Genomic DNA, 49523 nt, shown 5'->3' on the forward strand with positions numbered 1-49523 from the left:
AAACAATGGACATTAAAGAAGATGACTCCGGTAGCATACCGAAGCCATCTAATCGCCGCTTAAAATAGGTGGCGAACACCCTTTTAATTAAACTGTCTACTTTATAGGGTTCAGTTCACTGTAGCTTTGGATGCTCTTTTTTGTCCAAAACACGAATCTTACTAACCAGGGAGTTAATTTTAGAGATGAATAACAAAGATATAGCGAAGATTCTAAAACAATTTAAGTTGGATAAGAGTGTGTGCGAATTTTTTCTGAGAGGCATCAAGAATATCATGTATTTTCTAACAAAAAATTCTCATACTGTGGTCAAAGAGGAGAAGTTGATGTTTTAGTAATATCTGTTCAAGATATTATTATAATCGAATGTAAAACTCCACTAAATCCAACAAGTAATTTTGAAATGCGCGCAAGTGATGAACATATCAACAAGGCTGCAAAACAACTTGATCATTGCAGAGCTGCGTTTATGGATAAAGCGTTAAGAAAGAAGTTACTGAAAAATTTGAGTATTCTAGATAAATCTCGAAATATACATACTTGCATAATTTTTGGAAATAGACTCTTTAATGGATATTCAGTTAACGGTCATCCAATACGATATTTACGAGAACTTGATATGAAAAAGTACTATCATTCATGGAAGTGCTTTAAATTACTGAGTACATTAGGTGCCCCTTCTTTTGATTGAATTCATATTATTTTGTCATATACCTTAGAAAAGGGATTTCAAATAAAAAAGCGTAATTCAAAGTAGACGAGAGAGCTAAAAGCTTTTCACATTCCTACATATTCAACAAAACCAGCTAATAGTTTGTCAAGATTTTTCAATAAAAAATATAAAACGTACATGATATACTAAAAAAGTGTATAGCAAATAAGCCTTCCATAATTAATTTTATTAAAAGTCAAGAAAATGTTTAAGTTCATTTAGAATTAAATAACTAAATATAATGTCACACATTTAATAAGCCAAAAGAAAGGATAGATGACAGGAAAGAAAACCTGTATTCATCTATCCTTTTTGTACAACAAATGACCTCATTTACCACAACAACGTTTTGGCTCGTTGTTAAACTAAAGCCCCCGTTAGTTGAAGAAGTCAAATCATATCCAATAATACTACCCCTGCCATAATAGAGATTATTGATATGATTTTTCTCCTATTTTTCGATTCACCAAATAAAATAATTCCTAGTAATGTCGTACAAACAATTGTTAGCCCAGCCCAAATAGAAAATACAATTCCTACTTCAATATATTTAGTAGCTAAAGAAATAAAATATATGCAAGCTATAAATGACACAAAGGCACTAACAGTTGGTATCTTTACTTTGAAACCCTTTGACAATTTAACACACATCTGTCCAGTAACTCCCAGTAAAATTCCTAGCACTAAAAAGACGTATCCCATTATTAAATCCCCTTTATTTTTGTTTTTTCTATTTTATTTTTTAGATTTATTGAAACTGCCCCATATATAATCAATCCAATCCCAATTATTTTCAATGTAGATACCGATTCTTCAAAAAACAATATACCAAAGATTGTTACTAATACCGTTCCTGTACCTGCAAAAACAGCATTTATTATTCCTACTTCACGACCTGCTGTTAATAAAATATAAATAGCAATAGATGAACAGTAAAAAGAAATAGCTAGAAGAGTTGGTATTAAGACAGTGAATCCATTTGATTGTTTTAAAAAGATAACTCCAATAACTTCAAGTAGGATTGATATAATTAGTAAGATATAATAAGCCATAGATGAAACCTCATTTCTAAGGGAAGTGTATTTTTTGAGATTTAGTTCTATTGAATATTTTATTGCTGTGGCAGAACACGGTTCACTCAGTCGTGCTGCTAACCATCTTTACATAACCCAGCCAGCTCTAAGTAAACAGATTAAACTTTTTGAGAAAGAACTTGGATACAAACACTTTATTCGTTCCCACCAAGGTATGACACTTACAGAGAGTGGAAAACTGTTATACAAAGACATTCAACCAATATTACTTGCTTTAAAAAACAAGATTAAAGAACATAGTAAGATTGAAAAAATTCGTTTTGGGGTATCACCTTTTTTAGCAACCTATTATCTCCCAGAATTAGAAGGGGAAAATCGCATTCCAATTGAACTTACCATAACTAGGGAGGAGTGTTTTGAATTCATTTCTATGATTGAATTAGGCGAAATTGATTCAGCCATTGTACAAGACTATCCAAATCACTCTGGTCTTTTTTCAAAATTCCTATATGAAGAAGAGTTTAAAATCGTAGTTCCTAACGGACATCCTTTAACGACAAAAAACTCGGTTACTATTAGTGAATGCTTAAAGTACCCCCACGTTTTGCCACCAATAGAAAGTCGTCTATATGAAAATGTCCAATCATTTATTGAAGAAAAGGGAATACATCCTGAAAAGTTAATTTCAGTTCCCTATCCTTTAATTATTGATTACGTTTCGAAGGGCTACGGTATAACATATTTACCTTCCTTGATGATTCAAGACCACCATTATCATAATCTAAAGTTCATACGATTTAAGGATAAAGAGTTGATTAGAAAATTGTATCTGTTTGCTAGCAGTCAACGAATACTTGATATTGTTTGGAATCAATTAAACAACAATTCGCATATATAAATTCTAATCGCAAAACGCAATATTAAAAATTGAAAAAATGGAATAAGGGTATAACTTATAGTTATACCCTTTGTTATATATTTCCTTATTGAACTAACCTGCTCCGTTAGTTGAATAAGAATAGGCGATACTTCCAATGTATCACCTATTTAAACATCTCAAAATGATTCGCTACCCACTTTGTATTATTTTCTGCGATATATTGCTCCGCAAGGATTAGCCTTTGCACCAGTTCTTTTTTCGATAACTTCATGTATTTCCTTTGTGCATTTTCAACATTTCGGTTTGGTTTCACTTTACGAAAATCTATATCTATATCATTATTGAGGGGAGTTTTGGAATTTTTGCTATTCTCTTTTTGCTTATACGTCAGACTATGTTGTTTATAATACTCATACAACTGTTCATTTGTCCGTATGGTATTCGGATGGATTCCTTTCCCCTCGGGATCAATTTCTCTTGAAATATCACCTACATTTGTATAGGTTACAGATTCCCCTTTCTTAAGTAATAAATCAATTGATTGTTTCCCGATTTCAACTGAACGGTTACTACGTTTTTGATGACTTTCTTTTAGCCACGGTCTATTATTTGTCGAATTGAATGTGTGGCTCATATTTTTCTTCCTCTCTATATTTCTCTATAAGTTCAATTTCTTTTAACTCATTACGGGCTTTTTTACGAGCAGATCGTAATTTTTTTACTTCTACTTTTTTCCCCATTGAATTATAAAATTCTTCCGACTTCTTATTCCAATCAATAAAATCATTTAGTTCTTGCTTTTTTTCAGGTTGCGGTATTTTTGCGTGGCAGCCGACACACTCCATCTTAATAGGACACACATGATCAGTGACACAAGCCCCACCTAATACATCATTGAATACACCAACTTTTTCTTTGTATTCTTCAATTTCTTTTTCAAGTTCTTCGGGATTTCGTAAAACAGCTTCATCTAAGTCAACGTAGTCCGAAATAACATCATGTAAATCACTAACAGATTGAGCCACTTGGCTTGGTGTCGGTTCTGAATAATATCCAGTTACGCCTAAATCTCGTTGATGTAAGATTTTCGCAACAATATCAATCGGTAACTTTTGTCGTTGAACAGCTTCAGTAGCGAAAGCATGACGCAATAAGTGCGTTTTAACTGTAATCACCTTACCATCTTGTGTTTCAAAGTTTAATCCATGAAGTAAGAATCGAAGGCATGAATAGACTGCATGATTGTCAAATGCTTTGTTGTGATATTGGAAAATAAAAGGTTTAGGATTGGTGAATAAATGTTTCCGACTGTAATAATATTTAACATTTGGAATTTTTTCATTATCATAATGAGATTTAAGAAGTTTTATAACCTTGGCAATTAACTTCATCGTTTGATCACTAATATAAAAGGACTCAACTTCATCTCTACCTTTAGGTATAGCGTAAAATGAATAATGAAGCTTATTATCAATCTTTACCGATTTTAAGCATTCCTTTGTATAGCTAATTTGTAATAGTTCATTAAGCCTTGCCCCTGTTGTTGTTAGTATATCTAAAGTTAATAAACCGAAGGTTACTGCTACGTATATAGGTTCTACATCAAATAAAATCCCTTCTGCTATATCTTTATTGCGAGAAACAAAGGTACTTGAAGTGATTATTCCTTTATGTCGAGAAGCGAAGGGGAGAGGGTTTTGAGTATAACCATCATCACCATATCCCCACGAATATAACAATTCTCGTTTTTGTTGTATTTCATCATCACTTATATTTTTAAACCAATCTCCAATAAGACCAAATTCAAAAAGCTCCATAAACCAAAGACCTTCTACTTCTTCGTTATCACCTATTCGTTCTGCTTTCACGAACTCTACAAAGTAATTATTGTTTTCATCTGAATATGCGCGTGTACGTTTAATTGCTGATTTTAACGACGATGCAGGGAATTGGTCTTGATGATTCAAAACAAACGATGGCTTGTCCCATAAACGAAAATAAAAGCGTTTTCCTACACGTTCGGGTTCGTTATAGTGAAACTCTAAGGGAAGTTCACAATTTGTTGTTTTAGCTTGTTCACAAGCCTTTAAATATGCTTGTCTTAATCTGTTAAGTTGATTCCAACGAAAATGTCCTTCTGCTCGAATTTGAGGTAGTAACGGTACAATGACATCCGTTTCACTCTTACGAGTGTTTTGAGCCTGCTCCTTAGCTGATTTAGTAAATGAAAAATCTCTTGAATCATAAGTTGGCATTTGAAATAAAAATTGTTCAAAATAGGATTGTTGTTCATTATTTAATGTTGATGTTATCCATTTCTTTGTGTTATAAGAAACTGACCTATACCATTGTAAAAGATTCGCTCTCATATTATCCGAGTGTTCCTGATAAATTAAGCCTTTTAAATACTGATACATATGTGTTTCCACATTAAACTTTGTTATGTTGTTCAATTGAAATACTTCAAATAAATTATTAAATCTTGGATTGAGATTTTCTATAAGAATTGATATTGATCTGACATCTGCCTTTTTATCAGTATAAACTAATACAGAAAGTAATAAATGATTATTCCAAGGCTTATCTACTACATTACGAATATAGTAATTCATATTCCTTTCATTAATTTTATCTAAAAGGTATATACCTCTTGCATCTTGCAAATGAAGAAGTTGCTCATCCACTTTACCTAATAATTGCTCATAAAATGGGGATTTTGGCTTATCTGTTAATACGGTCAGTATAATCACTCCAATCCATCTAATAATTCTTGTATGTCATCATCTATATCATCAAAGCTATTTTCTATGACTGTTAAGTTTGTTTTCTTTTTATGTTTGTTTTTTTTATGTTCCATGTATTCTTTTTCTTTTTCAGCCATACTCTCAAACATTCCATCATGGGCTTTCCGATGACTTTCTTCGTCAAAGTAATGTTCATATACCTCGATGGTTTTTTCATCTTTCCATTTGATATATTTAATAAGTTCATTCTTCTTTTGTTTGATCTCTGCTTCTGTGTTAGAAGTATTATAGATTTCACGCAAACTTGAAGTAACGAACCAATGTCTTGTTTTATGTGGATTTAGTTTAATCTCACATTCTTTCATCGCCTTATTCCAATGGTAATACCATGACTCATAACTAAATGGAGTGCCGAGTTCCGTAAGGAATATCGGTGCTTCATCAGGCAAAGTATCAAAGGTCTGTTGTAAATCAGCAAATCGCTTTCGTTCTGAATTGATATATCGCATGAGTAACTTGACCGTATCTTTGCTAAATCGAAGGAACTTTACCCTTTTCCCATGACTACCTTTGTTGAATGTACTTGCTTCCTGAAAGGATTTACGGGAACGATAATCTCCAATCGTTAGTTCAATCACTTCAGATGCTCTTGCTCCTGTTTCAAAAAGCATACGAGCAATCACAACTTCTCTTAATGACCAATTTACTTTTTTTCCTGCTTGGTAAACCTGATAGGGAAGGTGAGTATCGCCAATGATTTCAGGTTGCCATTCTTCATTGATTAGTTTGAAATAAGAATCTGTTAATCTTCTATGTGGTGTAGCATCCTCTGTACCTGCTTCTGATGGCATACGGGGTTTATCCTTCCTCACACCTTCGGTATTACTTTTATAGTCATTTAAAATCGCATATGAATCTATGAGGGGATTTGAGTAATTATATTGCTTTAAGTGAATTAGGGATTTATAGAATGACTTTAATGCCGATAGAAATCGATTAACGGTGTTAGGACTTTTTTTTGTTAGATTAACAAATCGAAAAGTTTCTTTTTCTTTTACTTTACAAGCCATTTCAGTCATAAGGTAATCTTCTATCGCTATTCGTATAATGTCTGGTGAATCATCCCAATTCACTCGGTTTCCTTGAAAGTTGCTAAATTGATCTAACCATGTGAAAAAGGGAAGAAGGCATTGAACATACGAAAGAGCTGAACTTTTGCTTATTCTTCCAACACAATCATGATAATGCTCCGTTAATGGAAGAAAAGGATGATTTTGTCGATTAAAAACTAATAATTCAAAACGACTTTCCACACCATCAGGGCAATAATCATACCAATATTTAGACATGAGAATAACACCTACTTTAATTAAGTTAATCTTCAAGCCAATTATAGAAAGGGATTTTGGGTTGTTGGTTTTCTACTGCATTAAACTGTTCTTGATATTCATTTTGTGATAACTCATAAACCCTTTTGCTTTGCTTCCTTGGCATCTTTATAGGAGTAGAAGTAGGACTCCAATTCTCACGAATTGCCTTACGAATGAATCCATCAGGATTCTTTACCTTTGATGCTGATTGTTGCATAATCAAAAGAATCTCCAAGGTTCTTTTAATTCCTACAACAGATAAAATAGATAAAATTTCATCAGTAGGAGAAGTAAGAGTGACAGCCTCATATGCTAATTTAACTAACTCCAATTCATCAGAACTCGAACTTATTTCATCTTCCTGTTGTTCTGTACTGTTAATCGAGATAACATTGTTTAACTGTAGTAAATCCGATTCAAGTATTCTCCAGCCTTCTTTGTCGCTATTTCTATATGAGTTAGGTAATTTCCCTGCTCGTATCCAACGCTTAACGGTTTCTTCATGTTTACCAATCAGATCAGCTACTTCTTTGACAGTGTATTCTCTCAACTTTAACACCACCTTTTTAGAATGTATGTTCCGAGAATATATGTTCTTATTTATTGTACCACAAATTGTTGTTGTAGCTATACTGTTTTTTTCTCCATGTTGTGGTAGTAAATGAGGTCATTTAAGAGGTCTAATAAACAAAAAAGTACACCACTAAATATAAGTGATGTACTAATTATCATATAATGTGTGACATTAAAGGTAAGTTGCTGTTCTTATAATAAAAACATACATTCACTTATCTTTAATTTTACAAAGTACTTGGAGGGGTTTTTAATTTGAAAAAGTAAACTCTTCTTTTAATGGCTCAAAATACGCTCGAACCTCTTTTCCCTTATCATGATATGCTTGAAAAAGTTCTTCAACTTCTTGAACACTATACGTGTAATGTTTTCTATTGGATAGATTTGCAATTAAATTCATGTCAGAAAACACTTTGTTGATTCGATTTTCTGCTACCCTTTTAAACTTCTCTTCTTTAGTTTCCTTCGATGTATCTCTTTCCATGTTCTCTGCAAATTTAAAACATGGCTCTTTAAGGGGTTGTGAAGTTGATTGTGATTCAAAGTATGCTCGAATCTCTTTCCCTTTATCATGATATGCTTGAAAAAGTTCATCAACCTCTTGTTGACAATACATATAATTTTTCTTGTTAGATAGATTTGCAATTAAGTTCATATTGCTAAAAATTCGAGACATGCGTTTTGTTGCTATCCTTCTAAATTTTTCTTGTCTAGTTTCACCTTTCAAATTAAATCCTCCTTGCAATATTAACTTTCTGTCAATAAGGATAATACCACAATTATATGTATTTGTAGAGTTTTTTTAATTATAATTGAGGTTACCCTTGTTGCGGATTTATTTCAAACGTGATATATTGAGTTAAACCTCAATTAGGTTATTTTATAGAACTTCGAGGTGAATAATGGAGGTTTGGTTTTGGGGTGAAAATTATGAAAGAGGTGAGATTAAATGTTTAAAGATGTATTGGACAAGCTTCTAAAGAGTGAATACTCAGCAAGAACGATTCGCAAGATCCATAGTCAAGAAAAGAAAATTAGGGGAGTGAAAAACGTTCCTCATTATAACCTTGAAGAGGCAGCTAGAAGAAAGTTAGAGGAAATTTTCGATGCTGGTAATGTGCATAATAAGTATGCAAGAGAGACATTAATTGCTTTGCAGTACTGTTCAAACCATCATCATTATTTAACAGATGCTTTATTGCTAGACGATATTGTCAATCATAAGAGAATTGTTTTTAACAATTACCTTATCGAACATAGTTAAGCTAAATAGAGAGTACCCTAGTTAGTTACTCTCTTTTACAAAATATAATCTGGAGTGGAAAATGAAAAACAAAATCAAAGTGGTAACCCAATTCTTTTTTGAGACGGTTATAACTCTTCTACCATTTACCATTATTTATTTGTTACTAGGTAATTGGTTATCTGGGGTAACGATTTCGGTAGATATTATGAAGAACGATGGAACCCCATAACACGGAAAAAGGCGATGGATGGAAAGATGTGGTATTTTCTCAAAAAAAAATACCTTTTTAATTAAATGCCTTGGTTTGCTAGTGTTTTTTATTTCTTTGTCAATTTTCTGGGGTAAGGTGGAAAATGTCATTCCTCGAATAGAATTTTTGGGAGGTTTAATTAATTTACTCCTCATAGGTCTTTTAATCGTATTTTGGTTAGGTACAACTTATTTAAGTATAAAGGTATATTTAGCCTTGTTTAAAAGAAATAAGTCATGGATTGCTAATAATCTAGCTTACATGATAGGTTCTCTAAAACTATATAATAAGACAACACTAAACGCATAAAGGCAAAATTAAAAATGAGTCCGGTGCAATACCGAACTCATGATACCCAAGCTGACTAAATGATATAACCGTGTCTAACTTTTAGGTCACATCACTCTTACCCATCAAGGTTTTATTCGTAGCTACTATGATTCAAAAGCTGTTTTTTCTGGAAATATACCACCTTCTCTAACAAGGCAAACTGCCAATCTTTGAGCAGCTCGATCAAAATAAAACTTAGAGGGAATATTTTGATCTGGTAAACTTTCTAACTCTGAAAACCTCCTGGTTATTTTATTTTTATTTAACTCAATTTTCCCCATAATCTCTTCATTTGGTCCAAATTTGTAAACTACAGTTTCATCATCTTCATATTCCTTTAATAATAAAACATACGAAGCCAATTTTACTCCTCCTCTGGTGGATACCAAGGACGCCCAGATTCAACTGTTTTATCATGTGCGGTCCTGTAATCCGTTTTGAATATTCCTTCAAATTCCGATTCAAAAAGTTCATGGTTAAATAAATCAATATCATTCTTGTTATAAGTACCTTCTTGAGGCCTATCCCAAGCTTGTGCAATTTGATAATCTGATTCAAAGCGTCCAATTCCATGTTCTTTTATGTGCTCTTTGATAAATAGATGCTACTTGATTCTTTGTACCCTCTGTTCGGTCAATCCAGTATTCTGAGCTATTGACTGGACATCCGTTTTGGATTTTCTAAAGGATTCATACATCTCTTCTGCTTTATCAAGTTGCTTTAGATATTCATCAATTGAAAGTTCCCTGCCCCCAGTTTGAACTTTATCCGTCCCTTTTCTATGTACACAGTACTCCATGATAGTACACCCATCATGAATTACTTACTTTCAAACACTTATTTCTTTTTCTAAAACACTAGCCTTTATTCTGCTTTTTAATCATTTCCATCCCGTTCATAAATCTCTTAATAGAATCCCCATCCTTCAATAATTCACTTAAATATAGTAATACATCAAACTCTTCAGGGTCTGCATCATAATAAATCATTCCTGGATCAATAAAAGGCTCATAAACTATATTACAGATATTTTGTCCTCCTATTGTTACACTAAAACATCTTTTCAACTTTGAAACATAACTATTTATACAAATTAGATCCTCTATAGATGTTTCAAATGATTTTCCATTGTAGAAAAAAAATAGTGTGTTATCTATAACATAAATACCAACTACCTGTCCATCTTCACTAAATCCTCCGACGCCTTGTCTAATCAACTGTACTTTATTTTTTTCAACAATTGAATATCCGCTATGCTCTAATATAATATACGTCCCTGTTTTAGAGTAATTATTCATTACTATCATAAGTTGATCCCTCCTAATACTTTAATCCTAATAGTGTATTGATTACATCATCTTTTTGCATTGATTTTTGTATTATATTTTCCCATACTTGTTCATCGGATTGATAAATTCCTTTATCAATGTATGAATCTCTTATCTTATTAAACATACTCTCCAAACGTGCGTTAGCAAGAATGACAGACCTTTTCCTTAATACGAAAATATCTGAATTAAGAGTGATGTATTCGGCACTCCATATCGTAAAAAAACCATGGGGTAGCCCATGGTTTATAGTTTATGAATATTCAAATCACATTTATCTTCTTCTGCCACATCCATCGCTGTTCGTATCACTTCAAAAAATGTTTTCCCATCAGTTGTTACAAAATAGTTCGCAAGATTAGTTACTTTGGAACTTATTTTATCGCCCCAGGGAGGTTTTTGTATCCAACGATGAAAAAATAAACTTGATATTATCTTACAACATCACTTGAAAGTATCTCTCCGTTAGTAGGGTCTAATAAGAACCTTCTTCCGTAAAAATCAGACACAAAAACATCATTACCATTCACCATTAGGTTTTCAAATGGCAACTGGTTTTTTTAAGGGAAAACATCACTAACACTCTGAATGGCAACTTTATTTCTCCATCTTTATTAATTCCAAATACATTATTTAGATAGCTAATATTATTAGGTATCTCAAGTAATACAATTAATATGTTATTTATATCTATTACATAGCGTATATTGTGGTCAAAAACTATTTTATTTTTTTCTACGACAAGCTCGTTTTCATTTCGAATAAACTTTATAGACAATTTATTCACTTCTTCATGGTAATGGTCTTGGATTTTTGAAATTACCAACACGCTGGCCCATTAAATCAAATTGTTGTCCTATTCGCGATCAATTGTATTGGGCAGCAACATCCTTTGACATAAGAAAAGTAAATATTTACGATATCAATTTTTTAATAAATTCCATAATTTATCGTTTAGTTCGCTAATAGGTTTGTTAATCATAATTCTTTCTTTGGTATCTTCTTTCCAGATATAGAAATCAGTTAATCCACCTCTGATAGGATAAAGGTCTTCAACTAAAGAATTTATCCTGTTTTCTTTTAACTCATTATCAGAATTGGATTTAATAATATTCAATATATCTTCAAGTAGAGCTATTTGATAGGAAATCTGTCCGTTATTATACCTTTTTAATATAGATAGTAAATCAATTACAGTGCTCTCAATATTATTTATTTTATTATCCATAATATCAACTCCAAATTATTTTAATGGCCAAGAACCTATCACTTTAACACCTTCTTCAATGTTCCAAGGTTCTTTAATGTATATTTGAATAATATCCAATCCCCCCTGGTAAATACCACCTTGGCTTCCGACTGGACCTTTGTAAATTGTGGTTCCAGCAGGAATTTCAATTTTAAATACTGTATTTAACCGAGATGTTCCGGTTAATACACCATTTTTATCAATCCACTGTTCTTTAACTGCTGTATCTATCCTTACTTCTGCAATTGAACTAGGGGGTTTTTCAGTAAACCACTGACCTAAAGGACTATTAATATCACCTGCTCTATAAAATATTTTAGGTTTAGTTAAAACCTCTATATTATATCTACCACCATAAAAATTCTTATTCGGTTGCCCTCTAAATTTTGCCAAAGGGCCAGGATTATTTAAAGAATTATAATCATAACTGTAAAAATCATCATATTTTGAAACTGGATTAGGTTCACTAGCTATTTTATTAGCACCTATACCCTTAATGTTTCCCTCATCAATTTTATCAACAGGCTTTGTAGTATTTTCTGTTTTAACGGCAGTTTTAGAAAGGCCTTGAAAATTATCTAGCCCCTTCATCATTGTAACTCCTGCACCAGTTGCAACACCAGTTGCGGGCATCATGTTGAGTCCATTCCCTGCAACATTTGTTAGCTCTTGAATATTATTTTTTATTTGATTTAGATATTTATCAATGGAAAGATCCTCGATTCCTGCTTGGACACTCCCTGAAGTCTTGTTTGTTAAAACTTTTATATCATTACCATTTTTAAGGCTTCCCGTTTTCGGAGTAGCACCTTTTAAACCAGCAACTGTTGTAACCACTCCTAAACTATTTAACCAATGTTCTTTTGAAAATGGATCTTCTGGTAAAATAGCTTCTTTTGCTGTATCAGTGAAACCAAGGGTCAAATAATTGAAGAAATCATATGTAGAGTCGAACTTCTTTTCATTTCGACTTTTTAACCCTGAATTCAGACCGTCTAACGCTCCTATTGAGAGATAATTAAAGAAATCATAAGGGGAATCCAACGCCTTTTCACCACGTTCTTCAAGTCCGTCGAAAAAATCCTTCCCAATCTCTTTAAAGCTATTCCACGTTTCAATAAATGGATTAGAATCATCTGATTCACTTGTATCCGATTGGGCGTCGTTTATTTTCATACTATCATTTTCATCAATACTTTTGTTATTTTTCCCAATCACATTAAGTAACATAGGAACTTGCCTAGCAATTTTCTGTTCAGCCTCTGCATACTTATCCATCGAATTTTGAAGGAAAGATACTAACTTTTGCATATTCTTTTCAATCGTTTGTAATTCATTGGATATTTTGTACAATTGATCCCCGATTCCGTGTCGTGCTTTAATACGGTAATCGATTTGAGATCGGATGGATGCAACTTTATCTGTTGTATTCGATACTTTCGTCGTAACTTGTGAAAAGCTAGGGGTCAAATCATTAACTCTATCGATATCGACTTTTAACTTTGACATGAATGTCCTCCACAAAATTGATTATGGATAATTATATCAAATTTGGAAAATATAAAACAGATAACTAATCCCCCCATAAGATATTCCCGCAGTCTCCATGCATGAATTTTAATGAAAGTTAAAAACCTTAATTATTAGGGGTTTGGCATTTTTTTATTGTAATGTTTCACCTGTTTGCAGTTAATTGTAGTTAACAAAGGAAAGGATTCATATACTGGATAAATTTGTTATAAATTAATGTGAGGGGCTTTCGCGGAAATGAAGGTGATCCAGTGATGAATTTCAAAGAAATTGAAAAAGCATTAGTTCAATTAATAAAAATTCTACTTTATTTTGCCATTGTATTAATAATGGTTTATTTAATTTGTACTATATATAATTGGATTATCAGTTGGTTCTTCAATGAACTTAAAATAAAGGATAAGTTTATGTACTTATTTGGAGATATGGATATTAAACATCAGATTGCTCTACCATTTTTTGTGGGCATTATCGGTAGTTTTTCGACCTCACTCATTATGTTATTAAAAGGGCAAACAGACGTAAAAATAACGTTGTTTCATGGTTCCTTAGAAATTTTTAATTGGATTGTAGCGGTTGTCACTGCTTGTTTATTAGGCGGTATTGCGGGTGTTGGAGCAGTCAATATTTTGAATAGCGATGGTTCAGTGACGGAGGTTTTAGTTATTGCGCTTGTCGCAGGGTTGAGTGGAATTACTTATTTAAAAGGCATTGCTTTAATGAGTGGTACGGAAGAAAATGAGATTTTTAAGGCAAGAGTGGATGAAGTCATTGATAATGGTCAAGTGCTATTAACGTTTGGGGAAATACCTAATAATGAAATTTTAGATAGTTGGGAAGACTTTATTCAAACATGGGTCGAATATCATGTTGATCAATTTAAAAACGATAATCCCACACACACGAATGAGGAATTTCACGCATATCTTATAGAGCTAGAAGAATTAATTGATAGGATATGGAAGGGAGATGAGGTGGATGGATAATTTAAAGCCCTCTGATGTAAAGAGTATCAAAAATATTATTCGGAAAGCTCGTAAAGCAAAATCCTTGAGTGAAATCAATCACTACAATGAACAGTTAAAAAGAATTGACGCGAAAAATCGAAGAAAATCAGTAACAAATAGTATTCTAGCAAGATATAAAAATAGTGAATCATTATAATTTTGTATGAAATAGAACCCTACATATCTGGAAATGTAGGGGATTTTTATTTTTCTGTTATATAATGACCATTCGAGTAATTGGACATAAATTGATTTTGGTTAATTTGAGTAGAGTAGGATAACCAAAACGAAAAATAAAGGAATCATCCCCAAGATGCCCAATATAAGTATCGAACGTTTCGCAGCAGAACGTAGTATTAAAGAACAATCAAGTGCATTTAAACAATTAAGAAATAAGTTAGCAGACACTAGGTAAAAATCTACCTAGTGTTTTTTTAATTACACAATATTATGAATTTAAATGCTAAACTATTATTTATAATAACCACCATTAACATAATAGAGTAGGTGTCCGATTCTTTATCAAGATTCCTGTCTTGGTGTTTTGATTGTGGATAACTTTAACCAGGATGGGATTTTTTCCGATGCCGATTTAGAAGTCATTCAAATTATTGCGGATCAAAGTGCCATCGCCCTTGAACATTCTCGGGTTTATCAAAATTTATTGCAAAAAAATGAGATGTTATCGAATACGATTTCCATTCATAAACAGTTTTATCAATTCATTATTGATGGGTAAGGCATTGGACAGATCCTTTTGTTATTAGAAACTTTAATTGGCTCGAAAGTCGTTCATCGTGAGACGAATCTTTATCATGAGGACAGCAATTATTATCCGATTGTACGAAGTCATGAAATACTCGGCGTATTAGAACTAGAAAGGCCCTTCGAAACATTTTCTGAATTTGAGCAATTAATTATTGAACATGCCTGTTCTGCCATCGCCCTGGAATTAACGAAGAATAGTGCATTACTGGAACAAGAATTTCATTTTAGACAGGAAATTTTTAATCAACTATTACATGATCTCACCAACTCTGATTTAAAACGAATCTTAACCTATTTACAGTGGAATGAAGTAAGTGATATCCAATGTATCATTATTGAAGGTTCAGCAAATCCGTTATGGGATCGCAATAAATTAACCGATAAACAATGGTTAGTCCTTTCTTTCGAAAATATGTTAAAAAGCATTTGTACGAATAGCTTTATCGTGGCGAATGCATTTCAATTGATTGTCGTTTTACCTGATTTGAAAGGCGATCAACTAAGTCAAATTATTAACGAGATCGAGATGATTGTGGGCAAAGAAAAACAAGTGCTCATTGGAATTGGGCGGAAAACGAGTATTCAACAAATAGCCATTTCTTATCATGAAGCGATCCAGTCTATTAATTACGCAAAGACGACGAAACAATCCCATATTGTGGAATATGCCAAACTCGGTATGGAGCGGTTGTTCCATGATTTAGAACCCCAAAGGATTGAAATTTTCATTCAAGATAAGATTGGCAAGTTATTAAAAACCGACTTCCTTCTAGTCGACACGTTACTTTGTTTTATCAATCAAAATAAAAACCATAAAGAGACAGCTAAAGCGTTACATATTCATGGGAATACGTTATATTACCGGTTAAGAAAAATAGAAGACATCCTACAAATCGATTTGAATGATGAAAAAGAGTGGGTTGATCTCGTTATCGCTGTTCAACTATATGTGGCGAGTCACAAAAAGTAATGTTTATTTTTGTGACTTGCCACATTCATTTTTATAATTTTGAATATTAAAATTATTCAAAATACAGAGATGAGAGGTGCACTAGAATGACCGAAACGTATTTTAATTATATTAATGGTGAATGGGTTCAAGCAATATCAGGTGAAGTCTATCCAAGTATTAATCCTGCCAATGCAGATCATATACTTGGCTATTTTCAAAAATCCGATCAAAGAGATGTCGACATCGCAATCGACGTTGCAGAGAAAGCTTTTAAAATATGGTCAAAAATTGCAGTGCCTGAACGGGGAGAAGTATTATTTAAGCTCATTAACTTATTGGAAGAACAAAAGGAAGAACTCGCTACAATCATTACAAAAGAAGTAGGGAAAACATACAAAAACTCCCTTGGTGAAGTACAAAAAACTATCGAAGCAATGAAACAATTTAGCGGGGAAGCAACCCGTTTAACAGGAGAAACAATTCCCTCCAATGACCCAGATATTTTCGGATACACTGTGAGAGAACCTTTAGGGGTTGTCGGGGTAATTGCGCCTTATAATTTCCCCCTCGGTATCGGGATTTGGAAAATTGCACCGGCAATTGTTGCAGGAAATACCGTTGTGTTTAAGCCAGCAAGTAATACTTCTTTAATTAGTATAAAAATTATCGAGTTATTTGAAAAAGCGGGTGTCCCTAGAGGGGTTATCAATATGGTCACAGGGCCTGGTGGCGTCATTGGACGAGCTATTGGAAATCACGCAAAAATTAAAGCGGTGTCCTTTACTGGTTCAACAGAAGTAGGCTTGGCTCTAGGACGAGCTGTAACGAACCGGGGAGGAAAAATGCAAGCGGAGATGGGTGGAAAGAATGCGTCGATCATACTAGAAGATGCCAATTTAGATGAAACGATTCAAAATGTCGTCATTAGTGGTTTTTTTGATAATGGACAACGTTGTACCGGTACAAGCAGATTAATCGTTCCAAGAAGTATTTCAAAAGAGGTTATTGCTCGATTAGTTGAGGCAGCAAACGCTCTAACCATTGGTGATGGCTTTGATGAAAATGCTGATAATGGTCCAATCATCGATGAAAATCAATTGAACTTGTATTTAGAACATGTGAACGACGCTATTCAAGATGGAGCAGTTCTTGAATGTGGTGGGAAAAGACTAACGGATAATGAGTTGGATAGAGGGTACTTTATAGCACCAACCGTGTTCAGTAATGTCAATCGAGAAATGCGAATTTTTAAGGAAGAGATTTTTGCGCCGGTTATTGCTGTTATTGAAGTAGATTCCTATGCAGAAGCATTGGAAGTAGCCAATGATAGTGAGTTTGGATTGTCTTCAACTATTTATACGAAAGATTTAGCAAAGGCAATGCACTTTGTTAAACATATCGAGACAGGTGTGACCCATGTGAATATTCCTTCCAACTATTTTGAAAATCAATATCCTTTCGGTGGGAAGAAAGCGTCGAGTTTAGGACCGCGGGAACAAGGCTCAACAGCGTTAGAATTTTGGACTGAATATAAAACGGTTTACATGAAGGCATAGGAGGGCTTTGGATGACAACGGTTGGAGTAATTGGCTGTGGTTTAATGGGGAGTGGCATGGCGAAAAATTTAATCAAACATCATTACAATGTCATGGTCTACGATATTAATGAAGAGGCAGTGAAAAAGCTAGTAAACGAAGGGGCAACCCCAGCTTCCGCACTTGAAGAATTAGCGGGTCAAGTTGATTATGTCATTTTATCGTTAACATCGCCGAATCTAGTGAAAGAAATTGTTTTAAATGAGGAGACTGGAATTCTATCCAGAATGAAGCAAGGTGCTTTCATTTTGGACATGAGTACCAATGATGTCAATATCACGAGACAAATTCATCAAAAGTCTCAAGAAAAAGGCGTTGAATTTTACGATTGCCCGTTAAGTGGTGGACCAGATGGTGCGAATAATGGAACGCTCACTGTCATGGTTGGTGGGAATGAAGAGCGACTGGATGAAATTCTCCCGGTTCTACAAGCGATAGGGAAACATATTGAATATTTAGGTGAAAGTGGTGCAGGGCAAATCGTCAAGCTATGCCACAACATGGTTGTCGCCGGTGTCATTTCATTATTAAGTGAAGCCTTTTTAACGAGTGAAAGGCAGGTGTTCCGAAAGAAAAGCTTGCCTCCATTTTGCAAAAAGGTAGTGGACAAACCCGAGCGATGGATGTTTTCGGTGTAAATATTCTGGATCACACTTTTGACAATGTGAAATTTTCCTTGGCCAACATGACAAAAGATATTCATTTATATCGAAATCTAGCAGAAGACAACCAAATGGCTACTTTTGTCAGTGAAAGTACCCACCGACTATTTCATTTAGGAAAGAATAAAGGAAAAGGAAACTTAGATTCATCGGCTATTTATGAAGTGCTAACTGAAATTGTGTAAAAATTAAGAATCTATTTTATAAACTTAACATATGAAATAAATAAAAGGAGGTTAATAGAATGCAAACATTATTTGATCGTTTAGAAGAAGTTTATGAGGAGACTGTGGAAATACGGAGGTACTTACATGCCAATCCGGAACTTTCATTTAAAGAAGTAAATACGGCTAAATATATTGCCGAATTTCATGAAATGTTAGGACATGAAACGAAAAGGGGCGTTGGTGGAAACGGAGTGGTTGCGTATTTAAAAGGTGATCAACCAGGACCGACAGTTGCTTTACGTGCCGATTTTGATGCACTGCCAATCTTTGAACAAACGGATTTACCTTTTAAATCCAAAAATGAAGGAGTCATGCATGCGTGTGGTCATGATGGTCATACAGCCACTTTACTCGGTTTAGCAAAAGTATTAAATAAAATGAAGGCAGAACTACAAGGAACGGTAGTCTTTATTCATCAACATGCGGAAGAATTACCTCCTGGCGGTGCTATTTCTATGATAGAAGATGGTTGTTTAGATGGGGTTGATGTCATTTTTGGTACCCATTTACAAGCTCAAATGCCATTAGGGGAAATTGGTTATCGCACGGGTGCCCTTCAAGCAGCACCGGATATGTTTAATATTCGCATTCAAGGGCGCGGGGGACACGGTGCATACCCACACCAAACGATTGATAGTATTGCGGTAGGAAGTCAACTTATTAATAGTTTAAACCAAATTGTTAGTCGGAAAATTAATCCGTTAGATTCTGCAGTGATATCCGTTACATCCTTTGTAGCAGAAAATCCATACAACGTGATTGCTGATCAAGCAGAGATGTTGGGAACAGTTCGAACTTTTAAAGAGGAAACTCGTGCATTAATCGAACAAGAGATGGAAAGAGTCGTAAAAGGCGTATGTGAAAGTGCGAATGCAAGTTATGATTTCACCTATACCCGTGGCTATCCAACACTCATTAACCATAAGGAAGAAACAGAATTCGTAGCAGAATTAGCAAAGAAAGTACCTAGTGTGACGGCTGTAAAAGAAACCGAACCCGTGATGGGCGGTGAAGATTACGCGTACTATTTACAACATGTAAAAGGAACGTTCTTCTTTACAGGTGCACGCAATCCTGAATGGGAAGTGTCCTATCCTCACCATCACCCGAAATTTGATATTGATGAGCGGGCATTATTAATCGCAGCGAAAACGCTTGGATTAGCGACGCTCGAATATATGAAAGTACACGCTAAAGAAGTTCAAGTGAAGTAACTACGAATAGACAGGAAAAGGAGGCAAGTGTATGGAGGGAAATGCAGCAGGTTTATGGAAAGATTGGAAATTACATGTTTTAGTATTAGCAATCGTTTGTGTGACAGAGTTAATTGGTCAGCATAGTATTTCGGTTGGGGTGGGCATTATCTTATTACTGCCGATGTTATATGCCGTAATTATTGGGATTGCGGTTTATTTCACACCCCTTGTAACGAAAAAGCAGTCGGAAAAAGCTGAAACATTAGTATATATTACATTAACGTTATTAATTGCAAAGTTTGGTGTACAAGCAGGTCCAGCTTTACCTCAACTGATTGAAGCCGGTCCCGCTCTTATTCTCCAAGAGATTGGAAATTTAGGAACGATTTTAATCGCCCTTCCTGTTGCCATTTTATTAGGGTTGAAGCGGGAAAGTATTGGTATGACCCACTCCATCGGACGGGAACCGAATTTAGCTTTAATTACTGATAAATTTGGACTGTCTTCTCCAGAAGGTCGTGGCGTCATGTCGATGTATATTTTCGGTACGGTATTTGGCTCCATCTTTTTAGGGTTAATATCTGGATTCCTAGCGACAGCGACACCTCTTCACCCTTATTCCTTCGCGATGGCTACAGGGGTCGGGAGTGGCAGTATGGCTGCTGCTTCATTAGGTCCTTTAGTGGCTGCGTTTCCTGATATGGCTGATACGATTACCGCCTTTTCGGGAGCTAGTAACTTATTAACTTCTGTTACGGGCTTGTATGCAAGTATTTTCATAGGATTACCATTAACAGAAAAGTTATATAAAGTATTAACAAAACGAAAAAATTACAGCGAACCAGAAATAGAAATGGAATCAACTATCGTAATAACAGAGGAAGTAAAAGAAGAATCCAAAACAAAGGTGGTGAAATAATCGATGCTAAAAAATATTCAAGAATGGGTTCTATTATTTGTGATCGTATCTTTTATGGTCATCATCGGAAATTGGATTGGTTATGATGTCATGCCCCTTGAGGCACTTCCTGGAATACTCGCATTAGCTTCAATAAGTTTTCTTGGTTTAATCATTCATCGAGTAATTCCATACAAAGGGATACCGAGTATTGCTTATATTGGGATATTAGCATTTATACTATCAATGCCAGCAGTACCTGGATCTGAAAAAATCGTTGAGTGGACAGGCAAAGTAAATCTACTTGCTATTGCGACACCGATTTTAGCCTATGCAGGGATATCAATCGGTCGTTCCTGGACGGATTTTGCGAAACTCGGATGGAAAACAGTCATTGTCGGGATGTTTGTCCTATTAGGTACATTCTTAGGGTCGGCAATCGTAGCAGAGATTATTTTACGTATGCAAGGTATTATATAAAATTTTATAATGAATCCAAAAAACACCCCGTAAAAGTAGAGTGATTTCTTACTTTTACGGGGTATTTATTTCATATATACTTTTTAAATCATCAACTTCTATGGATCGATAAAACTATAGCCAAGATTTTTTTGAACTTACGAAGCATCTACTTGGATAAAGCTTACTTCAGATAAAAGTATTACTACATTTCTTTCTTCTCTTTCATAGTCGTCAGTTGATTCACGTAACCTTAGGATGGCGTTATCGACTGATACGAGTATGCCAGTAAACAATTCTTCGCCAGTTGCAACTCTTATTTCCTCATTGATTAGTTTGCGAAGCTGACTAAATAAATAGAAATCAAACAACTTTAACACCTCCTATTTTAATAAGCTACACTTTTAATACTTGCTAACGGGATATAGACTAAATCAGCAGTTGTTCTGAGCACAATATAGTCCGCTTTTACTTCAATTAATATTCCAGAAACTGTAGAGTATTCTGTCGTAATATCAACCGTCATACCTTCTAAAGGACTAAGAATTGAACGTAGTTGCCACATGTTAATCTCCTTTCTTTAATAACATATGTTGAATTATATGTTTGCTCGTTCCAATTTGATTGGGAATGTGTGCATAGAATTCTATCTTTTATTAAATATTTTTTTAAATTGGTCTTCTGCACAAGGCATGTGAAATAGATTACATAGTTTAATCTAGAGGTGATAACTATGAAGATAAGAGAAGAAGGGTTAGTTAGTGTTGTTATTCCATGCTATAATGCAGCCCCTTATATCGAAGATTGCTTAAACGGACTACTATCTCAAACATACAACAAGATCGAAGTAATTCTTATCAATGATGCTTCGACGGATCATACAGTAAAAATAGTAGAACAATGGATAGAAAATTCTAATCCATCTTTTCCAATCATTATATGCAACCTTCCAGTAAATACAGGGTTCGCCGGTGCACTGAATATCGGCTATTTTATGAGTTCAGGTGAGTATATTGCAGTAAACGATGCCGATGATATTTCACACCCTTTACGTTTTGAGAAACAAGTGAACTTTTTAAAGGAAAATCTAGACTATGATTTAATCGGAACGAATTATCGGGCATTTACTGATGGCAATAAAGAAAATGGAAAAGAAGCCAATTGGCTATATTATGGAGAGGATATTCGGAAAATTTATGCGATTGGTAAGCACTGTATCTGCCATGGAACGATTTTATTCCGTGGAAAGGTTTTTGATTTACTAGGTGGTCCAACGAGAAGAATCACTGGAGCCGAGGATTACGAATTTATCGTCAAGTTTCTAAATGCGAAATTAAAAATTGATAATTTAAGAGACGTGTTATATTACTATCGTGTTCATGAAAAGCAGCGCTCAAAACAATTTTATGGAAGTGCTAAAGGTGAGTAAAGAAAGGGTTTTACTTGTCACGGATGCTTTATATGTTGGGGGTACGGAAACCCATGTATTGGGGTTGGCAAAAGAATTACTAAAAAATGATGTAATTGTTTCTTTTGCCGCAAGGAAAGAAGGGAGTTTAGTTAGCTCCTTTGAAGCTTTAAATTGTCCTATTTATCCTATCGATTTTCCAAAGACGCTCAATCTTGAGGAAAAACATGAAAAAGAGTTAATCGAGAAACTCGAAGGAATTATGGAAGCGGAGCAAATATCCGTCGTTCATTTTCATCAATCCCCATCAGGATACTTAGCCGGAAAGGCCGCAAGAAATAAGGGAATCGCTACCGTTTTTACTGTACATGGCACCTATTATCCGAACCATGAGATTCGTAAACTTCTCCAATTGTCCGATGCTGTTATTTGTGTAAGTCCTCCATTATGCGATTATATGAAGTCGTTTGGAGTGGAACATCCTTACTTAGTCCCAAATGGCATTAATTTAGAGGAATATCCACGGGATGCCTCATATGAAGACTTAAAAAAAGAATTGAACATACCGAAAGATTCGCCTGTCGCCCTTTATGCGAGCAGAATTACATGGGCAAAGGCGAGTGTTTGCTCCATGTTTTTACGCGCTTGCAAGGACTTAAAGTTAAATCCTATTCCGAATCTCCATGTCATTATCGTTGGGGATGGCGACAAATTACGGGATATAAAAAACTTAACACAAATCATTGAGAAAGCGTGTAAAGATTCTTTTATCCATATCGTAGGGGAACAAAAGAATATGCATGCTTATTATTCTATGGCCGATTGTGTCGTTGGTACGGGACGCGTTGCACTAGAGGCGATGGCTTCGGAAAAACCAGTCATAGCTGTTGGAAACCATGGTTATTTTGGAATGGTGAATAAAGACAATATCGATGAAGCATGGAACCACTATTTTGGAGATCATGGTTCCAAATCCTCTTGTAGTAGACATATTTTGAGAAACGATTTAAAAAAATATTTATTAAATCAAGAACAACTTAAGTTAAATGGCATCGCATCAAGAGAAATCGTAGAAGAAAAGTTTAATATACAAAATGTCGCAACGGACATTATAAAAATTTATTCTGAAACATCGAAAGGAGGAAGCGAAAGTTGAAGAAGCTCCTATATATTGGGTGGATCGGCTTTAATAACTTAGGTGATGAATTATTATGGCACATCTTTCGAGACAAATGTAAAGAACACCTAGGAGAAGATCAAATAGAAATCATTCCATCAGTACCAGGGACCGACATGAAAAACTTTGAAAAATATGATGCGGTTATTTTAGGGGGAGGCTCTCTTTTATTACCGGGCTATTTGCAAATCCTTCAAAATGCCCTTCATCAAGGCAAACCAGTTATGATATGGGGATCAGGACTTGATTGGATTGAAAAGAAAAATCTCGATTTATTAATAAATGATCAATTACTTTCGATGGAACAAAATTTCAAACAAAAGGATATTGAAGTATTAGATGAAGTAATTGAAAAAGCATTGTTTGTTGGGATAAGAGGACCTTTAACGAAAAAGGCGATTGAAATTATGATTGGAAGTGAAAAGACGGAGAAAGTAGAAATGATAGGAGATCCGGGCTTATTATTGAAAGAGCCTGATCCGAAAAAGCTTTCTAGCAAAGAAAAGCTAATTGGTATCAACTGGGGAACTACATTTAATCGTTTATATGGGGGAAATGAAAGTTTAGTTGAGAAACAGTTAGTTGAGGCAGCGAAGAAATTAATTGAATCCGGTTATAAATTGATTATTTATTCGGTATGGGGCGATGATAGACCCCATTGTGAAAGACTATATGAAAAAATAAATCATCCTGAGAGCGTCATACTGGATAAAAATCTATATACGGAACAGCAATTAATAGAAAAATTATCAAAATGTACTGCAACGATTAACTTTAAACTACATGCAAACTATCTCTCATTTGCGGCAAATGTACCAGCCATCGCATTAGGCTATCGCTTTAAAATATTTGATAATGCCGCTTCCCTTGGGTTAGAACAGTTAGTTGTTTCGACCGACTCTCAACAACTAACGAAGGAAATATTAGATCGAATAGAAATCATCGAAAAAAGTGGCGAAGCGATACTAGAACAATATCAATCTAGTAAAAAGAAATACCAACCACTTTTAGAATCACTATTTACTAAAAACTTTTTAGCATAGTTTTTGGAGAGGTGGGTTTGACTCCTGCTATCCACTGAACGTCAAAATCCTTGAATTATAAGGGTTTTGGCGTTTTTTAATTGCCTAAAAACATCCGTTTTTTCCTTTTAATTCATTACAGAGTGGCCCCGGATACTCGAACATACGATAAGTGGAAAGATAAAATGCTAACAAAAATTTTTTTATTTCATTTTGTAAAAGTTCTTGCAAAATGGAAGAAACATGTATATGATGTAAAACGTAATGATTACGATTTATAGATGGGGATAATGTTGGAAAGGGGAGAGGTGGAATGGAAAAGAAAATACCAGTAACTGTTTTAAGCGGTTATTTAGGATCAGGAAAGACAACTCTGTTGAATCATATTTTGCACAACAGACAAGGACTGAAGGTAGCCGTCATTGTAAACGATATGAGCGAAGTTAATATCGATGCCTCTTTAGTGAAAAAAGGGGGATTTACACGGACAGAGGAAAAATTAGTAGAAATGCAAAATGGCTGCATTTGTTGCACCCTTAGGGAAGATTTAATCGTGGAAGTAGCTAGATTAGCTGAACTTGGAGATATTGATTACATCTTAATTGAATCATCCGGGATTAGCGAACCGATACCTGTTGCTCAAACTTTTACTTATACGGATGAAAATTTAGGCATTCATTTAGAGGAGCTTTGCAGATTGGATACGATGGTGACCGTTGTCGATGGCTATAGATTCTGGCATGACTTTACTTCAGGTGATACCCTTCTCGAGCGTAAAGAAGCAGTAACAGAGGAGGATCAGCGGGAAATCGCCGACTTACTAATCGATCAAATTGAATTTGCAAATGTCTTACTATTGAACAAGACCGACTTGTTAACGGAAGAAAAAGTGAATGAGCTAAGTGGGGTACTGAGAAGTTTGAATCCCGATGCAAAAATTATTCATACAGTAAAGGCGAATGTCGATTTACATGAAGTGTTGAACACAGGAATGTTCGATTTTGAAGCAGCGAGCCAAGGGGCAGGGTGGATGAAAGAATTGAATCAGGAACATATTCCTGAGACGGAGGAATATGGTATTGGATCTTTTGTTTATCGAAGTAAAAGACCATTTCATCCTGAACGTTTCATGAACTGGATAAATGAATGGCCAGTTGAAGTTGTACGGGCGAAAGGTTTTCTTTGGCTTGCAACCCGTAATGATTTAGCTATTCTACTTTCCCAAGCAGGTCCATCTTTAAGTATGGAAAGAGTCGGTACATGGATTGAAGAGGAAGGAAGTAAAATGAATGAGCTTGTATTAATTGGAATTCAAATGGATCAACAAGCAATCATTGATTCTTTGGATCGCTGTGTGCTAACGAATGAAGAGATGAAACAAGACTGGACGAATTTCCCGGATCCATTGCCGAAAGTTTAATTTGATATTTATAAAATATTAGGAGGTACAATTGATGAGAGTGAAGATTACACTAGCGTGCACAGAGACAGGAGACCGAAATTATATAACGACAAAAAATAAGCGCAATAATCCTGAGCGCATCGAATTGAAGAAATATAGTCCCCGTCTTAAACGAGTGACATTACACAGAGAAACGAAATGATCATAACACTTCATAAGGAGGAAATAGCATGGCTAAAAAGTCAAAAGTCGTACGAGATAAAAAACAAAGGGAAATGGTAGCCCGTTACGCTGAGTTGCGAAAAGAGTTAAAAGAAAAAGGAGACTATCATGCATTGGCTAAATTACCAAGGGACTCTTCTCCTTCCCGCTTGAATAATCGCTGTGAATTAACGGGAAGACCAAGAGGATATATGCGGAAATTTGGACTTTCTCGTATCGCCTTTCGAGAGTTGGTCAAATTCCAGGCGTGAAAAAATCTAGCTGGTAAGATGCGCTTATTTTTGTACAACTAAGGATGAGACAATTAATGAATGACCGGTTAATGGAATTATTATTAAAAAATGAAGTAAGAAAACTTCCCGAAAATAAGAAAAGGCTCTATCAATTTATTATCGACATGGAAGATCGTCTAGTTGAAAAATCAAATACAGTGGAAGAGTACCTTCAACTTTTTACAGCGTATTCCCCATATGAAATAGCAAGCCGGCATTTTAATATGCCTTTCTCAATGATTGCAAAATTAATGAATGAAATAGAAGAAGAACTGAGTGAAAGAATGGAAGAACGCTGTAGAAAAGTGAGATGGTATGATTATACGAATCAGTTGATTGGAGCATCTTCTGAAAAAAGTAAAGCACAACTATTTTTATTCATGAATTAATGACCACTTGAAAAGAGTACATAGCTAATCATTACGTTTAATCATTTTCAATGCAGGAGAAGGCTAAAAATTTTTACGCATTTTTAAAACGTAATGATTACGCTTTGTGTTTTAAAAAGTAAACCATTTAAAAGAGAGGGAGAATAAAATGAAAAAATTACTTATGGGTTTATCGAGTATCTTACTGTTAAGCATCTTCTTAACAGCATGCCAAGGAACGGGAGATGAAGCATCTAAGGAAGAAGTACATACAGACGAGGAACATAACCATTCCGAAGGGGAAGAAACGAATCAGGAGGCACCAGAAAAAATAACCATTGAAGGCATCGCTGATCATTACCATACTGGGGATACTATTAAATTAACAGCAGTTCTGGAGGAAGAAACAGAGTCCGATCATTGGCACTGGTATAGCAGAGAAAGTAGTGATGGGGAATGGGTATCGATTTCTGGACAGGAAACGGATACTTTTACGGGCGAAGCAACAAAGGACGGTTTAGAGATAAAAGTCGTTTTATATGGTAGTAACGACAAACCGGAGTTTCAATCTGCACCTGTGAAAGTGGTGATTGATGACCATCACGGACACGACGAAGAAAGTAAGCAAATCTATAATGGGTATTTCGAAGACAGTCAAGTAAAAGATCGTGAATTGTCCGATTGGGAAGGAGATTGGCAATCGGTCTATCCTTATCTTTTATCTGGAGATTTGGATGAAGTGTTTGCACATAAAGCAGAAAGCGGAGATATGACGAAAGAAGAATACAAGGAATATTACAAGATAGGATATGAAACGAATGTTAATCGCATCACGATCGAGAAGAATGTCGTAACATTTTTCGAAGATGGAAAGGAATATTCGGGAGAGTACGCATCAGATGGATATGAAATTCTTACCTATGAAAAAGGGAATCGAGGCGTACGATATATTTTTAAATTAGTAGACGGATCAGTGGAAGCTCCTCAATACATTCAATTTAGTGATCATAATATTTTCCCAGTCGATTCAAGCCATTACCACTTATATTGGGGAGATGACCGCGAAGCATTATTAGAGGAAGTGACTAATTGGCCAACGTATTATCCTTCTAATTTAGATGCAGAAGATTTCGTGCGTGATATGCTGGCTCATTAAAAGCTAGTTAAAGAATTCAGAGTGATTAAAGTTACACTTTTAGTCATGTAGTTTAGGAGGAAAGAAAGATGAAAAAAACGTGGTTAGTAGCAGTCTTCCTTAGTATGGTTACGTGTGCCGCTCTTTCCGGATGTACTTCTGCAGAAAAGGAAAGCGAGTCTGATAAACAAATTTCCGTTGTTACATCATTTTACCCGATGTATGAATTTACTCGGCAAGTGGCAGGAGAGCGGGCGGAGGTATCGTTAATGGTGTCTGCAGGAGAAGATGCACATCATTATGAACCGAGTGCAAAAGATGTGACAGCTGTGAATGAAGCAGATGTGTTTGTGTATAGCAGTGAAGAGATGGAACATTGGGTAGATAGTTTATTCAATACGATAGAAAACGATAATCTTGTAATCGCACGTACCGCAGATGGTGTTGACTCAACTGAGGATAGTGACCATGATCATCATGAAGATGGTGAAGAACCGGAGACTACGGGAGGTCTAACAATTCAAGGTGTTGCGGCCCATTACCATACAGGGGATACAATTGAATTGACTGCGGAATTAGAGGAAGAAGTGGAATTTGATCATTGGCACTGGTATACAAGAAAAAGTGCCGACGAGGAATGGGTGACTGTACCAGAAGTTGGGGGACCTGAATTTAAATACGAAGCAACAGAAGAAAGTTTCGAAGTTCAGGCAGTACTTTTCGATAATGATCACAATATTTATGCTCAATCGGAACCGGTAAAAATTGTGATTGATAATCATGGGAATGACCACGCCCATGGAGACAGTCATGAGGACGAACATCACCATGAACATGGAAGTAGTGACAATTCTGAACCGATTGAAATCGTTGGTTTGGCAGATCATTATCATACGGGAGATGTCGTTACGCTCGTTGCGGAACTAAAAGAAGAAGCGGACTATACGAATTGGCGTTGGTACGTTCGCGGAAGTGAGGATGAGGAATGGGAAGCTGTTTCCGGTCAAGAAACAGATCATTTTGAGTATAAAACAACGGGAGAAAGTTTCGAAGTACGGGTAGCCCTTTTAGATAATGAAGAAAAGGTATATGCCCAATCGGAACCTGTCTCCGTTATGATTGATGATCACGAAAATCATGATCCGCATATTTGGTTGGATCCAGTATTGGCACAAGCGCAAGTGAATGTCATTCGGGATGCGTTAATTGAAGCAGATCCGGAAGGGCAGGCTATTTATGAAGAGAATGCAAAAGCCTTTAATGAAGAGCTTCAAGCTTTAAATGAAGAGTATGAAACTGCACTCGAAGGGGCGGAGAATCGTGTTTTTGTCGTACAACACCAAGCATTTGGGTACCTTGCCAAACGTTATCATTTGGAGCAAGTGGCCATTGGGGGCTTATCGACAGAAGTAGAACCAAGTCCTTCTCGTATAGCTGAAATTGGTAATCTAGTAAAAGAATATGATGTACCGGTAATCTATTATCAGCAAGGAGCTAGTTCAGCGATTGCAGAAACGGTTGCTGCTGAAACAGGGACAGAGACGGCTGTGTTATATGATTTGGAAGTGCTGTCGGAAGAGTTGCAAGAAAAAGATTTAGGATACTTGGATGCAATGCGGGAAAATTTGGAAGCCTTGCAGTTAAGTATTCAATAATAAGAAAGGTCGCTTGATTATGCGTTATATTGAAGTGAAAAACCTCGCCTTTCAGTATGAGGAGGAACCGGTGTTAGAGAATATTTCTTTTGAAGTGCACGCAGGAGAGTTTGTCATGCTGACGGGGGAAAATGGAGCGGCCAAAACAACACTACTGCGGAATGTTCTAGGTCTGCTTAAGCCATCGAAAGGCAGCGTCTGGCTCTCACCAACAAATCACATTGGTGAGAAGCTGGTTGTCGGGTATGTTTCGCAGCAGGTCGCTTCCTTTAATGCTGGATTCCCAAGCACTGTACTGGAACTGGTACAGTCCGGACGCTATCAACGAGGAAAATGGTTTAAAAGATTAGATGGGGAAGACAAAAAGCATGTACGACGCTCGCTGGAATCTGTAGGAATGTGGGAGATGCGCCATAAAAAGATAGGAGAACTGTCAGGCGGGCAAAAGCAGCGAATTTCCATTGCCCGTGTGTTCGCGACAGATCCTGATTTGCTCGTATTAGATGAACCGACGACAGGAATGGACGTACACTCTCAAGAGGAATTTTATAAATTATTACAGCACAATTGTATAGAACATAATAAAGGCATTTTAATGGTTACCCACGATCATGAACAAATTCGCCATTATGCTAATAAACATATTGAGCTAGTACGGAAGGAGGGTTCCCCTTGGAGATGTTTTTCCATGGATTCATGCAAAGAGCTTTCCAAGCATCCTTCCTAATTTCACTCATTGCACCGATGTTAGGGTTGTTTTTGATTTTGCGTCGACAGTCTTTAATGGCAGATACACTTTCGCATATTTCATTAGCAGGTGTAGCGTTAGGATTGCTCATTGGCGTCAATCCGACGTGGACGAATATTTTAGTCGTCATGGTAATAGCATTTGTGCTTGAATATTTACGTATCGTCTATCGTACATATTCAGAAGTGTCGATTGCCATTATAATGTCTGCAGGACTGGCACTAGCGCTAGTTTTAATGAGTTTGAATGATGGCGGGGCAACATTGAGTATCAATCAATTTTTGTTCGGTTCTATTGTGACAATTAGTAAGCAACAAGTATGGATACTGTTAGGACTGACGGTAATTATCGGTTTGTTATATTTTATTTTCCGAAAGCCGATGTATGTCCTCACCTTTGATGAGGAAACAGCCTTTACTGCAGGTTTGCCTATTAAAATGATGTCGATTTTATTTAATGTCCTAACTGGCGTCACGATTGCAGTTATTATGCCGATAATCGGAGCTTTACTTGTTTCTGCCGTTATCGTCTTGCCTGCTGCCATTTCACTTCGATTGAGCAAAAGTTTTAATGGTGTTATTTTGTTTGGTATAATCATTGCATTAATTGGCACTTCGAGTGGACTAATCACTTCCTATGAATTAGGAACACCTCCAGGAGCTTCTATTACGCTAATTTTAATTATCATTTTTGCATTCACTATACTGATGAAGTACTTTATGCGACATATAAAATTAGAGAAGCTATTCAGTAGAAGTGATGGATCGTGAGTTTTAAATAGAATATCAGAATAGTAGAATGAATGAATCGCGACGTTAAAGACAATGTCGCGATTTTTTCGATACTTTTAATTGAAAAAGGATAGTGCGATATTTTTTTAGTTAGTACACGGTTCAGAGAAGCTCCTCAATACATGCAATTTTCTTTATTCCAACCATTATCACTTCTATTGGGGAGATGACCGCGAAGCTATAAGAAGAGGTGACAAATTGGCGGACGTATTATCCTTCTAATTTGGATGCGAAAGTAATATAATTTGATATTTATGGTAAAATACATAGAAATTATGTGACGTTTTAGGGAGTAATTCACTAAAGAGGGGATTGAAAGTGGATTTATTATTCTGGATAACTTTTTGTTTCTTCATAATTGGATTTATTGTTCTTTATTTTATAAAGAGAAATATGGATAGGAAGCAACGTTCAACTACTCAATTCAGCCTTTGGTGGATAGTAGGAACCGCAGCATGGGGGGTAGCAAGTATCATATTTATTGCTTGGTCGTTTAGTTAAAATTGATAAATGTACCTTTGAAAGCGAAATCAGGAACTGCCAGAAAAAACACGTTATTTTATACAGAAATAACGATGTGAATAAATTTCAATCTATCGATATATATGTAAGCAACGAGACACGTAAATAGGGTGAAAAAATGATATAATATAATAGGAAGAAACTCAGATTGATAGAAGGATGGATTTTGATATGAACGAGCAATTAGCGGATTGGATTACGCGTTTTCAAAGGGACAAAGATATCGACGCTCTTGCAAGTTTAAAAGACTATTGCAAAGATATGATTGAACCTTTAATTATAGAATTTACCGAGAAATATGGTGAAGAGGCAGGGGAATTGTTACGTTTAAAGTGGGATAAACGATTTTATTTCATTTTTACGAAATATCAATTGAATGTAGGTTTACCATTAGACACTTTTGTGAAAAACACGTATCGCTTTTATTTCATGCAAGTTTTAAGAAGAGCCGGTTATATGAATTAGTAGAATCGTGTTCGTTTAAATAATGAAAAAAACATCTTCGATTGAATTCAAGTTACAAAACTAGAATTCAATTAGAAGATGTTTTTTTTATAGGGAAATAATAAAACAACCAGTCGTAGGGAAATCCTACAACTGGTTGAATGCTTGTCTTATTTATGGGGCGGTCTAATTACCGAACCCTATTTTATCTTATCGATAAACAATATCTTCTGCAAGATGTGTAAATACTTCACCTACAACTGAGTCTTCATCATAAACCGAAGAACCTGTATTTTCCTCAGGTTTCGCAAATGGTACTCGAGCAATGATGTGGGTATGAAGTTCATCTGCTAATTTTTCTGCTCCACCTTGACCGAATAGATAGTTCTTTTCACCATCTGCATTTTCAAAGTACGCCATATTTTCAACAACACCTAAAATTTTATGTTTCGTATGTTGTGCCATTAGACCTGAACGTGTTGCTACATGAGAAGCTGCGTTGTGGGGTGTCGTGACAATAATTTCTTCTGCTTGTGGAATCATTGCCGCCACGTCGATGGCAACATCTCCTGTACCAGGTGGTAAGTCTAGTAGGAGATAATCTAATTCACCCCAATGGGTGTTGGCAAGGAAGTTGCGAATCCATTTGTTCAGCATGGGTCCGCGCCACATAACAGGTTGATTATCCTTTGAGAAAAAGCCCATCGACATGACTTTCACGCCATTGCTCTCAACCGGAATTGCTGTTTGGTCAATCATTGTTGGTTTTTGATCGATTTTCATCATAGCCGGAATACTAAAGCCATAAATATCTGCATCGACAATCCCAACTTTTTTTCCAAGACGGGCAAGGGCAGTCGCTAAATTAATCGTAACCGTTGATTTACCGACACCACCTTTACCACTCGTAACAGCAATAAATTTAACGCCAGAATCAGGTTTCAACATTTTAGGCATCCCTTGGTCAGTTACGTTTTGAGCTTTTAGGGTAGCTGTTAGTGTGCGACGTTCTTCATCCGTCATGGAACCGAATTGAAGGGAAACGCTTGTAGCTCCAATATTTTTTAATGCTTGTTCAATATCTTGTTGAATCTTCGCTTTTAACGGACAACCTTTGATTGTTAAGATTACGTCAAGCGAAACATGAGTGCCGTCAATTTTTAGATTACGCACCATATTTAACTCAACAACGCTTTTATGAAGTTCCGGGTCTTCTACATGCTTAAGTGCATTTAAAATGTTTTCTTTTGTTAACATTTCAAAAACCTCCTTTCTATTTTAAGCCTTTACCTAGCCCTTTTAAGAAGTGAATGCCAAAGTTCATGGCACGATTCACATCTGGATCATTTAACATTTTAGCAAGCTTGAAGACACTGACTTTTTCGTCAGTGTCTACCGCTTTGTTTGCTTCATCTAAGCCAGTAGTTAAACTCTCGATTAATTTTGTTGTTTTTTCTGGGTCCATGGCCGATAAAGCACCGGCAGCCCCCATTAAGTTGTTAATAATATTCGTAACAGGTTCACGCGTTACTTGACCTAATACGATATGAGCAACTTCTTCTTTTGCCTCAAGTAGTTTTGTTACAGCTTCAAGGGCGCCAATCGCATTTAATTCTCCCATGATGGAGAAAATTTCATTTACTGCTTCTTCATTTTCGGAAAGAAGCTTCTTTAAATTCTCTAACTTTTGTTCTTTTATTTGTTCTTCTGTTAACTCTTGCTTTTTAATCGTACTAATTGGTGCAGCCATTCTTTCACTCCTCCATTAATTTGTTGTTAAGTGAACGTAGCCAGGACGATTCCATTTCCGTTGTACTTCAACACCATTTTGTGGGTGGCGTTTTTTATTTCTAGGATTTGTTCTAGGAAGTGGTGATTTTCCTTTTGCTTTCAATACTTCCACTCGTACTTTTGTTTGTTTGTATGCCGGTGTTGATGTATTCACATCTGCACCTCCACCAGTTAAGAAGTTGATTGCCGAATCTTTGCTCGTAGAGTTCATTGGTAAGAATAGTTCGTTACCTTGTACCCGATCTGTTACAAGGGCATTTAATTTTAATGCACCATATGGAGACACTAAACGTAATAACGTTCCATCTTCAATACCACGCTCTTTCGCCAATTCAGGGGATACTTCTACGAAAATTTCAGGTACTTTCGATTGAATACCTTTCGATTTATTTGTCATGTTTCCTTCGTGGAAGTGTTCTAACATACGTCCGTTGTTAATATGACAATCGTATTCTGGTTCATATTCAATTGGTTTCATCCAATCGTCTAAAGCAAAACGAGCTTTTTTGTCAGGGAAGTTAAAGCCATCTTCATATAGTAACGGTGTATCTTTACCATCGTGGCTACCCCAGTTGAAGCTACCCCATCCTTCTAATACATCGTAGTTTGCTTGAGAGAAAATTGGAGAAAGGCTAGCCATTTCGTCAAAGATTTCACTTGGGTGGCTGTAGTTCCAATCTGCTCCTAAACGATTTGCAACTAATTGTAGAATCTCCCAATCTGCTTTTGATTCACCAAGAGTTGGTAAAACTTGATATAAGCGTTGAACACGACGTTCTGTATTCGTAAATGTCCCTTCTTTTTCAAGAGATGGTGCTGCTGGTAAAACAACATCTGCATATTGTGCAGTGCGTGATAAGAACACATCTTGAACAACGAAGAAATCTAATGATGAAAGAACTTTATCTACATGGTTCGCATCAGCGTCCACTAGTGCCATATCTTCACCAACTAAATACATCGCTTTCATTTTACCTTCCATAATCGCATCTAACATTTGTGGATTATTGCGACCTGGTTTCGGTTGAATTTTCACGCCATATGCTTTTTCGAATTTAGCACGTGCTTCATCATCTGTTACTTTTTGATAACCTGGTAATAGGTTTGGTAATGTACCCATGTCACAAGCACCTTGAACGTTATTATGACCACGAAGAGGGTAAGCTCCTGCTCCAGGGCGACGATAGTTACCAGTAGCTAATAGAAGGTTCGAAATCGCAGCTGATGTATAAGAACCACCTGTATTTTGTGTAACACCCATACCCCAAAGAACACATGTACCGTCAGCATCACGAATCATTTCGGCAACATTTATTAACGTTTCTTTTGAAATACCTGTCACTTCTTCTGCATAGTCAAGTGTGTATTTTTCAAGTACAAATTTGAAAGCACCGAAATCATGGACATTTTCTTTAATGAAGGCTTCATCATGCCAACCTTGATCGATCATGTATTTTGTTACGGCCATCAACCAAACTTGGTCCGTACCTTGTTTTGGACGCATGAAGATGTCAGAGCGTTCAGCCATTTCGTGCTTACGAACATCGGCAACAATTAATTTTTGACCATGTAATTTATGAGCGCGTTTTACGCGAGTCGCCAGTACTGGGTGACCTTCTGTAGGGTTTGCCCCAACAATAATAACAAGTCCAGCTTTTGCAATATCTTTAATTGTTCCTGCATCCCCACCAAAACCAACTGTACGTAATAAACCGTCTGTCGCTGGTGATTGGCAATAACGTGAACAGTTATCTACGTCGTTTGTTCCAAACAATTGACGTGCCATTTTTTGAATTAAGTAGTTTTCTTCGTTGGTAATTTTCGAAGAAGAGATGAAACCGACAGAACCAGGACCATATTCTTTTTGAATGCCGCCTAGTTTTGAAGCAATTAAATCTAAAGCTTCTTCCCATGTTGATTCAACAAATTCTTCGTTTTTACGAATTAATGGTTTTGTAATTCGTTCTTCTGAGTTAACGAAGTCCCAACCGAATTTCCCTTTAATACAAGTAGAAACGGCATTTACCGGACCATCAGAAGGTTGTACTTTTAAAATTTTGCGGTCTTTTGTCCAAACTTCGAAGGAACAACCTACACCACAGAAAGTACAAACGGTTTTTGTTTTTTTCGTACGTTTACTGCGCATCGCAGCTTCCACTTCAGAAACAGCGAAGATACCGCTATATCCTGGTTCCACTTCTTTAATTAAATCGATCATTGGATCTAATGTTTCTTGTTTAATACCAGTCATAAAACCAGCTTCACCAAGCATCGATTTTTCCATTAATGCGTTACATGGACAAACCGTTACACATTGTCCGCAACTTACACAAGAAGAATCGTTAATGCTAACGCCGTCATCCCAAATAACACGTGGTCTTTCTGCTTCCCAATCGATCGATAATGTTTCATTTACCTGTAAGTTTTGGCAAACTTCTACACATTGACCGCAAGCGATACATTGGTTTGGATCATAACGGTAAAATGGGTGGGACATGTCCACTTCATGTGGTTCCACTTTTGGAGTGAAAGGATATTTTTGATGTTCAATTTCCATCATTTCTGCAGTGTTATGTAGTGTACAGTTCCCGTTGTTATTATCACAAACAGTACAGTATAACATGTGATTTTCTAATAGGCGGTCCATTGCTTCTGTTTGTGCAGCTTTTGCTTTATCCGATTTTAGTTGGACATTCATGCCGTCTACTGCTTTTGTTGAACATGAGCGAACGAGTTGTCCATCCACTTCTACGATACAAGTATCACAAGTTTGGATAGGGTCAACCGATGGCACATAACAAATTTGTGGATGCTCAATGCCATTTTGATTAATGGTTTCAAGAATTGTAGCTCCTTCAGCTACTTCATAGGATACGCCATTAATGGTAATTTTAGTCAATGTAAACTCCTCCTTTTGTTTTTTGACTATTCTATGACACGAGGTTAATGCTTATGGTAAAACCGAAAAGAGCATGTTGAGTTGGTTGTGGTTGATAATAAATTGTAAAAATGGTCTAATTAAGCTCATTTTTCGGATTTATCACATTCCTATAAAGGAATTAGGACATTCATTAACGAAGTGGTCATATTGTTGATATTGTTTAAAAAATAAAAAAATCCACCATGAAACGGCATGATTTTTTACATGCTGTTAATTCACGGTGGATAAAATTCTTAGCAAGCCGTGCTAAAAACTCAATCTACTTTTATTTTTTTAGATTTAGTAATAGAATTCATTCATTATGACTGCTATGCAAATGGTTCAACTTGCAATTGGTAAAACCATGACATAAGAATCAAAATAAATCAATTCCATTTGTAACCCCCTTATTATAACGTTTACATTTCAAATGGACAATATTTATCATACATTTTGTTAATAGTAATAATTATCTAAAAATATTTTCACTTTAAATTTTTTTAAAGTTGCTATATTATTAACAAACTGTAAGGGTGGTCTCCAAAAACAACAGAAATAAAAAAGTTTAATTACGTTAGGAGAATCGTCAACATGTCAAAAAAAGTGCATGAATTTAACGATATTATTCGTAAACTGCGCAAAGATTTATTTGGTAAAGGACCGGAGCGTATTCATACTGTTTTTGTAGAAAACATGGCCGTTTCAACGTTGTATGGGAATTTAACACCAACGGAAAGATTCATTGCAAGTAAACCAGAAGGGTTAAAAATGGTTCATGCTTCGCGGACAAGTATGATTCAAGAGCTGTATTCGAGAGCTACTCCAGAAGGTATGGAGGAATTGATGGGTACAAAGCTGCTCCATTTATTTTCAGATATTAAAGTTGAAGAAGACTTAGCTATTTCAGTATTTATTTTTGAGGATAAAATTAGTGAATAAAGAGGAACCCTTATGGAAAAAACAGTAAGTCGAGAAATTATACGCATTGAAAATAATAAAATAAAAGAAGTAGAAGATACCGTTGTGACAGAACACGCTGTCACAGTGAAGATTAATCAGCAAGAATTTGTTACGATGGTTTGCACACCGGAGTATGTAGAAGATATGGTCATTGGATATTTAGCATCGGAGCGCATCATTAGTAGTTTTGAAGATATTGAAGATATTTGGTATCAGGAAAAAGAAGGTTTTGTGCATATTAAAACAAAACGGATCAATCCTTTTTATCAACAAATTCAAAACAAACGTTACATTACTTCCTGTTGTGGGATGAGTCGGCAAGGTTTTGTTTTTGCAAATGATGCATTGGCATCGAAAAAGATGGAAGATGTTCATGTGCGTATTACTACAGACGATTGTTTTCGTTTAATGAGGGAGATGCAACAATCGGCTGATACTTTTCAAAAGACTGGCGGTGTGCATAATGCATCGCTCTGTGATGTAAATGGTATGGTCTTAAGTCGCATGGATATTGGACGTCACAATGCTTTAGATAAAATCTACGGTTATTGCTTAAGAAATAATATTAGCATGCAAGATAAAATTATCGTATTTAGCGGCAGAATTTCGTCGGAAATTTTACTGAAAGTATCAAAGATTGGATGCGAAATTGTATTATCTAAATCAGCGCCAACCGAATTAGCATTGCAATTGGCAGAGCAATTGGGGATTACGACGGTCGGTTTTATTCGCCAAAATACACTTAATATTTATACACATCAAGAGCGTATTATTTTACCTGAACAATCCACTAATGTGAAAGAAGGAGATTAAAAATTACGAATCTACAAGATCAGTTTCAAAGACCGCTAAGAGATTTAAGGATATCCGTGACAGACCGTTGTAATTTTCGTTGTCAGTATTGCATGCCTGCCGAAATATTTGGCCCGGATTTCGCTTTTTTACCCTCCGAAAAAATATTGAGTTTTGAAGAAATCGAACGATTAGTAAAAATTTTTGTGTCATTAGGTGTGAAAAAAATACGGATTACAGGTGGTGAACCTTTACTGCGTCGAGATTTGCCAATATTAATTGAACGCATCAATCGTATCGATGGAGTAGAGGATATTGCTTTAACCACGAATGGCACTTTATTGAAAAAATATGCCCATGATTTGGCTAAAGCGGGATTATCTAGAGTATCTGTTAGCCTGGACTCACTAAATGAAGAGCGTTTTTTCGAGATGAATGGTCATCGTGGAAAAGTGAAAACCGTATTAGAAGGTATTGAAAAAGCTGCAGAAGCAGGTTTGCAAGTGAAAATTAATATGGTTGTTCAAAAAGGAAAAAATGAACAAGATATTGTGACAATGGCCCAATTTTTTAAAGACAAACAGTACATTCTTCGTTTTATTGAATATATGGATGTCGGCAATTCCAATGGTTGGAAAATGGATGACGTTGTGTCGAAGAAGGAAATTCTTGAACAAGTACAACAAATTTCTCCATTGAAACCTGTTGAGCCGAATTATAAAGGGGAAGTGGCTACCCGTTTTCAATATCAGGACAATCAAGGCGAAATCGGTGTCATCTCATCTGTAACCGATTCATTCTGTTCTTCATGTTCTCGTGCCCGTATTTCAGCTGAAGGAAAATTATATACTTGTTTATTTGCAACAGATGGGACCGATTTACGAGAATTATTAAGGAATGGGGAAGATGATGCTTCCATCATCCAATGCATTTCAAATGTATGGGAAAATCGAACGGATCGCTATTCCGATGAACGGAATGAACAGACGATGGAAAAAAGAAAAAAATCAAAAATCGAAATGTCGCACATCGGTGGTTAAAACAAAAAAAATCGGCAACAAAATGCCGGATTTTTTTTGTTTATTCACGGGTAAAGGTACCGCTTTTTCCACCCGTTTTTTGTACAAGATATGTTTCTTTAATAACCATATTTTTATCAACAGCTTTACACATATCATAAAAAGTTAGTGCTGCAATCGATACAGCCGTTAGTGCTTCCATTTCTACGCCTGTTTTACCGCTACATTTTACAGTAGCTTGAATGTGTAGTTCATATCCAACTTCAACTTTGTTATATTCAAATTGGAAATCTGTTCCTTGTAGCATAATCGGATGACACATAGGAATAATATCAGCTGTTTTTTTGGCACCCATAATCCCAGCAATTTGTGCTACTTGTGTAGGGTCACCTTTTTTTATACCGCCTTGTTGGATTGCTTCATACACTTCATCGGATAAAGAAATGGTACTGCGAGCAATGGCTGTACGTTGTGTAATGTCTTTTTCTGAAATGTCGACCATTTTAGGACGACCTTCTTCGTTCCAGTGGGTAAATTTATTCATCATGAAACTCCTTTTCAACAGTTTGTGCCCAATCTAGTTGCGTATTGATATTAATAAATGTTGAGCTTTCTTCTTCAAAACCAACATAACAAACTCGAACTTGATCGAACAAGGATTTCATACTTCTTTTGTTTTGTTGGATTAATCGAGTTGCATTTGGTAAAGCAGTACGCCGATAAAGGGAAGCGAGAGGTTGTATTCTTGTAGCTTGTTTAGGAACAATGGCATCATATCGATCATCAATATATGTAAGCATCGTTTGAACAAAATCTGCATTCATATATGGCATATCACTAGCCACTACAAAAAACCATTCAACATCTGGGAAATTTAACATGATGTTTTGCAATGCAAACAGTGGTCCTTGATGAGGTTGTTTTTCAATGATCATTTCGATGTTTTGTTCTGCAAAGTTCTTTTGCAAGCTAGCATTCGTCGCAATTATTAAAGGCTCAAGTTGATTTTGTTGTAGTGCTTTGAGACTGTTTTTATACAAAGGTTGACCAGCAAATGGTTCAAACATTTTTGGTTGACCATACCTGGATGATTGTCCGCCAGCTAAGACAACTCCTGCAATTTTCATAGGCGATTCAACTCACCGACAAAATGTTGAACAGTCGGAACAATTAGTTTTGTCATCGCAAGTGTTACTGCATTGACGGAACCTGGCAACACATAAATGGCCGTTTTCGCACGGCTACCGGCTGTGGCGCGGCTAAACATCGCTTTTGGACCGATTTCTTCATAGCTTAATGAGCGGAATAATTCCCCGAAGCCGACCATTTCTTTTTCAAAAAGGGGGACAATCGTATCGTAAGTTTGATCTCTTGGTGTAAATCCTGTTCCGCCAGTGATAATGATTGTATTGATGGTTTGATTCTCACACCATTCGACTACATACTTTAATATTTCAGATGGTTCATCCTTTGTTATTTGGTAATCGACTATTTCAAAGGAAGCTTCTTGAAGAAGTGATTGAATTCGTTGACCACCGAGATCATCCACTTTTTTACGTGTATCACTTACTGTTAATATAGCAGCGCCTATCGAAAATTGGTCGTGTGTAGGATGCAAGGCAAAGGACCTCCTTTTTTAAAAAGTTAAAATTTAGTGTTTATTGAAAAACAATGCTTTTATTATAATGCTATAAATGAAAAGGTCAAACGAAAATTCATAGAAAGAAAGGCAAATAACTTTATGGATAATAGATATTCTAGACAACAATTATTCAGTCCAATCGGTGAAAACGGGCAGCAATTACTAAGAGAAAAACATGTTTTAATCATTGGTGTCGGTGCATTGGGCAGTGCTAGTGCAGAAGCTTTAGTTAGAGCAGGTGTTGGTAAGTTGACGATAATTGATCGGGATTATGTTGAGTGGAGTAATTTACAAAGACAACAATTGTATACTGAACAAGATGCACAGGAAAAAGTTCCGAAGGTGATCGCTGCAAAAAATCGACTTCAACGTATTAACTCTGAGTTGGAAATTAACGCATTTATTTTAGATGCCGATTCGGAGCAATTATTCGGACTACTTGAAGATGTAGATGTGATGATCGATGGGACAGATAATTTTGATGTTCGTTTTATGATGAATGACCTTGCACAAAAATATCAAATTCCATGGGTTTATGGTTCTTGTATTAGTAGCTATGGTGCAACATATACGATCGTGCCAGGCAAAACACCTTGCTTACATTGTTTGCTAAAAGTAATGCCCAACACAGGGATGACATGTGATACGGTAGGGATAATAAGTCCTGCTGTTCAAATCGTCGCAGCCTACCAAGTAGCAGAAGCATTAAAACTTTTAGTAGGCGATGAAGAGGCAAGACGAAAATCCTACTTAACTTTTGATGTTTGGAAAAATCAACATTATGAAATAAATGTGGAAAAAATGCGCAATGATGAATGTCCATCTTGTGGTCATAACCCCACATATCCTTATTTAGCCTATGAAAATCAAACAAAATTAGACATTTTATGTGGTCGAGATGCTGTCCAAATTCGTCCATCTCAACCGGTTCACTATAATTTAGAGCAGCTCGCGAGTCAACTTCGTCCTTACGGTGAAATTCAATTAAACCCTTATTTACTTTCTTGCCAAACACCGGATTATCGGGTAGTTGTTTTCCAAGATGGGCGAGTCGTCATTCATGGTATACAGGATATACAACAAGCTAAAAGCATTTATTATCGTTTATTAGGATAAAGGAGTGGTCCTGATGTTAGAAAAAAGAAAACTGATTCCAGTGGGGGAAGCCGTAAAACGTGTGATGGAATTTGCCTTTCAAGAAAAAAAGGAAATCGTCCCATTACTTCAAGCACATGGGCGCTTTCTTGCAGAGGATATAGCTGCAGATGCTGATGTACCAGCTTTTGATCGTTCTCCTTATGATGGTTTTGCAATTCGCTCCATCGATAGTAGAGAAGCAAGTTCAGAAAATCCAGTAACCTTTAAAGTTGTAGGGGAAATTGGTGCAGGCTTTGTATTTGAAGAAACAGTAGGGCACCTAGAAGCAGTGCGTATTATGACTGGAGCTCCTATTCCAAAAGGGTGTGATGCAGTCGTCATGCTAGAATTGACCCATACGTTTGAAGAAAATAATGAAATGTATATGTCGATAAAGCGAACTTTTGAAGCGGGAACGAATATTTCCTATAAGGGAGAAGACGTTCAAAAAGGAGCCATCTTATTAGAAAAAGGACAATATATTAATCCAGGAGCAGTCGCGTTACTCGCTACTTTCGGTTATGACCAAGTCCCTGTTTTTCGAAAACCAATTATCGGTGTTATTGCAACTGGGAGTGAGTTGCTTGAGCCAGGGGAATCTTTACAGCCAGGCAAAATTCGTAACAGTAATGCCTATATGATCATGGCTCAAATTGAACGTGCTGGGGCAAGCGTTCAATACTTTGGGAAATTTAGCGATGAATTGGATGTATGTATTGATGTTGTTCAAAACGCCTTGCAGGAAGTAGATATGTTGATTACGACAGGTGGCGTTTCGGTAGGAGATTATGATTACTTGCCAGCGATTTATGAAGCTATTGATGCAAACGTATTGTTTAATAAAGTTGCAATGCGGCCAGGAAGTGTTACAACTGTTGCAGAAAGTAAAGGCAAATTATTATTTGGGCTTTCAGGTAATCCTTCCGCTTGCTATGTTGGTTTTGAATTATTTGTTCGTCCGATTATTCGAACAGCATTTAGTAATAAGCAACCACATTTACGGAGAGAATCGGCTGTTTTAGGTGCCGATTTTACAAAAGCAAATCCATTTACCCGTTTTGTCCGGGGAACAGCTTTATATGATAATGGTCAATTAATTGCACTTCCTTCTGGTTTTGATAAATCAAGTGCGGTTTCTTCCTTAGTGGAAGCGAATGCCTTTATTGTATTGCCTGGAGGTTCCCGAGGATACGAAAAAGGGATGCAAATAGATGTGCTATTGCTGGAAGATATGCAAGGAAGTGAGTGGCCTTGGAACAACTTCAGAAAATCTTACAAGTAGTTGGGTATCAAAATAGCGGAAAAACGACGTTAATGGAACAACTGATTAGACAAGCTACGGCTTGTGGTATAAAGGTAGGAACCATCAAGCATCATGGACACGGTGGTATTCCTATGAGCGAGTCAAAAGATAGTTTTCGTCATGAAGAGGCAGGAGCAAGTGTCACAGCAGTTGAAGGAGATGGCACTTTGCGTATGAGTATTCATCAAAATAGTTGGAAACTTGACGATATTTTAGCGATCTATGCTTCTTTTAAATTGGATCTAATATTGATTGAAGGATATAAGGACGAACATTATTCAAAAGTTGTCCTTTTGCGAACATTAGAAGATCAAGTTTTGCTTCAAAAAGTGTCCAATATCATCTGTGTTATTTACTGGCCATCTTTTCCACTAGAAAAGCCGCTAGAATATCCGACTTTCTCAATTCATGAACAGGCGCAGTATATGGAATTTTTAATGGCAGAAATGAGGGAGAAAATATGAGTACATCCTTTTTTGAAATCGTCGATAAACCAATAGACGTTGAGGAAGTCAGAAAAAAAGTAGTCAGTCGAAACGCTGGTGCTATTACGATTTTTATCGGCACCGTACGGGAAATGACGAAGGGGAAAAGAACCCTCCATTTGGAATATCAAGCCTATCCCGAAATGGCAATTAAAATGTTCGAACAAATTTCGAAAGAGATACAAGAGAAATGGCCAGAAGCAATCGTTGCGATAACCCATCGCGTTGGTCATTTAGAAATTACGGATATTGCCGTCGTTATTGCAGTGTCATCACCACATCGTAAAATTGCCTATATGGCGAATGAATATGCCATTGATCGCATTAAACAAATTGTACCGATTTGGAAAAAAGAGTATTGGGAAGATGGGACAGAATGGATTGGTGATCAATTAGAAAATGTCCCATATCCGAAAAATCTACCTAGCGAGGAAGGAGATCGCTCATGATTAATATATTGCTATTTGCACACTTACAAGAAGCAATCGGTCAATCCCAGTTAAAAGTTGACCTGTCAGACTATACGGTTGGTCAATTGAAAGAATGGATGGAAAATCAATATCCACAACTTTCTTTACAAAATATGATGACAGCTGTCAACGAGGAATTTGCAACAGATGACATGATAGTAAAAGATGGCGATACACTCGCCTTTATCCCACCAATTAGTGGAGGATGAAAAAGGTCTTGAAAAATATACCGAGTCAATATAAAAAAGTCGATTCCTATCGTACAGGATTCGACTTTTTTTAGTTTCATTTCCAAAGTGTTGATCATATCCCTTTGGCGGAAATTCACTAGCCCCGCTTTGATTAAGGTAATTGATAGATTTCATAATTTGGCGGTTCAGGTAACGTTGACTTATTTAGACGACCTTCTTTAATTAATTGTTCCAATGTTTTTTCTACTTCCGCTGACTCCACACCAAATAGATCTGCTATTTTTACTGTAGAGAGGGCTGTGTATTTTGGCTTTTTTGTTGAAGAAACAATCATATTTTGAACACGTTCATATAATACTTCCTTATCCACTTTTTCAACCCTTCCTTATAATAAATTTCAAAAATGAATCAACTAAAGTATCCCTTATCAGATTAACCGTTGAACGTTTTTCTTATGCCAATTTGAACGATAAATAATTGGATAAATAACGTAATGAAAAGAATGTTTTAGCTACCGTTTTTTAAAAGTAGTGGAAAATATAAATGATTATCCCTTTATTTATTGGACATACTTTGGAGGAAAACTGTTTTGTCGGAGCATCCATCAAATATTGTAAATAAGGAGTATTGATATGAAAGAAACTTCATTTTCCATCCAAATTAATGGGCAAGAATTTGCTGCCCATTCTGATCAAACCATTTTGGAAGTCGCCCAGGCAAATGAATCGTATATACCGAGTATCTGTTTTCATCCCAATCTTGGAACCATTCAAACATGTGATACATGTTTTGTCAATGTTGATGGAGAAATGGTCCGTGCCTGTGCAACAAAAGTACAACCCGGCATGAATGTAGATACAAATTCTAAAGTTGTAAAAGATGCTCAATATGAAGCAATGTCTAGAATATTAAAGAACCATGAGCTGTATTGTACAGTTTGTGACAATAATAATGGGAACTGTGTTGTTCATAATACAGCTGAATATTTGGAAATTGAACACCAAAAATATCAATTCGAAGCAAAGCCGTACCCACCAGATCACTCCCACCCGTTTTATCGATATGAGCCAGATCAATGTATTTTATGCGGAAGATGCGTAGAGGCTTGCCAAGACCTACAAGTAAACGAAACATTAACGATTGACTGGAATCGAGAGAAGCCTCGCGTCATTTGGGACAACGATGTACCGATTGATGAATCTTCTTGTGTAAGTTGCGGACATTGTGTAACCGTTTGCCCATGTAATGCATTGATGGAGAAATCGATGCTCGGTGAAGCGGGTTATTTAACGAAAATTCCACCGAAAATTTTAGAACCAATGATTGATTTAACAAAGGAAGTTGAACCAGGATACAAGGAAATTTTTGCAATTTCTGAAATGGAAGCAGCGATGAGAAAGGCAAGAATTAAACGTACGAAAACAGTATGTACGTATTGCGGAGTCGGATGTAGCTTTGAAGTTTGGACAAAAGACCGTAAAATTTTGAAAATTGAGCCCCAAGAACATGCACCGGTTAATGGTATTTCAACATGTGTGAAAGGTAAATGGGGCTGGGATTATGTGAATAGTGAAGAGCGCCTTACAAAACCGTTAATTCGTAAAGGGAATGAATTTGTAGAAGCGACTTGGGACGAGGCACTTAAATTAATCGCGTCAAAATTAACAGGTATTAAAGAACAATATGGACCTGATTCCATCGGATATATTGCTTCATCGAAATGTTCGAACGAGGAAAATTTCCTATTCCAAAAATTTGCCCGCGCGATTATGGGGACAAACAATGTTGATAACTGCTCAAGATATTGTCAATCTCCTGCAACAGCAGCTCTTTTACGGACAGTTGGAATTGGAGGAGATTCTGGAACAATAAGAGACATAGAAAAGTCGGAATTGATTATTGTGATCGGTGCGAATCCGGCTGAATCCCACCCTGTTCTAGCAACCCGTATTAAACGCGCCCATAAACTTCACGGACAAAAACTAATCGTGGCTGACTTGAGGGAAAACGAATTAGCAGAGCGTGCGAACTTGTTTATTCATCCGAAACCAAGTACGGACCTTATTTGGATTTCCGCTGTCACAAAATACATTTTAGATCAAGGTTGGGAAGATCAAGAGTTTTTAAAAAATCGGGTAAACGGATTAGATGACTATATTCAATCTTTAAATAAATACACCCTAGACTATGCAGAGAAGGCGACAGGATTATCGAAAGAGGAAATGATTCAAGTAGCTACCATGCTCCATGAATCTAAAACAGCTTGCGTACTTTGGGCGATGGGGGTTACGCAACATAAAGGTGCAACAGATACGAGTACTGCAATCGCGAACCTACTACTCATCACTGGAAATTTTGGACGCCCAGGAACAGGAGCTTACCCGCTTAGAGGACATAATAATGTTCAAGGAGCTTGTGATTTCGGTACAATGCCTGCCTGGTTGCCAGGATATGAACCGATTCAAGATGACAAAGTGAGAAAACGTTATGAAGAAGCATGGGGCGTTACTTTACCAAAAGATCCAGGTTTGGATAATCATCAAATGCTGGAAGGGGTTAAGGAAGGTAAACTAAAGGCACTATACCTATTCGGTGAAGAAATGGCATTGGTAGATTCAAACGTGAATTTCGTCGATTCGATGCTTGAGAAATTGGAATTTTTCGTTGTCCAAGATGTGTTCTTTAGTAAAACAGCCCAATTTGCTGATGTGGTGTTACCAGCATCCCCGAGCCTTGAGAAGGATGGTACCTTTGTCAATACAGAACGGCGAATTCAAAGATTTTATAAAGTGTTAGAGCCCCTTGGAGACTCTAAACCTGATTGGATGATTTTCCAAGAGCTTGCGAATCTTCTCGGAGCGAATTGGAATTACCAACATCCAAGTGAAATCATGGATGAAGCAGCGAGTCTTGCGAAATATTTTGCAGGTGTTAGTTACGATAGGCTGGAAGGGTTCAACAGTCAGATTTGGCCAGTTGCTAAAGATGGTACCGATTCGCCACTACTATACGAAAAAAGATTCGTTTTCCCGGATGGGAAAGCGCGGCTTGTCCCAGTTGACTGGACGCCTCCTTTTGAAGCAGGAGACGAATATGATTTACACCTTAATAACGGTCGCTTATTAGAACATTTCCATGAAGGAAATATGACCTACAGATCTGAAGGGCTTACCCATAAAGTGCCCCATCCTTGGCTTGAAATTTCACCGGAGTTGGCAAAGGAAAGAGGCGTTGAAGACGGATCACTAGTGCGTCTATCATCCCCTTATGGTCAAGTGAAAGTAAGAGCGATTGTCACAGACCGTGTAATAGGAAAAGAATTGTACTTGACGATGAATACACGGGAAGATGTGGAGGCTGTGAACCGTTTAACGAGTAGTTATCACGACTTGATTACCCATACGCCGAACTATAAAGAAATGGGTGTCAAAATGGAAGTATTGGAACAAAAGGGAGAACCGCCGTTGCCAAAGGTAAATCATCGATTTGGAAATCGTATGCCGCAAATTAGTGTACGTGTAGAAGAAAAATGGAAACGGGATGATTTTACCCCGATTACGGAACTATTCGAAATAGGAGGAGACCAATATGGCGGAAGCAATCAAGCAAATTAGAAAAGAAATTCCTACTCCCGAACAGGAACAATCACAAGCGATCTCAGAGATTATCGCTGCCTTAGCAAGTAATCGAGAAGCGATTATCTCAACGATTGGGATCATTAAACATCTTCAAGAGATGGGTGTCTTAGATGCTTTAAATGGGTTGCTTGAAAAACGGGTTGATGTCGGAGCTATTGCCCTACAGCAATTTAATCAGCCAGGTATGCACAATATTATTAAAAATGGCATGAATACTTTTAAATTTCTTAGTCAATTGAATCCAGATGAATTACAAATCCTCCTAAATGGAGTTACTCGAGGTTTAGAGAAGTTAGGGGAAAGAATAGATCGAAATGATAAAATCAGTTTATGGCAACTCGGAAACAGTATGCGAAATGATGAAATAAGAACATCGCTCTTTACGATGCTAGGTTTATTAGAAGGAATGGGAGAAGTATTTCAAAGGGATAAACGAGACCTACATTAAAAAAGGAGATTGGGTAAATTGGAAAAAGGGAACTTAAAAATTGAAGGATTAGAAAATGAGGAAGATGTTCATAAAGTCCTTCAAGCACTGGAATCCGTTTGGGGAGTCCGCGATGTGCAAGTAAGTTTGGCAAATAAAACGGCTACTTTTGCTTATGATGAGAAAGCGGCATCACATGTAGACTTTCTACAGGCAGTAAAAGATACAGGATATAACGTTGTTAATTAGTTTATGTCGATAAGATCCTTTTAGGAAGGAGGAACATGATGAAAGTATGTGAAGTTTGTGGTTTTGAAGAAAACGAGGAACTGGAAAATAATGAACAGCCCTCAACAAGAATGCTTCATCTATGTGAAAACTGTAGAACAGATCGAGATTTTCCTTATTTTGAAGACGAGGAAGTACAGTAAGGATTACGGGGTTCATTGGCCTTCGTCGTAAAACTAATAGAAAATAAAAGGTGTAGAAAAACATTTTGAACTGAACCCCAAATAGTGGACACTTTAAAAAAAGTGGACCTATTCGGGGTTTTTCTATTTTCTTCAATGAAC

58 protein-coding genes and 1 pseudogene are annotated in these 49523 nt (G+C 36.3%); 38 read left to right on the forward strand and 21 right to left on the reverse strand.

Features of this window, described 5'->3' with window-relative positions:
* The first annotated feature begins 241 nt into the window (after positions 1 to 241).
* The gene (locus H9636_RS14470) at positions 242 to 691 is read left to right on the forward strand and encodes a nuclease-related domain-containing protein (protein WP_191708281.1); all 450 of its coding nucleotides are present in this window, start codon (positions 242 to 244) and stop codon (positions 689 to 691) included.
* A 411-nt stretch (positions 692 to 1102) separates the two neighbouring features.
* Here the strand turns inward: H9636_RS14470 and H9636_RS14475 are convergent, their stop codons facing one another.
* On the reverse strand, positions 1103 to 1414 hold the full coding sequence (locus H9636_RS14475) for a DMT family transporter (RefSeq protein WP_191708282.1): 312 nt from the start codon (positions 1412 to 1414) through the stop codon (positions 1103 to 1105).
* Positions 1415 to 1416: 2 nt separating this feature from the next.
* Positions 1417 to 1764, reverse strand: coding sequence for a DMT family transporter (locus tag H9636_RS14480; RefSeq protein WP_191708283.1), 348 nt, complete (start codon positions 1762 to 1764; stop codon positions 1417 to 1419).
* Between the two features lie 34 nt (positions 1765 to 1798).
* Here H9636_RS14480 and H9636_RS14485 point away from each other — a divergent pair, with 34 nt between their 5' ends.
* Positions 1799 to 2644, forward strand: a complete 846-nt coding sequence (locus tag H9636_RS14485; RefSeq protein WP_191708284.1) for a LysR family transcriptional regulator — start codon at positions 1799 to 1801, stop codon at positions 2642 to 2644.
* A gap of 145 nt (positions 2645 to 2789) precedes the next feature.
* Here H9636_RS14485 and H9636_RS14490 read toward each other — a convergent pair whose 3' ends face one another.
* The 5 genes from H9636_RS14490 to H9636_RS14510 form a co-directional block, all read right to left on the reverse strand.
* Entirely contained in the window at positions 2790 to 3260 is a 471-nt protein-coding gene (locus H9636_RS14490; protein ID WP_191708285.1) for a hypothetical protein, read from the reverse strand.
* Complete coding sequence (locus H9636_RS14495) at positions 3232 to 5367, reverse strand: site-specific integrase (protein WP_191708334.1); 2136 nt, start codon at positions 5365 to 5367, stop codon at positions 3232 to 3234. The genes H9636_RS14490 and H9636_RS14495 overlap by 29 nt, the downstream gene beginning before the upstream one ends.
* 5 nt (positions 5368 to 5372) lie before the next feature.
* Positions 5373 to 6719: a tyrosine-type recombinase/integrase gene (locus H9636_RS14500; RefSeq protein WP_191708286.1), complete on the reverse strand. Its 1347-nt coding sequence runs from the start codon at positions 6717 to 6719 to the stop codon at positions 5373 to 5375.
* A gap of 25 nt (positions 6720 to 6744) precedes the next feature.
* Positions 6745 to 7290: a helix-turn-helix domain-containing protein gene (locus H9636_RS14505; RefSeq protein ID WP_191708287.1), complete on the reverse strand. Its 546-nt coding sequence runs from the start codon at positions 7288 to 7290 to the stop codon at positions 6745 to 6747.
* Between the two features lie 273 nt (positions 7291 to 7563).
* The gene (locus H9636_RS14510) at positions 7564 to 8040 is read right to left on the reverse strand and encodes a hypothetical protein (RefSeq protein ID WP_191708288.1); all 477 of its coding nucleotides are present in this window, start codon (positions 8038 to 8040) and stop codon (positions 7564 to 7566) included.
* A gap of 315 nt (positions 8041 to 8355) precedes the next feature.
* Between H9636_RS14510 and H9636_RS14515 the strand changes: the two genes are divergently transcribed.
* Together H9636_RS14515 and H9636_RS14520 are read left to right on the forward strand one after the other, a co-directional pair.
* The gene (locus H9636_RS14515; protein ID WP_225230246.1) at positions 8356 to 8577 is read left to right on the forward strand and encodes a hypothetical protein; all 222 of its coding nucleotides are present in this window, start codon (positions 8356 to 8358) and stop codon (positions 8575 to 8577) included.
* Positions 8578 to 8638: 61 nt separating this feature from the next.
* Positions 8639 to 8788 carry a hypothetical protein gene (locus tag H9636_RS14520; RefSeq protein WP_191708290.1) on the forward strand — a complete coding sequence of 50 codons (150 nt, stop codon included), beginning with the start codon at positions 8639 to 8641 and terminating at the stop codon, positions 8786 to 8788.
* Between the two features lie 455 nt (positions 8789 to 9243).
* Here H9636_RS14520 and H9636_RS14525 read toward each other — a convergent pair whose 3' ends face one another.
* From H9636_RS14525 to H9636_RS14545, 5 genes are all read right to left on the reverse strand, one after another.
* A complete protein-coding gene (locus H9636_RS14525) occupies positions 9244 to 9501 on the reverse strand; it encodes a hypothetical protein (protein ID WP_191708291.1) in 258 nt (85 codons plus the stop codon).
* A 495-nt stretch (positions 9502 to 9996) separates the two neighbouring features.
* Positions 9997 to 10446, reverse strand: a complete 450-nt coding sequence (locus tag H9636_RS14530; RefSeq protein ID WP_191708292.1) for a hypothetical protein — start codon at positions 10444 to 10446, stop codon at positions 9997 to 9999.
* Positions 10447 to 10713: 267 nt separating this feature from the next.
* Positions 10714 to 10902, reverse strand: coding sequence for an Imm70 family immunity protein (locus H9636_RS14535; RefSeq protein ID WP_318241031.1), 189 nt, complete (start codon positions 10900 to 10902; stop codon positions 10714 to 10716).
* Positions 10903 to 11389: 487 nt separating this feature from the next.
* Positions 11390 to 11695 (reverse strand): hypothetical protein, encoded by a 306-nt coding sequence (locus tag H9636_RS14540; protein ID WP_191708293.1) that lies wholly within the window; start codon positions 11693 to 11695, stop codon positions 11390 to 11392.
* Between the two features lie 15 nt (positions 11696 to 11710).
* Positions 11711 to 13225 (reverse strand): hypothetical protein, encoded by a 1515-nt coding sequence (locus H9636_RS14545; protein ID WP_191708294.1) that lies wholly within the window; start codon positions 13223 to 13225, stop codon positions 11711 to 11713.
* 275 nt (positions 13226 to 13500) lie between these two features.
* On the opposite strand from H9636_RS14545, the gene H9636_RS14550 reads away from it, so the two are divergent.
* The 10 genes from H9636_RS14550 (at position 13501) to H9636_RS14595 (ending at position 21031) form a co-directional block, all read left to right on the forward strand.
* Positions 13501 to 14232: an MATE family efflux transporter gene (locus H9636_RS14550; protein ID WP_191708295.1), complete on the forward strand. Its 732-nt coding sequence runs from the start codon at positions 13501 to 13503 to the stop codon at positions 14230 to 14232.
* On the forward strand, positions 14225 to 14410 hold the full coding sequence (locus H9636_RS14555; protein WP_191708296.1) for a hypothetical protein: 186 nt from the start codon (positions 14225 to 14227) through the stop codon (positions 14408 to 14410). Before H9636_RS14550 ends, H9636_RS14555 begins: the two co-directional genes overlap by 8 nt.
* Positions 14411 to 14767: 357 nt before the next feature.
* The gene (locus H9636_RS14560; protein WP_318241032.1) at positions 14768 to 14992 is read left to right on the forward strand and encodes a GAF domain-containing protein; all 225 of its coding nucleotides are present in this window, start codon (positions 14768 to 14770) and stop codon (positions 14990 to 14992) included.
* Positions 14993 to 15010: 18 nt separating this feature from the next.
* Complete coding sequence (locus tag H9636_RS14565) at positions 15011 to 15991, forward strand: PucR family transcriptional regulator (protein WP_191708298.1); 981 nt, start codon at positions 15011 to 15013, stop codon at positions 15989 to 15991.
* 86 nt (positions 15992 to 16077) lie between these two features.
* Positions 16078 to 17529 carry an aldehyde dehydrogenase family protein gene (locus H9636_RS14570; protein ID WP_191708299.1) on the forward strand — a complete coding sequence of 484 codons (1452 nt, stop codon included), beginning with the start codon at positions 16078 to 16080 and terminating at the stop codon, positions 17527 to 17529.
* Positions 17530 to 17540: 11 nt separating this feature from the next.
* Positions 17541 to 18206, forward strand: coding sequence for an NAD(P)-dependent oxidoreductase (locus H9636_RS14575; RefSeq protein ID WP_191708300.1), 666 nt, complete (start codon positions 17541 to 17543; stop codon positions 18204 to 18206).
* Entirely contained in the window at positions 18158 to 18415 is a 258-nt protein-coding gene (locus tag H9636_RS14580; RefSeq protein WP_191708301.1) for an NAD-binding protein, read from the forward strand. Before H9636_RS14575 ends, H9636_RS14580 begins: the two co-directional genes overlap by 49 nt.
* A gap of 59 nt (positions 18416 to 18474) precedes the next feature.
* The gene (locus H9636_RS14585) at positions 18475 to 19671 is read left to right on the forward strand and encodes a M20 family metallopeptidase (RefSeq protein ID WP_191708302.1); all 1197 of its coding nucleotides are present in this window, start codon (positions 18475 to 18477) and stop codon (positions 19669 to 19671) included.
* A gap of 31 nt (positions 19672 to 19702) precedes the next feature.
* Positions 19703 to 20572 carry a DUF3100 domain-containing protein gene (locus tag H9636_RS14590; protein WP_191708303.1) on the forward strand — a complete coding sequence of 290 codons (870 nt, stop codon included), beginning with the start codon at positions 19703 to 19705 and terminating at the stop codon, positions 20570 to 20572.
* 3 nt (positions 20573 to 20575) lie between these two features.
* Positions 20576 to 21031 carry a hypothetical protein gene (locus H9636_RS14595; protein ID WP_191708304.1) on the forward strand — a complete coding sequence of 152 codons (456 nt, stop codon included), beginning with the start codon at positions 20576 to 20578 and terminating at the stop codon, positions 21029 to 21031.
* Positions 21032 to 21168: 137 nt separating this feature from the next.
* On the opposite strand, the gene H9636_RS14600 is transcribed toward H9636_RS14595, so the two are convergent.
* Together H9636_RS14600 and H9636_RS14605 are read right to left on the reverse strand one after the other, a co-directional pair.
* The gene (locus tag H9636_RS14600; protein ID WP_191708305.1) at positions 21169 to 21381 is read right to left on the reverse strand and encodes a hypothetical protein; all 213 of its coding nucleotides are present in this window, start codon (positions 21379 to 21381) and stop codon (positions 21169 to 21171) included.
* A 17-nt stretch (positions 21382 to 21398) separates the two neighbouring features.
* The gene (locus H9636_RS14605) at positions 21399 to 21575 is read right to left on the reverse strand and encodes a DUF2642 domain-containing protein (RefSeq protein WP_191708306.1); all 177 of its coding nucleotides are present in this window, start codon (positions 21573 to 21575) and stop codon (positions 21399 to 21401) included.
* Positions 21576 to 21743: 168 nt separating this feature from the next.
* Here H9636_RS14605 and H9636_RS14610 point away from each other — a divergent pair, with 168 nt between their 5' ends.
* The 12 genes and pseudogenes from H9636_RS14610 to H9636_RS14665 all read left to right on the forward strand — a co-directional run bounded on the left by H9636_RS14610 (position 21744) and on the right by H9636_RS14665 (position 32197).
* Positions 21744 to 22439: a glycosyltransferase family 2 protein gene (locus tag H9636_RS14610; protein ID WP_191708307.1), complete on the forward strand. Its 696-nt coding sequence runs from the start codon at positions 21744 to 21746 to the stop codon at positions 22437 to 22439.
* Positions 22432 to 23574 (forward strand): glycosyltransferase, encoded by a 1143-nt coding sequence (locus H9636_RS14615; protein WP_191708308.1) that lies wholly within the window; start codon positions 22432 to 22434, stop codon positions 23572 to 23574. The genes H9636_RS14610 and H9636_RS14615 overlap by 8 nt, the downstream gene beginning before the upstream one ends.
* On the forward strand, positions 23571 to 24638 hold the full coding sequence (locus H9636_RS14620) for a polysaccharide pyruvyl transferase family protein (protein WP_191708309.1): 1068 nt from the start codon (positions 23571 to 23573) through the stop codon (positions 24636 to 24638). The genes H9636_RS14615 and H9636_RS14620 overlap by 4 nt, the downstream gene beginning before the upstream one ends.
* 292 nt (positions 24639 to 24930) lie before the next feature.
* Positions 24931 to 26037, forward strand: coding sequence for a GTP-binding protein (locus tag H9636_RS14625; protein ID WP_191708310.1), 1107 nt, complete (start codon positions 24931 to 24933; stop codon positions 26035 to 26037).
* A 34-nt stretch (positions 26038 to 26071) separates the two neighbouring features.
* Complete coding sequence (gene rpmG / locus H9636_RS14630) at positions 26072 to 26221, forward strand: 50S ribosomal protein L33 (protein ID WP_191708311.1); 150 nt, start codon at positions 26072 to 26074, stop codon at positions 26219 to 26221.
* A 28-nt stretch (positions 26222 to 26249) separates the two neighbouring features.
* Positions 26250 to 26509, forward strand: a pseudogene (gene rpsN, locus H9636_RS14635) (30S ribosomal protein S14).
* Positions 26510 to 26548: 39 nt separating this feature from the next.
* Positions 26549 to 26902 (forward strand): hypothetical protein, encoded by a 354-nt coding sequence (locus tag H9636_RS14640; protein ID WP_191708312.1) that lies wholly within the window; start codon positions 26549 to 26551, stop codon positions 26900 to 26902.
* Positions 26903 to 27050: 148 nt separating this feature from the next.
* Entirely contained in the window at positions 27051 to 28037 is a 987-nt protein-coding gene (locus H9636_RS14645; RefSeq protein WP_191708313.1) for a ZinT family metal-binding protein, read from the forward strand.
* Between the two features lie 68 nt (positions 28038 to 28105).
* A complete protein-coding gene (locus H9636_RS14650) occupies positions 28106 to 29671 on the forward strand; it encodes a metal ABC transporter solute-binding protein, Zn/Mn family (protein WP_191708314.1) in 1566 nt (521 codons plus the stop codon).
* A gap of 19 nt (positions 29672 to 29690) precedes the next feature.
* Positions 29691 to 30398 (forward strand): metal ABC transporter ATP-binding protein, encoded by a 708-nt coding sequence (locus H9636_RS14655; RefSeq protein ID WP_191708315.1) that lies wholly within the window; start codon positions 29691 to 29693, stop codon positions 30396 to 30398.
* Positions 30344 to 31189 carry a metal ABC transporter permease gene (locus tag H9636_RS14660; protein ID WP_225230248.1) on the forward strand — a complete coding sequence of 282 codons (846 nt, stop codon included), beginning with the start codon at positions 30344 to 30346 and terminating at the stop codon, positions 31187 to 31189. The genes H9636_RS14655 and H9636_RS14660 overlap by 55 nt, the downstream gene beginning before the upstream one ends.
* A gap of 714 nt (positions 31190 to 31903) precedes the next feature.
* Positions 31904 to 32197 (forward strand): hypothetical protein, encoded by a 294-nt coding sequence (locus H9636_RS14665; RefSeq protein ID WP_191708316.1) that lies wholly within the window; start codon positions 31904 to 31906, stop codon positions 32195 to 32197.
* A gap of 189 nt (positions 32198 to 32386) precedes the next feature.
* Here the strand turns inward: H9636_RS14665 and H9636_RS14670 are convergent, their stop codons facing one another.
* Genes H9636_RS14670 through fdhF (H9636_RS14680) form a run of 3 tightly spaced genes read right to left on the reverse strand, consistent with a single transcriptional unit; the run spans position 32387 to position 36866 of the window.
* Complete coding sequence (locus H9636_RS14670; RefSeq protein WP_191708317.1) at positions 32387 to 33433, reverse strand: P-loop NTPase; 1047 nt, start codon at positions 33431 to 33433, stop codon at positions 32387 to 32389.
* A gap of 16 nt (positions 33434 to 33449) precedes the next feature.
* Positions 33450 to 33926, reverse strand: coding sequence for a DUF1641 domain-containing protein (locus tag H9636_RS14675; RefSeq protein ID WP_122972979.1), 477 nt, complete (start codon positions 33924 to 33926; stop codon positions 33450 to 33452).
* A gap of 15 nt (positions 33927 to 33941) precedes the next feature.
* Positions 33942 to 36866, reverse strand: a complete 2925-nt coding sequence (gene fdhF / locus H9636_RS14680) for a formate dehydrogenase subunit alpha (protein WP_191708318.1) — start codon at positions 36864 to 36866, stop codon at positions 33942 to 33944.
* 612 nt (positions 36867 to 37478) lie between these two features.
* Here fdhF (H9636_RS14680) and H9636_RS14685 point away from each other — a divergent pair.
* Genes H9636_RS14685 through moaA form a run of 3 tightly spaced genes read left to right on the forward strand, consistent with a single transcriptional unit; the run spans position 37479 to position 39679 of the window.
* The gene (locus H9636_RS14685) at positions 37479 to 37826 is read left to right on the forward strand and encodes a DUF2294 domain-containing protein (protein WP_191708319.1); all 348 of its coding nucleotides are present in this window, start codon (positions 37479 to 37481) and stop codon (positions 37824 to 37826) included.
* Positions 37827 to 37838: 12 nt separating this feature from the next.
* The gene (gene fdhD / locus H9636_RS14690) at positions 37839 to 38660 is read left to right on the forward strand and encodes a formate dehydrogenase accessory sulfurtransferase FdhD (protein ID WP_191708320.1); all 822 of its coding nucleotides are present in this window, start codon (positions 37839 to 37841) and stop codon (positions 38658 to 38660) included.
* 2 nt (positions 38661 to 38662) lie between these two features.
* Complete coding sequence (gene moaA, locus H9636_RS14695) at positions 38663 to 39679, forward strand: GTP 3',8-cyclase MoaA (RefSeq protein WP_191708336.1); 1017 nt, start codon at positions 38663 to 38665, stop codon at positions 39677 to 39679.
* A gap of 40 nt (positions 39680 to 39719) precedes the next feature.
* On the opposite strand, the gene moaC is transcribed toward moaA, so the two are convergent.
* From moaC to H9636_RS14710, 3 genes are read right to left on the reverse strand one after another with little or no spacing between them, the layout of a single operon-like run.
* Positions 39720 to 40202, reverse strand: a complete 483-nt coding sequence (gene moaC / locus H9636_RS14700; protein WP_191708321.1) for a cyclic pyranopterin monophosphate synthase MoaC — start codon at positions 40200 to 40202, stop codon at positions 39720 to 39722.
* On the reverse strand, positions 40195 to 40785 hold the full coding sequence (mobA, locus tag H9636_RS14705; RefSeq protein ID WP_191708322.1) for a molybdenum cofactor guanylyltransferase: 591 nt from the start codon (positions 40783 to 40785) through the stop codon (positions 40195 to 40197). The genes moaC and mobA overlap by 8 nt, the downstream gene beginning before the upstream one ends.
* On the reverse strand, positions 40782 to 41276 hold the full coding sequence (locus tag H9636_RS14710) for a MogA/MoaB family molybdenum cofactor biosynthesis protein (RefSeq protein WP_191708323.1): 495 nt from the start codon (positions 41274 to 41276) through the stop codon (positions 40782 to 40784). Before H9636_RS14710 ends, mobA begins: the two co-directional genes overlap by 4 nt.
* Before the next feature lie 123 nt (positions 41277 to 41399).
* On the opposite strand from H9636_RS14710, the gene H9636_RS14715 reads away from it, so the two are divergent.
* The 5 genes from H9636_RS14715 to moaD are packed head-to-tail and all read left to right on the forward strand — an operon-like array spanning position 41400 to position 44904.
* Positions 41400 to 42416, forward strand: coding sequence for a thiazole biosynthesis adenylyltransferase ThiF (locus H9636_RS14715; protein ID WP_191708324.1), 1017 nt, complete (start codon positions 41400 to 41402; stop codon positions 42414 to 42416).
* 13 nt (positions 42417 to 42429) lie between these two features.
* Positions 42430 to 43719, forward strand: a complete 1290-nt coding sequence (locus H9636_RS14720) for a molybdopterin molybdotransferase MoeA (RefSeq protein ID WP_191708325.1) — start codon at positions 42430 to 42432, stop codon at positions 43717 to 43719.
* Positions 43683 to 44204 carry a molybdopterin-guanine dinucleotide biosynthesis protein B gene (gene mobB / locus H9636_RS14725; RefSeq protein ID WP_191708326.1) on the forward strand — a complete coding sequence of 174 codons (522 nt, stop codon included), beginning with the start codon at positions 43683 to 43685 and terminating at the stop codon, positions 44202 to 44204. The genes H9636_RS14720 and mobB overlap by 37 nt, the downstream gene beginning before the upstream one ends.
* Positions 44201 to 44674, forward strand: coding sequence for a molybdenum cofactor biosynthesis protein MoaE (locus H9636_RS14730; RefSeq protein ID WP_191708327.1), 474 nt, complete (start codon positions 44201 to 44203; stop codon positions 44672 to 44674). The genes mobB and H9636_RS14730 overlap by 4 nt, the downstream gene beginning before the upstream one ends.
* Positions 44671 to 44904, forward strand: a complete 234-nt coding sequence (gene moaD, locus H9636_RS14735; protein WP_191708328.1) for a molybdopterin converting factor subunit 1 — start codon at positions 44671 to 44673, stop codon at positions 44902 to 44904. Before H9636_RS14730 ends, moaD begins: the two co-directional genes overlap by 4 nt.
* Positions 44905 to 45037: 133 nt before the next feature.
* On the opposite strand, the gene H9636_RS14740 is transcribed toward moaD, so the two are convergent.
* Positions 45038 to 45256 carry a PCI domain-containing protein gene (locus tag H9636_RS14740; RefSeq protein ID WP_191708329.1) on the reverse strand — a complete coding sequence of 73 codons (219 nt, stop codon included), beginning with the start codon at positions 45254 to 45256 and terminating at the stop codon, positions 45038 to 45040.
* A gap of 262 nt (positions 45257 to 45518) precedes the next feature.
* On the opposite strand from H9636_RS14740, the gene fdhF (H9636_RS14745) reads away from it, so the two are divergent.
* The 4 genes from fdhF (H9636_RS14745) to H9636_RS14760 are packed head-to-tail and all read left to right on the forward strand — an operon-like array spanning position 45519 to position 49382.
* Positions 45519 to 48500 carry a formate dehydrogenase subunit alpha gene (gene fdhF / locus H9636_RS14745; protein ID WP_191708330.1) on the forward strand — a complete coding sequence of 994 codons (2982 nt, stop codon included), beginning with the start codon at positions 45519 to 45521 and terminating at the stop codon, positions 48498 to 48500.
* The gene (locus tag H9636_RS14750) at positions 48475 to 48972 is read left to right on the forward strand and encodes a DUF1641 domain-containing protein (protein ID WP_191708331.1); all 498 of its coding nucleotides are present in this window, start codon (positions 48475 to 48477) and stop codon (positions 48970 to 48972) included. The genes fdhF (H9636_RS14745) and H9636_RS14750 overlap by 26 nt, the downstream gene beginning before the upstream one ends.
* An 18-nt stretch (positions 48973 to 48990) precedes the next feature.
* Positions 48991 to 49200, forward strand: coding sequence for a heavy-metal-associated domain-containing protein (locus tag H9636_RS14755; protein WP_191708332.1), 210 nt, complete (start codon positions 48991 to 48993; stop codon positions 49198 to 49200).
* 38 nt (positions 49201 to 49238) lie between these two features.
* Positions 49239 to 49382 (forward strand): hypothetical protein, encoded by a 144-nt coding sequence (locus tag H9636_RS14760; RefSeq protein WP_191708333.1) that lies wholly within the window; start codon positions 49239 to 49241, stop codon positions 49380 to 49382.
* The last annotated feature ends 141 nt before the right edge of the window (positions 49383 to 49523 follow it).

The sequence above is a fragment of the Ureibacillus galli genome, from assembly GCF_014836845.1.
In the GTDB taxonomy this organism is placed as follows: Bacteria; Bacillota; Bacilli; order Bacillales_A; family Planococcaceae; genus Ureibacillus; species Ureibacillus galli.

What these genes read in the sequence shown, in the direction of transcription:
- H9636_RS14760 (WP_191708333.1), top strand. Translation starts at nt 49,239, where the DNA reads ATGAAAGTATGTGAAGTTTGTGGTTTTGAAGAAAACGAGGAACTGGAA.
- H9636_RS14625 (WP_191708310.1), top strand. Translation starts at nt 24,931, where the DNA reads ATGGAAAAGAAAATACCAGTAACTGTTTTAAGCGGTTATTTAGGATCA.
- H9636_RS14670 (WP_191708317.1), bottom strand. Translation starts at nt 33,433, where the DNA reads ATGTTAACAAAAGAAAACATTTTAAATGCACTTAAGCATGTAGAAGAC.
- H9636_RS14540 (WP_191708293.1), bottom strand. Translation starts at nt 11,695, where the DNA reads ATGGATAATAAAATAAATAATATTGAGAGCACTGTAATTGATTTACTA.
- H9636_RS14545 (WP_191708294.1), bottom strand. Translation starts at nt 13,225, where the DNA reads ATGTCAAAGTTAAAAGTCGATATCGATAGAGTTAATGATTTGACCCCT.
- moaC (WP_191708321.1), bottom strand. Translation starts at nt 40,202, where the DNA reads ATGAATAAATTTACCCACTGGAACGAAGAAGGTCGTCCTAAAATGGTC.
- H9636_RS14655 (WP_191708315.1), top strand. Translation starts at nt 29,691, where the DNA reads ATGCGTTATATTGAAGTGAAAAACCTCGCCTTTCAGTATGAGGAGGAA.
- H9636_RS14645 (WP_191708313.1), top strand. Translation starts at nt 27,051, where the DNA reads ATGAAAAAATTACTTATGGGTTTATCGAGTATCTTACTGTTAAGCATC.
- fdhF (WP_191708330.1), top strand. Translation starts at nt 45,519, where the DNA reads ATGAAAGAAACTTCATTTTCCATCCAAATTAATGGGCAAGAATTTGCT.
- H9636_RS14720 (WP_191708325.1), top strand. Translation starts at nt 42,430, where the DNA reads ATGTTAGAAAAAAGAAAACTGATTCCAGTGGGGGAAGCCGTAAAACGT.
- H9636_RS14590 (WP_191708303.1), top strand. Translation starts at nt 19,703, where the DNA reads ATGGAGGGAAATGCAGCAGGTTTATGGAAAGATTGGAAATTACATGTT.
- H9636_RS14570 (WP_191708299.1), top strand. Translation starts at nt 16,078, where the DNA reads ATGACCGAAACGTATTTTAATTATATTAATGGTGAATGGGTTCAAGCA.
- H9636_RS14730 (WP_191708327.1), top strand. Translation starts at nt 44,201, where the DNA reads ATGAGTACATCCTTTTTTGAAATCGTCGATAAACCAATAGACGTTGAG.
- H9636_RS14715 (WP_191708324.1), top strand. Translation starts at nt 41,400, where the DNA reads ATGGATAATAGATATTCTAGACAACAATTATTCAGTCCAATCGGTGAA.
- H9636_RS14685 (WP_191708319.1), top strand. Translation starts at nt 37,479, where the DNA reads ATGTCAAAAAAAGTGCATGAATTTAACGATATTATTCGTAAACTGCGC.
- H9636_RS14665 (WP_191708316.1), top strand. Translation starts at nt 31,904, where the DNA reads ATGAACGAGCAATTAGCGGATTGGATTACGCGTTTTCAAAGGGACAAA.
- H9636_RS14550 (WP_191708295.1), top strand. Translation starts at nt 13,501, where the DNA reads ATGAATTTCAAAGAAATTGAAAAAGCATTAGTTCAATTAATAAAAATT.
- H9636_RS14475 (WP_191708282.1), bottom strand. Translation starts at nt 1,414, where the DNA reads ATGGGATACGTCTTTTTAGTGCTAGGAATTTTACTGGGAGTTACTGGA.
- rpmG (WP_191708311.1), top strand. Translation starts at nt 26,072, where the DNA reads ATGAGAGTGAAGATTACACTAGCGTGCACAGAGACAGGAGACCGAAAT.
- H9636_RS14480 (WP_191708283.1), bottom strand. Translation starts at nt 1,764, where the DNA reads ATGGCTTATTATATCTTACTAATTATATCAATCCTACTTGAAGTTATT.
- H9636_RS14530 (WP_191708292.1), bottom strand. Translation starts at nt 10,446, where the DNA reads ATGATAGTAATGAATAATTACTCTAAAACAGGGACGTATATTATATTA.
- H9636_RS14575 (WP_191708300.1), top strand. Translation starts at nt 17,541, where the DNA reads ATGACAACGGTTGGAGTAATTGGCTGTGGTTTAATGGGGAGTGGCATG.
- moaD (WP_191708328.1), top strand. Translation starts at nt 44,671, where the DNA reads ATGATTAATATATTGCTATTTGCACACTTACAAGAAGCAATCGGTCAA.
- H9636_RS14490 (WP_191708285.1), bottom strand. Translation starts at nt 3,260, where the DNA reads ATGAGCCACACATTCAATTCGACAAATAATAGACCGTGGCTAAAAGAA.
- H9636_RS14750 (WP_191708331.1), top strand. Translation starts at nt 48,475, where the DNA reads ATGGCGGAAGCAATCAAGCAAATTAGAAAAGAAATTCCTACTCCCGAA.
- H9636_RS14585 (WP_191708302.1), top strand. Translation starts at nt 18,475, where the DNA reads ATGCAAACATTATTTGATCGTTTAGAAGAAGTTTATGAGGAGACTGTG.
- H9636_RS14675 (WP_122972979.1), bottom strand. Translation starts at nt 33,926, where the DNA reads ATGGCTGCACCAATTAGTACGATTAAAAAGCAAGAGTTAACAGAAGAA.
- H9636_RS14640 (WP_191708312.1), top strand. Translation starts at nt 26,549, where the DNA reads ATGAATGACCGGTTAATGGAATTATTATTAAAAAATGAAGTAAGAAAA.
- H9636_RS14610 (WP_191708307.1), top strand. Translation starts at nt 21,744, where the DNA reads ATGAAGATAAGAGAAGAAGGGTTAGTTAGTGTTGTTATTCCATGCTAT.
- H9636_RS14500 (WP_191708286.1), bottom strand. Translation starts at nt 6,719, where the DNA reads ATGTCTAAATATTGGTATGATTATTGCCCTGATGGTGTGGAAAGTCGT.
- H9636_RS14555 (WP_191708296.1), top strand. Translation starts at nt 14,225, where the DNA reads ATGGATAATTTAAAGCCCTCTGATGTAAAGAGTATCAAAAATATTATT.
- mobA (WP_191708322.1), bottom strand. Translation starts at nt 40,785, where the DNA reads ATGAAAATTGCAGGAGTTGTCTTAGCTGGCGGACAATCATCCAGGTAT.
- fdhD (WP_191708320.1), top strand. Translation starts at nt 37,839, where the DNA reads ATGGAAAAAACAGTAAGTCGAGAAATTATACGCATTGAAAATAATAAA.
- H9636_RS14520 (WP_191708290.1), top strand. Translation starts at nt 8,639, where the DNA reads ATGAAAAACAAAATCAAAGTGGTAACCCAATTCTTTTTTGAGACGGTT.
- H9636_RS14605 (WP_191708306.1), bottom strand. Translation starts at nt 21,575, where the DNA reads ATGTGGCAACTACGTTCAATTCTTAGTCCTTTAGAAGGTATGACGGTT.
- H9636_RS14650 (WP_191708314.1), top strand. Translation starts at nt 28,106, where the DNA reads ATGAAAAAAACGTGGTTAGTAGCAGTCTTCCTTAGTATGGTTACGTGT.
- H9636_RS14595 (WP_191708304.1), top strand. Translation starts at nt 20,576, where the DNA reads ATGCTAAAAAATATTCAAGAATGGGTTCTATTATTTGTGATCGTATCT.